This is a genomic window from Roseinatronobacter alkalisoli (genome assembly GCF_028745735.1).
Lineage (GTDB): Bacteria > Pseudomonadota > Alphaproteobacteria > Rhodobacterales > Rhodobacteraceae > Roseinatronobacter > Roseinatronobacter alkalisoli.
In genome coordinates this window covers 1-57671 of the sequence record NZ_JAQZSM010000008.1, presented here as the reverse complement: position 1 = coordinate 57671, position 57671 = coordinate 1, and the positions used below count along the sequence as shown (strand labels likewise).

The following is a 57671-nucleotide window of genomic DNA, read 5'->3' as shown; positions in this document are numbered from 1 at the left end:
TTCTTATGTTCTGGAAGTAGAAAGCCGGTTCCTGCATCCCAAATAGCGCGAAACCCGTCGCACTATCGGCGGGCCGTCCCGCGGCCTGCCGATTTGGGGGGTATCAGCGCTAACTTCTCATGTCGGCGCGTGGCAGCCGCATTAGCGGCCTGTGCAGAAATGTTCTGCGCGGTCCCCGAACGCCCGGTAACGCGCCCAGAATGCGTTGTCGCGGTCGCTTTTGGACATGCGCACATCCTGCGCCAGTTGCGGATCGCGGAAAAAGGCTGCTGCGCGGCGCTGTTCCGAACGTGTCAGCGTTTCATTCGCGACAGAACCAATGCACCGGCACAGCGCGCGTGTCGCCTGTGGCCGGTCCGATCGCAGGCAAGCGGATTCAATCGCGCTGGCGGCGGCGGTACTGGGGATTGCGGGAAGGACGACTGCCGAAAGGATGGCGGCCAACAGGGTTCTTTTCATTCTGCCCTCGATTCTTTCTGATCCTGAGATGCTGTCGCCGATTCTAACGACCGGTTGGTTAACAAAATAACAGCATACTGCCTCGGGGTGGGGTTTACCGCCGCAGTCTATCAGATTTATGCGCAATTTTGCCAATGTTTTTGCCGCATTGGGCAGGATGCCACAGACGCCTGCACCTTATGTCTTACATCTTGGGGTGGGGGGGCATGACGACCACTACCTCTAGCAAACACAGGCCACGGAATGCGCCCTTGCACGGGGTGCTACCGGATCATTTACTGCGCATTTCCACAGCACAGATGATGGAACTGGCAAGAATCAGGAACCGGCCATCGATTCGGGTGCCCTGCGCAAACCCCGGCACATCCTGACGCAGAATGGCGGTGAAACGCATTGTCGCCAGATCGGGTGTCAGGTCCAGCGCATGAAAATCAATCAGGCAGCGGCTGATCTGATATTGCGCCTTGTACACCGCTTCCTTGGCGGAAAACAACAACTTGGCAAAATTCCCGCGTTGCGTGGGGCCGAGCGCCGCCAGCCAGAGCAGGTCGTTCTGTGTGCAGATTACAGGCCACAGGTTCGGTTCCAGTGGCGTGGCAAGTTCCATGTCAATGCCCAGCGCCCGGATGGCAGGGTCGTCGGTGACAACCGCAAGCGCATCATGGCCAGTATGGGTAATGGACCCGACAAGACCCGCAGGCCAGATTGGCGCGCGGTCATCGCCTTGCAGCACTGGGCGCGGCATATGGCCAAGCTGTTCCATGGCGTTACGCGCGGCAGCGCGACCGGACGCGAATTCGCGCGCGCGCGGGGCGGAGACCTGCTCGATCGCCAACACCTCATCCCCCAGCAGGCGCGGCATGGGGGCTTTGGGGTCTGCCCAGCCCATGGCCACTGTGTCGCTGAAAAGGGAGCGCGCATAATCCGCGCTGGAAAACTGCTGCAGAATCATTTCCCCCCGGACCTTTCTGCGCGCATCGCGCGGCGGCGGGCCATAGCCTGCATTCGGTCCGATGACGGCGCAGCGGCGTCCGTTTTCGTTGCCACAGGTCTTGCCACGGGCGTATGCAGTTGTGTGACAGGCGCAGGCGTAAGCGGGCGTTGCTTGCTGTCCAGATGCCGCGCCAACTCGCCCAGCACCGGAAAGCGGAACAGATCCGTTATCGACAATCCGGGTATATTCAACCGCGCGCGCATTTCGCGATGCGCCTGCACCGCCAGCAATGAATGCCCCCCCAGATGGAAGAAGTTATCCCCCTGTCCGACCTGCGCAACACCAAGGACATCACACCAGATGGCGGCAATCCGGTTTACCGTGTCGCCGCCCCCTTCCGGGACACCAGTGTCCGCCATTGACGCCGGTTGTTGGCGGATGCTGGGGGCAGGCAGGGCCTTGCGGTCAATCTTCTTGTTCGGTGTCAGGGGCATTTCGGCCAGCGGCATGAAATGCGCGGGCACCATATGTGCGGGAAGCTGTGCTGCCAGTGCGGCGCGCAAATCCCCTGACGGACTGCCAGTGTAATAGGCCACCAGCCGCATATCCCCGTCCCGGTCTTCGCGGGCGATAACAACAACGGCAGTTATGCCCGGTTGCGCTTCAAGCGCGGCTTCCACCTCCCCCAGTTCGATGCGATATCCCCTGATTTTCACCTGATGGTCCACACGACCAATGAAATCAATGCCATGCGGACCCTGACGCACCAGATCACCCGTGCGGTACAGCCGCCCTGCCCCGAACGGGTTGGGGATAAAGCGTTCGCTGGTCAGTGCGGGCCGGTTCCAGTACCCGCGCGTGACACCATCGCCGCCGATAAACAATTCACCTTCCTGTCCCGGCGCAACTGGCTGCAAACTGTCATCAAGGATATGAATCTGCGTGTTGGCAATGGGCGTTCCGATGCCCACGGTGCCCACCCCCCCGGTGCTGGGCAGGGTCGTTGACCAGATGGTGGTTTCAGTGGGGCCATACATATTCTGGACCGGTTGGCCGGTCAGGCTGGAAATGTCGCGCGCCAGGGGGCCTGGCAGGGCTTCACCGCCGATCATGACATTGCTGACCTGCGCAATTGCCGCACGGCTGCTGTCATCCGCGACCAGCATGCGCGCCATCGACGGTGTGCATTGCAGATGCGTCACCTTGTGGCGGTGAACCTGCGCCGCGATCGAGAAATCATCATCGGGCAGGTCCAGCCCGGCATTGGCGCGTTTAACCACTTCCGCCAGCGGAAACAGCCCTTCCAGAACCTGATCGGTGTTGATGCCATAGTCGATCAGGCAGGCAATTTCGGTCACGCCAATGGCTTTCAGCTGCTCGACACGCTCCAGACAATCCTCGACTGTGCCGAACAGGCCGGAATCCTCAAAGTAGCGATGGAAGGCGAAATCAAGGATACCGTCAACTTCATCCTGCGACAGGGTGGACAGGTCAATATCCATGGGGTTTTTCGCGCCTTGCGGGCGCTTGAACGCCGGAAACGCCCAAGCATATTGCTTCACCAGCGCGGCCGCCGCCAGCAAGTAGGATTTCATCGGTCCGCGGGCCACTTCGCGCGCATGGTCGCGGTCGCGCGCAACAAAACTGTGCAGCATCAGCGTGATGGTGAAATCAGCGGGGTCATGGCCCGCATCGCGCAGCGCAGTGTGATAGATGGCGATCTTCTCAGCCACCTCGGCAATGGACTGGCCCAGAAGATGGGTCAGCACATTCGCGCCAAGACGCCCCGCATCGCGCCATGTTTCCGGGTTGCCGGCGGTGGTCAGCCAGATGGGCAATTCCCGCGATACCGGTCGTGGCAGGGTCTGGATCGGGACCGGACCATCGCCCTTGTCGAATTCGACCGCTTCGCCGCGCCACAATTTGCGCAGCGTGTCGATCATCTCGAACATGGCTTGTTTGTTGTTTGGCGGGCGGTTTTCGGGGCGGATGACAAAATCAACCGGGTGCCAGCCCGACGCAATGCCCAGACCAGTGCGCCCGTTGGTCAGGTTGTCGATCATCGCCCATTCTTCGGCAATACGCACCGGATGGTGCAGCGGTGCCACGCATGACCCTGCCCGCACCGCCAGATTCTGGGTGACCGCCGCCACCGCAGCGCCCGAAACCGACGGGTTGGGAAACGGGCCGCCAAAGGCATGGAAATGGCGTTCCGGTGTCCAGACCGCACAGAACCCGTGCGTGTCGGCGAATTTCGCGCCTTCCAGCAACAGGCGGTATTTTTGTGGCCCCTGCCCGTCATCATTGCCCCAATACATAAGGCTGAAATCCATGGGCTTGTCAGACACGCGCACTGGCGCATGCGACACCGCGATGCGGTCCTCATCGCCCATCAGGACAACTTTGAAGCCGCGCGCCAGCGTCCAGAAAAGTTCCAGCACCGAAATATCAAAACTCAGCGATGTGACTGCCAGCCAGACACCGGGCGGGTCGTGGCGGATGCGTCCGTCCATGCCCGCGAAGAAATTGGCGACATTGCCATGTTCGACCATCACCCCCTTGGGCGCACCGGTAGAACCGGATGTATAGATCAGATAAGCCAGATTGTCGGGCGTGGCGTTCCCTTGCGGGTTCATATCGGGTGCCGCGCCAAGACGGGTATCCGTGTCCAGTTGCAACAGCGCCGCGCCATGATCAGGCAGAATGTCCAGCATGTCATGTTCGGTCACCAGAACCGGCGCGGATGAATCATTCAGGTAATGCGCCAGCCGGTCAGCGGGATAGGCGGGGTCCAGTGGCACATAGGCCCCGCCCGCCTTCAGAATGCCAAGCGCGCCGATCAGCAGGTTCGGCCCGCGCGCCGTGCACAGCGCCACAGGCGTATCAGGGGTAACGCCCATATCCGCCAGCACATGCGCCACACGGTTTGCGCGCGCGTTCAGTTCAGAATAGGTCAGCGACTGGTTTTCGAAACTCAGCGCAATGGCATCGGGCGTTTTCGCGACCTGCGTTTCAAACGCATGGTGAATGCAGATGCGGTCATAAGGCTGCGCAGTGTCGTTCAGCTGCCCGATATCGCCAGCGGCGGGCAGGGGCGCGGTCATATAGGCCCGTATCTGCGCCATGGCAGCGCTGTTCAGTGTTTCGGGGTCATAGCGCAGCATGCCCGCGTCAAGGTCCAGCACCAGCACGGCGCCCGGCATGTCTGCCCCTTGGGTCACGCCAACATGCGGCGCGGAAATGACGCCAAGGACCGGATCACGCGCGCTGATGTCGCGGGCGAAACCGGGGGCGGTTTGGGCCAGTTTCAGGCGTGCACCCACAACGGCAGCGACGTCGCGCGCGCGCGCATCCACCTGAACAGGCACCCAGCCGGAAATATGGTCCGGCGCGGCCAACTCAGCGGCAGCAATCACCGCGTTGCGCCATGCCAGATCAATGCGTGACACGCCAAAATGGCGTGCGACAGCCGCGCCAAATGTCGTGATAAGCTGCGCATCGGGCAGCTTTGGCAAATCAAGTGGCAATGTCATGCGCGTGTCAGAACGCAGTGCAAGCGGTGCAGCCGGGGCCAATGCCCGCAATGCATCGCGCCAGTGCTGATCACCGGCGGCAATGCGCGCCATGGCATCTGTCACCCCGTCGGGCGGGGGGGGCAGGATATCACCTGTTGTGACAAAATCTGCAGGATCGATCGGTACGCCCTGTATGCACAACACCCCCGACAGATGCAGCGCCGCATCCGCGCAGGCCACGGTCACGCCATCAGCGTCCACAGCCACGACCTGACCGGGTTGACCATGGCCGGGCACCAGCCGCGCTGCACCGATACAGGCAAGCTGCGGGCCAAGGCGCAGCTTGGCCGCGGTCAACGGGTTCCAGTAGGGGCCATGATCAAGCGCGCGAACCTGACGTTCCAGTTCCATCGCCGGGCGGGTGAAATCCAGCAACCCGTCATGCGCGGGGCGGTCGGAACCCAGATGCACGCTGCGCTTACTTAAGTCCTGCGGCTGGCCTGCTACCTGCCCTTCTTCAAGCTGGGTCAGCACTTGCGCAAAACTTTCGACCCCGGCGGCAAAGCATTTCGCGTTCAGCGTCAGCGCGGTATCATCGGGCGCAATGTCGAACTCGGACTGAACAAGGATATTGCCCTGATCAACGGCATCCGTGATCAGGTGCCAGGTAATACCGTGGCGGGTTTCGCCCTCCATCAGGGCCCAGGCGGGTGCGTTCAGCCCCGCATGGCGCGGCAATACCCCATCGTGGAAATTCACAGCCCCGCGCGCGGCCAATGCCAGCACGTCACGCGGCAGCAGACGTAGCCCGGCAATGTTCAGCAACCAGTCGAACTGAAACCCCGCCAGCCGGTCAGCCAGACCGGCACCGGGGGCAATGACGGGCACGCCATGGCTGGCCGCCCAGTCGGCCAGTTGCGCATTGTCGGTGACCACTGCCGCAATCACATGACCGCGTTCCAGAACCTGATCACTGCATGCCGCCAACAGACTTTCATCGCCGATCACAACACTTGAAAACTGCATACATACCCCTTTCAGGGCGCGTCCTACGCCCCCGCCCGCCCCCGAGTGGCCGCCGCGCCCGGCATCAGGGTTTGAAACGTACATGCCACAAGATCACGGAGAAAATGTGGCGGAATTCTATCCTCTTTTCGTTCAACGACGCGCCGCAGCTTCCAGATTGACGCGCCCAGCATATACGACAACGTCGCCAGCACCAGATACCCGGCCCCGCCTGTCTTGCGGAAATAATGCGCGCGCGAGTCAAACCAGTAGCGCGGCACGCGGGTCCATTGCTGCATACCGGTTGACGCCGACCCGATATGCATGACTTTCGCCTGCGGCAGATATGCGCCACCCCAGCCAGCCGCCCATGCCCTGTGACACAGTTCCGTTTCTTCAAAATACAGGAAGAAGGTTTCGTCAAACAGCCCGATCTGGTCCAGCGTGGCGCGGCGAAACATCACACTGGCCCCCGTGCACCAATCCACGCGGCAGGTGCTTTGCGGAAACCCGACAGGAACGCGGTATTTGTACAGCATTCTGGTAATGATGCCGGTATTCGCAGCGGCCTCAAACTCTGACCAGACGGAGGGAAAGCGGAATGCCACTTCATGCGGGGTGCCATCTTCGCCTTCGACAGCGCTGCCCACAAAACCTGTCTGCGGGTTTTGCAGCAAATGTTCACGCAGCAGCGTTATGGCATCTGCATCGGGAAAGGCATCAGGGTTCAGAAGATAAATGAAATCAGGCTGCCGCCCGTCGGGCAGGCCCCCACGGATGGCAATGTTATTGCCCGAACCGAACCCCCCGTTATGGCCCGATTGCAGCACCTGAACCCGCGGCATGCCGCCTGTATGGTCGCGCAGATAGTCATATGACCCGTCCTGACTGTCATTATCGACAATGGTGATCGCGCCATCAATGCCAGCCATGGCGCGCTCTGCGGCCTGTGCCGATTTCAGCGCCATTTCGGCGCTTTTGTAATTGACGATAACGGTCAGGACAGTGGCACTCATACATTTCACTCGGCTGCTTGTTTCATGTGGGTTTCGGGCATCAGCGCCCGCAATCTTGACGCCAGAACGCGGACATTGGGTTCAAGAACCATGCTGTCATGGTCGCCCGGCACCTCTATCACGCGCAGATTGGGGGCGTAGCGGGTCCAGTCATTATCGGCAAAGACATATTCACGCTGGCTGCTGACCCAGTTGCCGCCCGACACTTTCCAGTGACGGTCCAGCGGCGGGCGGAACAACACCAGATTGCCATCCCATGGTTGCACCTGATAAGCGCCGACCGCGTGGCGAAAGGCGGCCTCGATCGCGGTGTTGTGGAACGCATCATCGCTGTCAGCGGCAGGGCCAGCGGCCAGATGGCGTTTCCAGTCCTGTCGCCCGCGCCACCATTCGACAACATAGCCCGGCCCCTTGCGGCGCAATTCGGCCAGTTTCATCAGGGCCTTGTCGGTGCGGGACAAACCGGGGCGCAGCGGCAGCGGCGTGTCCAGCAACACGACCATATCCACCTTTTCACCTGCGGATTCCAGTTGGCGGGCAATTTCATAGGCGACAATCCCGCCCCCCGAAAATCCGCCCAGCATATAGGGGCCATGCGGCTGCACCTGCCGCATTTCGGCAATATAATCGCGGGCTGCATCTTCAATCCGGTCATGCGGGGCATCCCCGCCCAGAAGCCCGCGCGCCTGCAGCCCGTAAAACGGCCGGTCACGCCCCATCAACAACGCAAGATGGCGCAGGTTCAGCACATTCCCGAACATCCCCGCCACAAGGAAAAACGGCGTTTGCGTGCCGGAATCGCGGTCATGCATGGGCACCAGATGGGTAAACCTTGGGCGTGCGGGCTGGTCCGTGTCCGCCTGGGCGGTGTCCGCGTCAGGGTCCAGCCCGGTCTGTTCGGCAATCATTGCCGCGCAGGACGCGATGGTGGGGGCCTGAAACAGCACGGAAATCGGGAAATCCACATGATAGGCTTTCTTCACCTGTGCAAACAGGCGCACCGCAATCAGTGAATGCCCGCCAAGGTCGAAGAAGTTATCCTCCACCCCGACCTGATCAACACCCAGCAAATCCTGCCAGAAGCCGGTCAGCGTGCGTTCAATGTCGTTGCGCGGTGCAATCAGTTCAGTGCCAAGGTCGGGGCGGTCGAATTTGGTCTGCGGCCGGACCATTGCATCACTTTCGGCCTGCGCGACCAGCACGCGCGGATCGATGGATGACACCACGATTGCGGCGCGGTCCGACATCAGGGCACGCAGGAAAGCGCGCGCGCCTTCCGCAGGTGTAATGCCAAGGCCCAGCATATCGCGCAGGCGTTCTTCTGCCGGTGACAGGGCGGTGTTGGCGGTACTGTCGCGCATAATCTCGGACGCGCGCGGTGGGGGCGCATCGCTGAAATTCGTACCTGTCACCTCTTTGATGGTGAAGCGGCGGATCTCGGCAATCACCTGCCCGTCCGGGGTGGCAAGCGTCAGGTCAAAACAGGCAAAACCCGCATCATTGTCATCGCGCAAGCGCGCATGGCTGACAATCTGCGCGGGCAGGTCGGCAAACACCGACACACTGTCATACGACACCGGCACCCATAGCGCGTGCGCGTCATACCCCGGTATCAACTGCATGGCCCAGCCAGTGGCCAGATCCATCAGCGCGGGGTGCAGCACATGGCCCGCGCGCAGATCATCCAGAAATTCCGGCGGCAAAGCCAGATGCGCCAGCCCTTCGCCCGTACCATAGGCTGTGCGGGTAATGACACGCCAGCGCGGGCCGAATTTCAGATGCGCCTCTTGCGGGGATGGCAGGCCGTTCCCTTCGGTCACATCGGGGCAGCGTGCGGAAATGGCGGTGGGGTCAATCGCGGCAGGCGCGGTCAGATTGCCTAGCACCACACGCGCCTGCGCGTTCAGCACATAGCCGGTGGTTCCGCCCTGCATGACATCGCTGCGCAGGGTGAAATCATACCCTTCGCGACTGCGCGTCAGGGTGGCGCGCAATTTGCGCGGGCCGCCATCCGCCACACTCACGGCGCGCAGAAACCACATGTCGCGCAATTCAAACGCGCCGGTTTCACCATGCGCGCGCAATGCCTGCGCGGCAAGGTCCAGATAGGCAGTGCCGGGCAGGATGGCGGTGCCGTCGCCGGTGCGGTGCTGGTCCACAACCCAATGGCCTGTGTCCAGTTGCAGGGTCAGACGGCGGTTGCCTGCGGCGTCAAAATCCATCTCATCATAAAGTGGCTGTGCGCAGGGCATCGCAGGCACTGCGGGGGACTGGCCCAGACGTTCCGCCATGGCGTCCGCAGCCATGCCGGTTTCCGCCCAAACACCCCAGTTCAGCGACAGAACACGGGTTTTCCCCGCTGTGCGCGCACGGGCAAAAGCGTTCAGGTATTCATTTGCGGCCACATAATCCACCTGGCCCACAGGCGTAGTCAGGGTGGATGTTGACGAAAACAGCACCATCACATCCAGCGTGCCATCGGGCAGCAATTCATCCAGAACCTGCAATCCGTGCAGTTTGGGGGCAAGCACGTCTTCCACATCAGCGGCGGATTTGCCCAGAAGGGGCGCATCGGCGATATGCCCTGCAGCATGGATCAGCCCGTAAGCTGCGCCAAAGGTGGCCTTCGCCTCGTCCAGCGCGCGGCGCATTTCGTCTATGTTACAGACATCGGCACAGGTGACATGCACGCGCCCACCCAGGGTTTCCAGCCGCCGGATGGCCAGAATGCGGCGGCTGGTCCGGTCGGCGGGTGAATGCGTGGCCAGCCAATTGTCCCAATCCGCACGGTCCGGCAAGGGGGTGCGGCTGATCAGGGTAATATCCGCCGCGCTTTGCGTGATCAGCGTTTCTGCCAGTGTCAGGCCGATACCCCCAAAACCCCCTGTAATGATCCAATGCGCACCTTCGGGCAGGTCCGGCAATTCATCGGCCAGTGGCGCCGGGCGGATGACCTGCACACAGCGGCGCTGCCCGCGCAGCAGTGCGGTGCTGTTGGCGGGCGTGGCGCAAAGCTCTTCCAGCAGGGCCAGCGTCAGGGCAGGGTCAGCGGGGCGGCTGGTGTCAATATCCAGTGTGGCGCAGGTCAGGCCCGGCATTTCGCGCGGCGCCACGCGGGCGGGGCCTGCAATCATGGCCTTTTCGGGATAGGCCAGCCGTTCGCCGTCCAGCGCCTGTGCGCCGGTGGTGACAACGGTCAGATGCACCGGCAGGGTCAGGTTTTCGGACTGGACGGCCTGCGCCAGATATAGCAATGCATAGAACCCCTGTTCCAGATTGCGGTGTACGAAACTGGACCCCGGACGATATGTTTCCTGCGGGTCCGCAAGCCAGAAATGCGCAATACGGCTGGGGGTAACGCCATCCGCAATCAGGTCTTGCAGAAGCTGCACATACCCGTCTGCGCCCTGTTCCGGGGCCAGCGTGAAACTGTCGGCAGATTTGCGCGCGAATGTGTCGCCCGCATGTACATCGATCACGCGCTGGCCGCTGTCGCGCAGTTGCGCAATAACCGGCGCGGCAATGCCTGCATCATCTGCGAAAACCAACCATGTATCGGACATGCCGGACAAATCGCGGGTGACATCAATATCACAATCGGCATAGGCCGGTTTCCAGCCGGTCGCAAAACCCCATTGCGTGACATCATCAATGCGTTCCAGGGCAGGCGTTTCAGGGGCGCTGTTGCTGCCCGGTTCTATGAAATAATGCGCGCGCTGGAACGGATAGGCGGGCAGGCGGACGCGCTGGCGCCGCGCATCACCCCAGATCTGCGCCCAGTCGAACTGCCCGCCCAGCGCCCAGATGCGGCCCAATGTGCCGATATGGTACAGATCATCAGCGATGTCTTCGTCAGGGTGGCGCAGCACGGACAGCACCTGTTGCCCCGGCACGGCCCCGTTCATGCGGGTCAGCGATGATAGCGCCTTGCCCGGCCCCATTTCCAGATAGATGCGGTTGGGCTTTGCGGCCAATGTGGTGATGCAATCGCCGAACAGGACCGTATTGCGCAGGTGTTGCACCCAGTATTCGGGGTCGCAGGCCTGCTGAGGCGTCAGGGGCTGGCCGGTGCGGTTTGAAATGATGGGCAGTTGCGGTGCATTCAGCGGCACCGCCTGCAAGAAGGTGCGGAACTGGTCCAGAATGGGGTCCAGCATGCGGCTATGGGCGGCAATGTCGATGGCAATGCGCTGGGCCGTTATATCATCCGCACGCAGAGCGGCAGTCAGATGGTCAAGTGCTGCCTGCGGACCGGAAACCACAGTCAATTCGGGCGCGTTCAGCGATGCAATGTCATGGTCCGGCCCCAGATAGGGGCGCAGCGCGTCCAGCGACAGCGGCACGGACAGCATGCCGCCTGAAGGCACCGTATCGAATAGCTGCCCGCGCAGATGCACCAGATCAATGCAATCCTCAAACCGCAGGACACCTGCCAGCGCGGCGGCGGTGTTTTCACCCATGGAATGCCCGACCAGCACCGAAGGGGTCACGCCCCAGTCGATGAACAACTGCGCCAGCGCATATTCCGTGATCATGATCAGCGGTAATTGCACCGAAGGGCGCATCAGGGCCTCATTCGCCTGTGCCAAGTCCTGCGGCGCAGGCAGCCACAGGGCGCGCAGGTCATAGCCCAGCTTCGGTTGCAGATGGGCCAGCCCGCGATCCATCCATTCGGCAAAAACGGGTTCGGTTTCATAAAGATCGCGCGCCATACCGGCATATTGCGCGCCTCCGCCGGGGAACATGAACACCATGTCGGGGTTGTCCAGCGCAGTATGGGTGAACACGCGGCCGGGGTTTTCCGCATCCAGCAGGGTGGCGGCGTCTTCATGGGTTTCGGCCACAACAATGCGACGCTGGGCAAATGCAGTGCGCCCTTCGCGCAAGGTAAAGGCCACATCAGCCAGCGGTTGGCCGGGATGTGCGCGCAGATGGGTGGCAAGGTTACGCGCGGCGTCATCCAGCGCGGGTTTGCTACGCGCCGACAGGGTCAGAAGCTGGAAGGGCCAGTCGCTTGCACCCGATGGCGGGCGGGGCGGCGCTTCCTGCAGGATGACATGAGCATTGGTACCACCCACACCCAGCGAATTGACCCCTGCGCGCAGCGGGCCATCGCCCTGCCACGGTGTCAGGCGATCATTCACCACGAACGGGGTCGCATCAAAATCAATCGCGGGATTGGGCGCTTCATACCCAAGGCTGGGGGGCAGTTCGCGATGCTGCAGGGCGGATGCCACCTTGATCAGGCTGGCCACACCTGCGGCAGTATCCAGATGGCCGATATTGGTCTTGACCGACCCGATCCGGCAAAAGCCGGTCTTGTCGGTTGTCGCCGCAAATGCCTGTGTCAGGGCGGCAATTTCGATCGGATCACCCAGATAGGTGCCCGTACCATGGCATTCGATATAGGACACGCTGTCTGCGGACACGCCTGCAACGTGATGAGCCTCTGCCACGGCGGCGGCCTGTCCTTCGACAGATGGGGCCAGATAGCCCGCCTTGGCCGCGCCATCGTTATTGACGGCGCTGCCCTTGATGACTGCAATGATGCGGTCGCCATCCGCCAGCGCATCGGACAGGCGGCGCAGCACCACAGCCCCCGCACCGGACCCGAAAACCGTACCTTGCGCGCGGTGGTCAAAGGCGTGGCATTCCCCGTCAGGCGACAGGATTTCGTTTTCCTTGAACAGATACCCCCGCCCATGGGGCAATTCGATTGTTACCCCCCCGGCAAGCGCCATGTCGCATTCCCCTGTCAGCAGGGATTGCACCGCATAATGCACCGCCACAAGCGATGTGGAACAGGCCGTCTGCACATTGACCGACGGGCCGCGCAGGTCGAAAATATGACTGACGCGGGTGGCCAGGAAATCCTTGTCATTGCCGGTATGGCGCAACAGGAACATGCCCACATCATCCACCAGATGCGGATTGGAACACAGGTTGAAAAAGAAATAGCTGCCCATGCCGCAGCCCGAAAACACCCCGACAGGACCGCCGAATGCGGCGGGCGGGTGGCCCGCATCCTCGAACGCTTCCCAGGCGACTTCCAGGAACTGCCGGTGCTGCGGGTCCAGAATCGCGGCTTCCTTGGGCGAGAAGCCGAAGAAATCGGGGTCGAATTCCGCGAAATTATCAAGGGTTGCGGCATGGGGCACATAATTGGGTTTGCGCAGCATTGCGCCATGTTCCCCGGCGGCCAGAAGCTCGGCTTCGCTCAGGCGGCGAATGGCGCTGCGACCTGCGCGCAGGTTATCCCAGAATTCGACCACGGATCGGGCGCCCGGCAAATGCGCGGCCATGCCGATAATGGCAATGTCGTTTTCACTGAACTGGTCGGGTAGGTCACTCATGATATATACGCTTTTCAATTACGGTCGTGTTTTCAGCCCTTACAGGAAGCTGCGCTTCAGGGCGGGTTCGGATGTGCGCGCCGTGGACATAAGCCCGGCGCGGCCGGGCAGGTTGCGCCAGTGTTCCAGCTGGGCAGTACGGCTGCGCCTGTTCTGCAGTTCGGCATGCCCCAGAAGTGCGCCAGCGATCAGCCATGTCAGGGACACCAGCGTTGCATTGGGCAGCAGATCCACCAGACTGGCCCCAAGTATCAGCGCCAGAACACCCGCCTGCGGGGGAAGCGCACTGTCAGGCACCTGTCGGTACCGCCACAACAGTGCCAGCAATGGCAGGCACAGCAACCCGAACAGTGCCAAGTAACCCACCCAGCCCCATTGCCCGATGGTTATGACCCATTGTCCGTCGCTGATCGATATCATCTCGCCGGTCTGGGGGTCAAAAATCTGGTTCCGCCCGTAGCCGCCCCAGCCAAAAAGCGGTTTCTGGGCTGCGCGGTCCAGCAGCAGGTCTTCATTGTCGAAACGGAATTGCAATGACTGCGCCCGTTCCTGACTGCGCTGGCTTGCAAGTTCGACCAGTTTGTCCGTTGGTACAAGGCCAGCACCGCGCAACAATGGATAGCTTAATGTCAGCAGGGCCATCAGACCTGCAACGCGAAGCTGCATACGCGGTTTCAGAAGCACCACGAGCGTCGAAATCGTCAGCAGGATCAGCAATGGCCCAAGGCTTTTGGTCAGATTCACCATGACGAACAGATATACCGCGATGATGCTGGCACGCACCCGGTCTGACGGGGTGGCCTGTTTGGCAAAATACAGCGCGGACACCGCAGTCATGACCATGAACAGCGACAGCCACAACCCATGCGGCATGAAAACAATGGGGCGATAGCCGCCTTCGCGCATCATCTGCTGGAAATCATGCTGAAAGAAACCATAGATATCGGTGTGCAGTTGCGGGCTGAAGCGCACCTCCCACATGATTGGTACGGAGTAGATCAGCCCGGCAATCATCAGCGCGCGCAGCAATTCGGTCAATGCCTGTTCGCTTGCCAGCAGGTGCCGCGCCATGAAGAAGGGCAGGATCATGATAAGCTGTCGCACCAGCATCGACACGGAATCGTATATGCGCATGCCCGGAACTGAATAGGCGTGATCACTTGTCAGCGTCAGTCGTCCGCTTTGCGCCATGCCAAAAACCAGCGGGTCAGTGTTGAAGAATACCGCAATCACCGGCGCCGCGCACAGCACCACCACCAATGCCTTGCCCAACAGGCCATCGGGCAACAAACCGGGACGCATTTTCAGCATCACCAGGCACAGCGCGAATGCCGTCAGATTGGGAATCGATGTCTTGTCAAATGCGGGGATAACCGGAAGGTTGAACTCGGTCAGTTCAGGCAGGGCCATATACCCGCCCAGAATTGCCCAGATAAAGGCCCGCTCCGGGGCCATCTTGCGGAACATGGCCACAATCACGAATGGCCAGATCAGAAGTGCGGCATAAGCAATGATACTGGGCATGATCCGTCCATCCCCGCGCTAGGTCTGGATCAGGGGGCTTAGGACTGCCGCAAGCGTCAGCATGAACAACGCCAGACCCGCGAAACGCGCTGTCAGCAGGCGCCTGCGCTGCGCGGGCAGAACCAGTTCCGGCAGAACCAGCACCGGGCGCATACCGGTTTCACGTTCCACCTGTCCTGCACTGCGCAGTGCCGGGCGCAGCAGTTCATAGCCAAAAGCCGCTACAACCGCCAGCACAGCCGCCCCGAACACGCCCATCAGCATTGTCATCTTGCGGCTGCGCGAAATCGGGTATTCCGCTGCGGTTGCGGGTTCCAGAATTTCGAACGCAGCAATCTGCTGGCCCGTTTCCAGCCGCAGATTGGTTTCGGCATCGACGATCTGGTCCGCAATCTCGCGCAAGCTGTCCTGCAGCCGTTCCTCTCGCTGCTCAATCATGGCCATGTCGCGTTCGATCTGCGCCACACGGGTAAAGAAGGGTTCCAGTTCATCCCGGCGCGACTGAAGGCGGGCAAGCTCGGCCTGCCGTGTGACCAGCTGGTCGCGCAGCAACGCGAGCCGACGCTGGGTGCTGCCCTGACTGTTCTGCGCGGCCAGTTCGGATTCCAGCACGACAATGTCACTTTCGGTGGATTGTATCGCCGTGGTCAGTTGCAGCAGTTCCGCCCGGCGCAGTTCCACACTGAACGGCATTGCATCCGGGTGCAGGGCAGAAAATGCGCGCATCTCTGCTGCGACCTCGCGCAGGTTTTCTTCGGTCTGATTGTGTCTTTCATGCAGAAAGGACAGGGTTTCACGCGCGCGAGCTTCACGCCCGGCACCGGTTTCCGCGATGATCATGCTGGCAAGTTCATTTGCGATATTCGCGGCCTTGGGCCCTTCATCCGCGCGGGCCTGCACGATGATCGAGGACAAGACACCGTCGCGCGCAAAGCCGATTGTCACCGCCTCGTGGCTTAGAAAGGTGACGGATTCGCGCATTGCGTCAACACGCTCATGCACAGGCAGCCCGGCGAAAAGGTCATATTTATCGGCCAGCGCCAGCATGTTCTCGCGCGTGGTCAGGCGCTGCTCCACCAGTTGCAGCAGCCGTGCAGGCGCATTCTGCACACCCGCTGTGGTGGCAAATTCCCCCGAGACCGTATTCAGGCGCGCAGAAAGCACCGTATGCGACTGAAAGACCGGCGCAGTCTGCAACGCAATAAACGCCGCAAGGATTGCGCCAATTCCTGTCGCAACAAGCAGCAGGTCAAACCGACGACGCAGAAAGCCCATAAGTTCCGGAAGGGATTGAATTGGCCCCATGATCAGCGCCCCCGCTGCGGGGTTGCATCACGGTTCATGACCACACCCAGAAATTCCGCCTGATCCTGCAATACCCGCTCGCACGCCGCGATGTCGCTGGCGCTTGTCCGGCGGCTGTCGGAGACGATCAGCACCGCGTCAATGCCGGGTAGCAGGTTCAGCGCAACATCCCCTTCCAGCAGCGGCGGCATGTCACAGACAACAAAATCCGGCCCCATGAAGCCCAGAATGTCCTGCATCATATCGGTGAAATCCTCTGCGGGGAATGCTGCACCAGTCTGAATGGACTCCGGGTCGGGCCGGTTCAGGCCCAGCGCAAGCGTCGGGTATGCGCGTTGCAGGTGCGTTTCCACAGGAATATCGCCCCGTATGGCGGGCAGGATGGGACCATTTGGCACCGCTTCGAAATATCGGTGCAGACCGGGATCGGCGAAATGCAGGTCCAGCCCCACAACATGCAGATCCGCACGGCGCGCGAAACTGGCAAGCAGCCCGGCTGTGGTAAAACTGGTCCCCGCACCCGCATGTGGCGACGTAATCCCCAGACTGCGCAGCCCGCGTTTACGAAAAGTCTGTATAAGCTGGGTGCGCAACACATCAAACAGCTTCGCAAGCGCGGGATCGCGCGCTTGCTGGTTGAACAGGCGCGCCGCCTTGTCGGTATCCTTGTCCCGGGCAAGAGGTGCAAGGTTTTCCCAGGCCGCATCATTCAGCGTATCGGTGGCAGCTGTATCAACGCGTGGCGCAACGTCATAGCGCTGCGCCGGACCGCCCGACAACGCAAGCCCGCGACGCAGCGGGGCCGTAACCGGCTGTCCGGTACCGGTGACCGCGCTGCGGCCTGAACGCTTCAAAAGCTGTTCCAGCTTTCGCGTGTTTACCATAATCATACCTGTCACCGGACTCAAAGCGTGCGGAACTTAATTGCTTCCTTACCAACATATGTATCAGTCTATGGCGCTGCTTGGCGACAGAAATAAGGCAATTTGAAGGCTATGTCCTGTCACATTCGCCCGATCACGGTATTGCGCCCCGACGCCCGGAAGAATGGCATTAAAAAACGCCCGCCTAGTTCAAGGCGGGCGCAGGACTGTCCATGAACCTTCGGTTCTGTTAGCGGCGGATACCCAGTTTCGCGATCAGAACGCGGTAACGGGCTTCATCCTTGGCGCGCAGATAGTCCAGCAGCTTGCGGCGCGTGGCCACCAGTGTCAGCAACCCACGACGGGAATGGTTGTCTTTCTTGTGGGTCTTGAAATGCTCGGTCAGGTTCGTGATACGCTTGGTCAGCACAGCAACCTGAACTTCAGGTGAACCGGTATCGCCTTCGGTGCGGGCAAATTCCTGAATCAGGCGGGTTTTGTCTTCAACGGTAATCGACATCGGTATCTCCTGTAGGTTAGTAGGTTTCAGCGCAGGCCGGGATGTCGTCCAGCAAGGCCAGTAAGCCGTGCCAATGGCACAGGCGCGCCGAATAGACCATTTGCAGCGCCAAGGAAAGCCCGTTTTAAAGGGGCTGCGTTAACCAGTTCTACAGATTCCCGTGTGCTTTCGCCGGATGTCACTGTGAGAATCCTGAATAATGTGAAATAATTACGGTGTTGGGTGAAATGAATATTGGGTCTTCGTTGCCATGTGGGGTGGTACAGTATGTTGATGTTTATGGGGTTGTTCGGTGCCTTGCTTGCCGGTGTTGCGGCGGACAGCATGCTTGCATCAGCCAGGGATTCCGAAAGTCACGACAATGATTCCCCGGATGATGCGTATAACACGGCGCCGGACTCTGACGATGCGCAGGCAAGTCTCAGTGCCGGGAATGTGTTGGGCGGGACCGGCGACAGCCTGGATGACATGTTCGGGGCTACGCCGGATTCGGACATGCCCGAAACGGAAGCCGTGCCGTCGTTCTTTCCCGCGCCGGATGTCGCTGGTTTGTTCGATGATCTGGATGAACGCATTCACAGTTCGGATGCGTTCATCCAGCCGGAACCCGGACAACCGGTTCACCTGACAGGCGGGGACAGCCCCGCATTGCTGCAAGGTGGTGCGCTTGATGACACGCTGACCGGCGGGGCGGGAAATGACACGCTTCTTGGTCACGGTGGCGATGACTGGCTGCAGGCTGGTCAGGGGGCCACGCATATGAACGGCGGGACCGGAAACGACACGCTGATCGGCGGGGCGGGAAATGATACGCTGATCGGCGGTGACGGCGATGATCTGCTGATTGCCGGCGCCGGAAACAACACGCTGAATGCCGGGGTTGGGAATGACACGCTGATCGGCGTTGCGCTGGATCATAATGGCAATGATATCAGCGGGCGGAATTTTCTGAACGGGGGTGACGGGGACGACATTCTGATCGCCGGTCAGGGCGATTATCTGAACGGCGGGGACGGTGCCGATACCTTTGCGCTGGGCGATTGGCTACAGGGTAACGCACCTGTCACCATTGTCGATTACAACCCGCAGGATGACCAGATTGTCCTGCATTACGACCCTGCACGTCTTGCCATGCCGGAACTTCAGGTGCAATTCAGCGCCACAGACCCTGACACAGCCCAGATCTGGCTACAGGGTCACCTTATCGCCAATGTCGCCAATGGCGCGGGACTGACCGCGCAGGACATTGCGCTGGTGGCGAAATACCCTGACATGACGCATATCGCCGCCGCATGACATGGGCGCGCCTGTGAAAGGCGCGACCAGCTTGCGCGGCGCAGTGCCATGACAGGGCTGTCAGCTTGCGCCGGGGTGCGTCAACCGACCGAAACCACCTCTACGGCGAAGGTCAGGTCTTTGCCAGCCAGCGGATGGTTTGCGTCCAGCGTCACGGCCTGATCGGTCACTTCAGCCACTGTCACGGGCATTGCACGCCCGTCGGGCGTCTGCATTTGCAGCATGGTGCCGGGGTCTAGCGGAATATGGTCGGGTATCTGGTCGCGCGGCACTTCCTGCCGGGCTTCGGGTTGATATTCGCCATATGCTTCAGCGCTGGGAATAGTAACCGTTTTCTGGTCACCCACAGTCATGCCGTCAATCGCACGGTCAAGGCCGGGGATAATTGCACCGGTGCCAAGCTGGAATTCCAGCGGATCGCGGCCTTCGGAACTGTCGAAAACCGACCCGTCTGACAGGGTGCCGGTGTAATGAATACGTACAGTATCGCCCGCTTTGGCTTGCGTCATGGGAATTCCTTCCGTGATGATGATGGTGGGGGGATGAGCTTTTCAGAGGCGCGCAATCTCGCACGGTTGCTCTGGGGGTACTGCGCCAAATATGAGGGTTTGGCCCTTGTTTGTAAACCCATCGGCCCCAAGTCGCTTGACCCGGGCGGCCCGCCCCGGCATACCCGCCGCGCAAAAGCCACGGAATAAAGCATATGTCAGCGCCCACGCCACCTGAGAAACGCAATTTCTATGGCCGGATCAAAGGCAAGACCCTGAAGCCCGCGCAACAGCGCTATCTGGACGAGGATCTGGCGCAACTTTGCCCCGGCGGGGTGAGCAGGCAGGACAACCCGGACCGGCATCCCGTTGACCCGCAAAGTTTTTTCGGCGATGCGCGGCCGATCTGGCTGGAAGTGGGGTTTGGCGGCGGGGAACATCTGGTTCACCAATGCGCGCGCAATCCGGGCGTGGGGATTATCGGCTGTGAACCCTATATCAATGGCGTAGCCATGTTGTTGGGCAAAATCCGGAACGCGGGCGTTGACAATCTGCGCGTCTATCCATGGGATGTGCGCGACCTGTTCGATGTGCTGCCGGACCAATGCCTTGAGCGCGCGTTTCTGCTATATCCGGACCCCTGGCCGAAAGCCCGTCACCACCGCCGCCGCTTTGTCACGCCGGGCTATCTGAACCCGTTGGCGCGGGTGCTGAAACCGGGCGCGGTGTTTCGTGTCGCGACTGATATTCCCGATTATGTGCGCCAGACCATGGAAGAAGTGCCGCCCGCCGGTTTCGACTGCCTGACCCCTGCACCTGCGGACTGGGCGCAGCCCTGGGATGACTGGTTATCCACGCGCTATGAACAAAAAGCCCTGCGCGAAGGGCGCAACCCGCATTACCTGACATTCCGGCGCAATGATCAGCCCACGCGCGGGATCGCGTAAAACCGGGGTCGGGGGCATTAATTTAGCCGCGCCAGCGGTGGGCCGGGGTCTGCCGGTCCCACGTCGTAGAAATTCACTTTATGCTGGCGGCATAACTCCGGCATCCAAGGATGGAATCAGCATCAGCGAAACCGGCAGGCCGCGGGACGGCCCACCGGTGGCGCGGCGGGCTGCGCCCTTTGCTCCGCGCCATGGGGACGCCAACAAACAGAATGCTTCGACCCTATCTGACCAGCCTTTACCCGAAAACCGCGCCAGTAACGGACCCCGCCCCGCGCAGCAATTCCACCGCAGACATGGCGCGTTTGCCTTCGCGCTGCACCTGTGTCACTTGAACGGCCCCCTTTCCGCAGGCGATTGTCAGCCCTGTCAGCACCTGTCCCGGTGTGCCGGTCCCGTCCACGGCCTGCGCGTGCAGCAGTTTCAACCGCCCGAACGGCGTTTCACACCACGCCCCCGGAAAAGGGGACAAGCCACGGATTTGCCGCGCGACATGGTCCGCAGGCTGCGTCCAGTCAACGCGCGCTTCGGCCTTGTCAATCTTGGCGGCATAGGTGACGCCTGTCTCTGGCTGCGGTACGGGCGTCAGGTCGGGCAATTGCGCAAGCGCGCGGCCAATCAACCCAGCGCCCCTCTGTGACAGGCGGTCATGCAGGGTCTGGGCGGTGTCGTCATCGCCGATCGTGGTGGTCTGGCGCAACAGAACCGGCCCGGTGTCCAGTCCCGCATCCATCTGCATGATGCATATGCCGGTCTCATAATCGCCTGCCATGATGGCGCGCTGAATGGGCGCAGCCCCGCGCCAACGTGGCAGAAGCGAGGCGTGAATATTCAGGCACCCCAAGCGCGGCGCGTCCAGCACCGGCTGCGGCAGGATCAACCCATAGGCCACCACCACTGCCACATCCGCCCCAAGGGCTGCGAATTCCGCCTGTTCATGGGCACCCTTCAGGCTGGTGGGGTGGCGCACGGGCAGGCCAAGTGCATCGGCGCGCGCATGCACCGCCGTTGGGCGCGGTTGCTTGCCACGGCCAGCAGGGCGCGGCGGCTGGGTGTAGACGCATATGACTTCATGTTCGGCATGAATGGCATCCAGTGCAGGAACCGAAAAATCCGGCGTGCCCATGAAGATAACGCGCATCAGCCCGCCTTTCTGGCGCGACGTAACAGCATGTCGCGCTTCAGCTTGCTGAGATGGTCAAAATACATCCTGCCGTTCAGGTGGTCGATCTGGTGTTGAACAGACGTCGCCCAAAGCCCCACGAAATCGCGATCCTCCAGCGTGCCGGTTTCATTCATGAACCGCACTGTCACCGCGCGGGGCCGTTCGATTTGCGCCCAGACACCGGGCAGGTTGGGGCTGCCTTCGTCATGGCGGCGCATCTGGGCACTGGCATGCAGGATTTCGGGGTTCGCCATACGCACCGCCTGCCCGCGCGCATCGGACGCATCCACCACCGCCAGCCGCAGCATGACGCCGATCTGGGGCGCGGCGAGGCCCACACCGGGCATGGCTTCCATCGTGTCAATCATATCGGCCCAGATGGCGCGGATTTCTTCGGTTATCGTGTCAACCGGTGCCGCGACACTGCGCAAGCGCTTGTCAGGCCAGGGTATGCAGGGGCGCACGCTCACCCGCGCGCCTGTTCACGCTTGAATTTGACCATCTTGCGGGTGATCATCTGGCGTTTGATGGCACCCAGATGGTCGATGAACAGCTTACCGTTCAGATGGTCCAGTTCATGCTGCGCACATGTGGCCCAAAGCCCGTCGAATTCGTCTTCATGTAGCTTGCCGTCAAGACCCGTCCAGCGCATGGTCACCAGCTTCGGGCGGGTGACTTCGGCATAGTGTTCCGGGATGGACAGACACCCTTCTTCATAGGTGTTCATTTCATCGGAAGTCGCAACAATTTCGGGGTTGATCAACACCATGGGCCGTGGGCTTTCGCCTTCTTCCTTGACGCAATCCATGACGAACATGCGTTGCAACACGCCAACTTGCGGCGCGGCCAGCCCGACACCGGGGGCGTCATACATGGTTTGCAGCATGTCTTCGGCCAGTTTGCCGATATCAGGGGTTATCCCGTCAATCGGGGTGCATGGCTTCTTCAGCCGCGGGTCGGGGTGTATCAGGATCGGGCGCAGGGTCATGATTTGCGATTTAAGCCAAGCCAGACCCCTGTTCAATGGGGCATTTTCCGCTTGCAGCCCGGCCTTGCACAGGCCAGCTTGTCCAAAACTAGGGGTTTGCTATGAATTTTGACCAGATCATCGACCGGCGCGGCACACATTCCATGAAATGGGACATGATGCAGGACCGCTATGGCGTATCCCCCGATACCGGAATCTCCATGTGGGTGGCCGATATGGATTTCCGCCCGCCCACCTGCGTGCAGGATGCGCTGCAAAAGGCGCTGGATCACGGTGTTTACGGCTATTTCGGCGATGACGACGCTTACCGCGCCGCGATCTGCTGGTGGATGGCCAACCGCCATGGCTGGCAGGTGGACCCCGCGCATATTTTCACCACGCATGGGCTGGTGAACGCGGTTGGCCTGTGCCTGCATACATGGACGCAACCCGGCGATGGGGTTATTCTGTTTACCCCCGTTTACCACGCTTTTGCGCGCACCATTCATGCCGCCGGGCGCAAGGTGGTCGAATGCCCGCTGGCGCTGAATGATGGCATCTATGAGATGGACCTTGACGCCGCCGATGCACAGATGACCGGGCAGGAACGCATGGTCATCCTGTGTTCGCCGCATAATCCCGGTGGCCGGGTCTGGACGGCGCAGGAATTACGCGACATTGCCGCATTCTGCACCCGCCATGACCTGCTGCTGGTCTCGGATGAAATTCACCACGATCTGGTCATGCCCGGTCACAGACATATTCCGATGCCGGTGGCCGCCCCTGACTGCATCGACCGCCTGGTGATGCTGACCGCCGCGTCCAAGACATTCAACCTTGCGGGCACGCATTGCGGCAATGTCATCATTGCCGATGACCGGTTGCGCGGGCAGTTTGCCGATACGCTGGCCGCGATGGGCATTTCGCCCAATTCATTCGGTCTGCATGCCGTAACCGCGGCCTATTCGCCCGCAGGCGCGGAATGGGTCGATGCGCTATGCGCCTATCTGGACAGCAACCGACAGGTGTTTGATGCAGGCGTGAATGCCATACCCGGCGTGCGGTCGATGACGCTGCAATCCACCTATCTGGCCTGGGTGGATTTTTCGGGCACCGGCATGGAGCCTGATGAATTCAGCGCGCGGGTGGAACAACAGGCTCAGATCGCCGCCAATCACGGACCGACATTCGGCACCGGTGGAACGCCCTATCTGCGCTTTAATATCGGCGCTCCGAGATCCGTGATTGAACAGGCTGTAGCGCGCTTGCAGGCTGCGTTCCGGGATCTGCAATAGCGGCCATGCACAGGGCGCGTGCGGGAATGCAGATTGCCCCGCCCCCGCCCCGGCCCATATGACCGTTAAAGCAAACGGAGGTTTCCACGATGGGTCGATTGATTGACGGCGAATGGTCAAGCGAATGGTATGATACCAGCAAAACCGGCGGCGCGTTCAAGCGCGACACATCACGGTTTCGCAACTGGGTCACGGCGGATGGCGGTGCAGGCCCGTCCGGCGAAGGCGGGTTCAAGGCCGAAGCCGGGCGCTATCATCTGTATGTGTCCTATGCCTGTCCTTGGGCGCATCGCACACTGATTTTCCGCAAGCTGAAGGCGCTGGACGGGTTGATCGATGTGTCTGCTGTCCATCCCGACATGCTGAATGACGGCTGGACCTTCGCGACTGATTTCGACGGCGCAACCGGTGACCGGTTGTTCGGGCATAAATTCATGCGCGACATCTACATTCAGGCCGACCCGAAAATTTCGGGCCGCGTGACAGTGCCTGTGCTGTGGGACAAGGAACGCGGAACCATTGTATCGAATGAATCCGCAGAAATTATCCGCATGTTCAATTCCGCCTTTGACGGGCTGACCGGCAATACCGACGATTATTACCCAGAAGCCTTACGCGCCGATATCGATGCCGTGAATGACCGCATTTATGATACGGTGAATAACGGTGTCTACAAAGCCGGTTTTGCGACAACGCAAGAAGCTTATGATGACGCTGTGGTTCCGCTGTTTGAGTCCCTTGACTGGCTGGAAGACCGCCTGAAGGGACAGCGCTACCTGATGGGTCGCACGCTGACCGAAGCCGACTGGCGGTTGTTCACAACGCTGGTGCGGTTCGACAAGGTTTACCACACGCATTTCAAATGCAACCGGCGCCGGATTGTCGATTATCCGGCACTATGGGCCTATACGCGCGATCTGTTCCAGCATGCAGGTGTGGCCGAAACCGTGCATTTCGACCATATTGTGCGCCACTATCACTACAGCCATGACACGATAAACCCGAACCGGATTATCCCCATCAACCCGGAACCCGATTTTGACGCATCGCATGGTCGTGCCGGGCTTTGACCCGGCAGCACAACCCTGATCACGGAAAATCGATTCCCTTGGAATCTGTCCTGCGCTAACGTGGGCAAAATTTCTTCAGGGGGTGTTATGCGTATTCTTCCGGTTCTGGTGGCGGTTCTGTCTTTTGGCCTTGCGACAACTGCGCAAGGCCAAAGCTGCGGTGGAAATTTCGGGGCTTTTGTCGAGGGCCTGAAATCCGAAGCCGCTTCGCGCGGGCATGATCGAACGTTGATCGAAAATTTCTTTGCCAATGTCCGGCAGGAACAATCTGTTCTGAATGCCGACCGGCGACAGGGCATTTTCCAGCGCCCGTTTCTGGACTTCTCTCGTGCGCTGATTTCGCAGAACCGCATGAATGCCGGGCGCAACAATGCGAACCGCTATTCCAGTATCTTTGCCACCGCGCAGCAGACCTATGGTGTTCAGCCCGGCATATTGCTGGCCTTCTGGGCTTTTGAAACCGATTTCGGCGCGGTCCAGGGGGATTTCAACACAGTCAATGCGCTGGTTACGCTGGCACATGACTGCCGCCGCCCCGAACTGTTCCGCCCGCAGATATTTTCCGCGATTGAAATGTATCGCCGGGGCATGCTGGACCCTGCGCGCACCCGTGGGGCATGGGCAGGTGAAATCGGCATGGTGCAGAAACTGCCGTCAGATATCATCAGCCATGCGGTGGATGGTGATGGCGACGGGCGCATCGATCTGCAGAATTCCGTGCCCGATTCCATCCTGTCGGCGGCATCGATGCTGCGCGCCAAGGGCTGGCGGGCGAATGAGCCCTGGATGCATGAAGTTGCCCTGCCCGGCGGCCTTGACCTGACACAAACGGGGCTGCGCACCGAACTGACCGTCAGCCAATGGCAACAACTGGGCGTGCGGCCCACCCATGGCAGCCTGCCTTCAGGAAATATGCGCGCCTCAGTTATTCTGCCGCAAGGCCATCGTGGGCCTGCCTTCATGGTTTTCCCGAATTTCAGCACGTTGTTCGAATGGAACCAAAGCTTCATCTACATCACCACGGCGGCCTATTTCGCCACACGGCTGATGGGGGCGCCGGTATATCAGGCTGGCAACCCCGAACAGGGTCTTAATCAGGACCAGATGCGCCAGTTGCAACAGAAACTGGCGCAGCGCGGGTTTGACGTGGGTGGGATTGACGGCATTCTGGGGTCCAATACGCGCGCTGCTGTGCAGGACATACAGGCACAGCTTGGCCTGCCCGCAGATGGTTGGCCGACCCCGCAATTGTTGCGGATGCTGTAATCGGTCCGGGCGTTCCCGCCCCTTGTGCAGATTCTTGTTGGTTTTGCGCGGTTTTTCTTCCAATCTTCACACCTGCGTGAAGATAGCGCAGGAAACAATGCAATTATGTACGGAAATGGGATGACGCCATGGGACGCCGGGACGAATTGATTGAACGCTATGCTTCTGATTTGCGTGAAAAATGCGGAGTGAACCCCGATATGGACCTTTTGCGCAAGGTGACGATAGGCTGCGGCCCGTCCATTTATGACGCGGATGCCTGCACGGTTGCCGCCACGCAGCAGCATGAACTTGATACCGTGCGCACAGGCTTTCTGATCAAGAAACTGGGGCTGCCAGACGGGCCTGAACTGAACACTGCGATTGATGCAGTCATCGAGCAATATGGCCGCTCAGAGCGGAACAAGTACCGTGCGGTGGTCTATTATCTGTTGACCAGGCATTTCGGCAAGGAAGGCGTCTACAACTAGTCCGGAACCATTTAATCCGGAACCATTCAAATTGTCGGTTTTGTTCCCTTGAAATCGGCTGTCAGGACTGGTTTTGTGAAGTAGCGGGTCAGGATGGCCGGCCTTATTTCTTCCGGTGCTGTGAAGGGCATATGGGTGAGTGGGGCCGCGGGCTATGCGCGGCCCCGATTCAATAACATCCTGCTCATTTCACCGTCTGACACTGTATTGTCAGGTACAGGTCCAGATTTGACCGTTTTCCTGCAGTATTCCGATTGTGATGTAAATTTGCAGGCATTAGGTTGAAACACACCCGCGCAGACCCTTATTTGTGTGTGGAAGGTGCCCGGTGCGCCGCCTGAACAAAGGACTTGGTCATGAGTGAATTCAGCAGTTTCCCGGTTTTACCGCTGCGTGACATGGTGGTTTTCCCGCATATGATTGTTCCCCTGTTCGTTGGACGGGAAAAATCCGTTCGCGCACTGGAAGCGGTGATGGCGGATGACAAGCAGATCCTGCTTGTCTCGCAGAAGGATCACACGCAGGAAGACCCCGGTGCCGATGACATTTACCGTACCGGTGTGCTGTCCAACGTGCTGCAATTGCTGAAATTGCCTGACGGCACCGTCAAGGTATTGGTTGAAGGGCGCGCACGTGTTGAGATCAGCGCGTTTCTGGAGAATGACGCCTATTTTGAAGCGCAGGCCCGGCCAGTGCCGGACAAGCCCGGCGATGCAGCCACCACAACAGCGCTGATGCGGTCCGTTCAGGGCGAATTTGAACGCTATGCCAAGGTGCGCAAGAATATCCCCGATGAAGCGCAGGCCGCCATTGCGGAAACCACCGACCCTGCAACGCTGGCAGATCTGGCGGCCGGTCATCTGGGGGCAAGTGTCGAACAGCGGCAGGCATTGCTTGAAAAGCAGGATGTCGCTGCGCGGCTGGAAGAAATCTATGGCCTGATGCAGGGGGAATTGTCGGTCCTTCAGGTGGAACGCAAGATCAAGACCCGCGTGAAAAGCCAGATGGAACGCACCCAGCGCGAATATTACCTGAATGAACAGATGAAGGCCATTCAGAAGGAACTGGGCGAAGGCGAAGACGGCCAGAACGAAGTGGCCGAACTGGAACAACGCATCGCGGATACCAAGCTGTCCAAGGAAGCCCGCACCAAGGCCGAAGCCGAAGTCAAGAAACTGAAGAACATGTCACCCATGTCCGCAGAAGCGACAGTGGTGCGCAACTATCTGGACTGGATGCTGGCCATTCCATGGGGCGTGAAAAGCCGTGTCAAGAAAGATCTTGGCCGCGCCCAGGAGGTGCTGGATCAGGACCATTACAGTCTGGACAAGGTCAAGGAACGTATTGTCGAATATCTGGCCGTGCAGGCGCGGTCTGCCAAGCTGAAAGGCCCGATCATGTGCCTTGTCGGCCCGCCGGGCGTGGGGAAAACCAGCCTTGGCCGGTCGGTGGCCAAAGCCACGGGGCGCGAATTCATTCGCATCTCGCTGGGTGGGGTGCGCGACGAATCCGAAATTCGCGGGCATAGGCGCACCTATATCGGGTCGATGCCCGGCAAGATCATTCAAGCCCTGAAAAAGGCCAAAACCACGAACCCGCTTATCCTGCTGGATGAGATCGACAAGATGGGACAGGATTTCCGCGGTGACCCCGCCAGCGCCATGCTGGAGGTGCTGGATCCGGAACAGAATTCCACCTTCGTCGACCATTATCTGGAAGTGGAATATGACCTGTCGAATGTCATGTTCCTGACCACGGCCAACAGCTACAACATGCCAGGGCCGCTTCTGGACCGGATGGAGGTTATTCCGCTATCGGGTTACACTGAAGATGAGAAACTGGAAATTGCACGGCGTCACCTGCTACCCAAGTCAATCAAGAACCATGGCTTGCGCCGCGGTGAAATGACGATTTCCGACAGCGCGATTACTGAAATCATCCGCCGCTACACCCGCGAAGCCGGTGTGCGGAACCTTGAACGCGAATTGAACAAGATCGCGCGCAAGGCGGTGACGAAGATCATCAAGAAGGAAACCGACAAGGTAATTGTTGCGCGCGATAATCTTGCGGAGTTTCTGGGCGTGTCACGGTTCCGCTTCGGCCTGGCAGAGAAGGAAGACCAGATCGGCGTTGTCACCGGCCTTGCATGGACGCAGGTAGGCGGCGATCTGCTGCAGATCGAAGCGCTACGCCTGCCGGGCAAGGGCCGCATGAAAACCACCGGCAAGCTGGGCGATGTGATGAAGGAATCCATCGACGCGGCAAATTCCTTTGTGCGCTCCATCGCGCCGGATATCGGGGTAAAGCCGCCGCGTTTCGATGCGCTGGATATCCACGTTCACGTTCCCGAAGGGGCCACGCCCAAGGACGGGCCAAGTGCTGGCGTTGCGATGGTGACATCCATTGTGTCGGTGCTGACACAAATTCCGGTGCGCCGCGATATCGCCATGACCGGCGAGGTGACCTTGCGCGGAAATGTACTGGCCATCGGCGGGCTGAAGGAAAAACTGCTGGCGGCATTGCGCGGGGGCATAACAACGGTGCTCATCCCGCAGGAAAACGTCAAGGATCTGAGTGAGATCCCCGAAAATGTGAAAGACGGGCTGACAATTATTCCGGTCGAGAATGTGCGCGATGTCTTGCGCCATGCGCTTGTATCGCAACCAAGTGCTGTGGAATGGGATGAAGAAGCCGACGAAGCCGCGCGTCTGGCCAGACTTGCAGCCCCGTCTTCGGATGAAAAGCCGCGCGCAGCACATTGACAGCGCTGCATGCGATAAGGAAGCCGCCCCTAAGGGGGCGGTTTTTTCTATGGGGTTTCGTGTTCTGCCCCTCTTGCGCAACTGACGTCCAGCGGGTAATGAACCGCGCAAGGGGGCGATTAGCTCAGCGGTAGAGCGCTTCGTTCACATCGAAGATGTCAGCGGTTCAAATCCGTTATCGCCCACCATTCCCCTTTCTCCATCCCGTATCGTTGTCCACGTGCAGGCATGTGCGCGGCCCCCGCGCCGCGTACTGAAAAGGCCCGATCGCGGGATCGGGCCTTTCGGTGTTTCTGAGTGTTTCAGCTTAGCCTTTGCTGAATTCCGGATAGGCTTCCATGCCCAGCTCGGTTGTATCCAGTCCGGAGACCTGATCTTCGTCACTGACGCGGATGCCCATCACCGCTTTCAGGATCAGCCACACCACCAGCGATGCGATGAACATGAACGCGCCGATTGCAACGATCCCGATGATCTGTGCTGAAAGGGTCGCATCAGGGTTGGTCAGAACAACAGCCAGCGTGCCCCAGATACCAGCGAACAGGTGAACAGGAATTGCGCCGACAACGTCATCCAGTTTCAGCTTGTCCAGCAGCGGAACAGTCAGAACAACGATCACACCACCAACAGCGCCGATCAGCGTTGCCATGCCCAGACCCGGCATCAGGGGTTCTGCCGTGATCGACACCAGACCCGCCAGCGCGCCATTCAGAACCATGGTCAGGTCAGGCTTGGTATACAGGATCTTGGTCAGGATCAGCGCAGCGATGGCACCACCGGCAGCCGCCGTGTTGGTGTTCGCAAAGATGCGGCTGACATCTGCAACATCGCTGACAGTGCCCATGGCCAGTTGCGAACCGCCATTGAACCCGAACCAGCCCAGCCACAGGATGAACATACCAAGTGTTGCCAGCGGCAGGTTTGAACCGGCCATGACTGTGACGCGGCCATCCTTGCCGTATTTGCCTGTGCGGGCGCCCAGAACGATAACCCCTGCCAATGCAGCCCAGCCACCAGCGCCGTGAACAATGGAAGACCCGGCGAAGTCAAGAAAGCCCAGTTCGTCCAGGAAGCCTTCGCCCCAGCTCCAGCTGGCTTGAATCGGATAGATCAGGCCGGTCAGGATGACGACGAACACAAGGAAGGGCCACAGCTTAATGCGTTCAGCCACAGCACCCGAAACGATGGACGCGGTTGCAGCACAGAACATCAGCTGGAAAATGAAGTCAGACCCGATGGAGGCATATTCAACATCATCCAGATCCTCGAAGGCAACGCCTGCAGGTTCCAGAACAGTTGGCGCAATGCCACCCAACCAACCTTCAACGACCCAATCGCCAAGCGGATACATCAGGTTAAACCCGACGACGAAATAGGCGATTGTCGCCAAGGAAAACAGCGCGACGTTCTTGATCAGCTGCATCGTGGCGTTCTTGGACCGCACAAGGCCGGTTTCCAGCATACAAAAGCCGGCCGCCATGAAGAACACAAGGAAACCGCCGACCAGAAACAGCAAGGAGTTCATGATGAACACCATTTCCATGTTCAGGCGCTCAACGGCATCCATGCCGGTTTCTGCGGCTTCCACAGCTTCCTGCGCGAAGCCCAGACTGGGCAGCAGTGCGGCAGCGGCCACCACGGGTATGAGTTTTTTGAGTTGCATCTGCATTTGTCCTTTTGGTCTTTTCCCAGAGTTTTCGCGGATCACAGCGCGTCGTCGCCGGTTTCACCGGTGCGCACGCGCGTTGCTGCCGCCAGATCAAGCACGAAAATCTTGCCGTCGCCGATTTTGTCGGTACGCGCGGTTTTTTGCAGCGTATCAACCACCTGATCCGCCATCGCGTCGGAAACTGCGATTTCCAGCTTCAGCTTGGGTACAAAATTGACTGCATATTCAGCGCCACGATAGATTTCTGTATGACCGGACTGTGCGCCAAAGCCCTTGATTTCAGTCACCATCATTCCGCGCACGCCGATCGAGGTCAGCGCTTCGCGTACCTCTTCCAGCTTGAACGGTTTTATTGCCGCTATGATGTATTTCACGGTGTTTTCCCCTTTCACTACCTCAGGGACCCCCTCGGGCCTCAGCAGCAGTCAGCGCGGAAAGGGGAGGTTCCTCAATCTTTTGCGATGGCTCAGATGGCGCGTTCCGCGAAAATCCGAAAAAAAATGCACAAAATAGCATCGATGATTAAATTATGTGCAAAACTGAATCGTGACTTCTCTGATACCCACGCAACACTTTCTCGCGAAGATGCTGGTCAGATGCTGCATGCGGTGGCAAAAGGGCGCAGGAATCGGCACGGTGCGGATATGATTGTGACAGGCGTTTCGGGTAAACAGGTCAGATAAATGGGTAGTTCAGGAAACAAGCGCGGCAAGCTGGTTGCTGACAAGCGTGGCGCAAAACCAGCGGCGCAGCCCAAAGCACGAACATCACGCAGCCCGAAGCCGCGCAAGGCCAGGGCATCAGGAAATATTGTCACGCGTTTTTTCAGCGGCCTGTTCCGCGCGGTCTGGCGTGTTATCTGGGGTATCTTCTGGCGTACCACTGCAGTTATCGCGCTGATACTGGCCGGTGCGACATTCTATTTTTATGCAAATCTTCCACCACTGGCGGACTTGCTGGATGCGCGCGCACGCGGTTCCGTCACCATGATTGACCGCGACGGAACCGTGTTTGCATGGCGCGGCGACTCCTTTGGTGGGGCGATCACGGCTGACACAGTGTCGCCCTATCTGAAAAACGCGATTGTCGCGACGGAGGACAGGCGCTTCTATCGGCATCTGGGCGTGTCACCGCGCGGTATAGCTGGCGCGATCCGGTCCAATCTGGGTGCGGGGCGCAGTGCGTTTTCCGGTGCCGGCGGGTCCACGATCACCCAGCAGGTGGCCAAACTTCTGTGTCTGGGTGTGCCATTCGACCCCGATGAATGGGAGTCAGAGGCGGCCTATGAAGCAGATTGCCGCCGGGGCACGGTCTGGCGCAAAATCAAAGAATTGCCCTATACTTTCGCACTGGAAGCAAAGCTGTCAAAAGATGACATTCTGACCATCTACATGAACCGTGCCTTTCTGGGCGCGGGCGCACGCGGTTTCGAAGCAGCGGCGCAGCGTTATTTCGGTCGGTCCGCAAATGAGGTTGGCCCGTCAGAAGCCGCAATGCTGGCCGGGCTTCTGGTCGCGCCGTCCTATTATGCGCCGACCCGCAGCCTGGAACGGGCGCAGGCGCGGGCCAATGTCGTTATCGGGTTGATGCATGAGCAGGGTCTTCTGACCGATTACGAACTGGCAGAGGCCCGCGCCTACCCCGCTACGCTGTCGGATTCCGCCGAATCCCGGCGCGGCATTCATTTTGCCGACTGGCTTATGCAAAGCGGCCCCGCCTATCTTACGCGCGACACAACAGAAGATGTGCTGATGCGCACCACATTCGACGCACGCCTGCAGGCCGCTGCGGAAGATGCAGTCACTCATATCTTTGAAAACCGCGTCCGCGAAGGGTCCGAAGCGGAAGTCGCCGTTGTCGTCATGTCGGCAGACGGGGCCGTGCGCGCCATGGTGGGTGGGCGCAACCCGTCCGTTGGAGGGTTCAACCGCGCCACACAGGCAATGCGGCAGACCGGGTCGGCGTTCAAGCCGTTTCTGTTCGCAGCTGCGCTGGAAAACGGGTTTGAACCCTTTGATATTGTCGAAGACGCGCCGCTGACCATCAATATTCCCGGTTCCGGTGCCTGGTCGCCGCGCAATTATGACGGTCGGTTTCATGGTTTCGTAACTTTGGCCGAAGCGTTGGCCAAATCACTGAACACCCCTGCGGTGCGCATTTCCGAAGCGATGGGGCGTGATCAGGTGCGCGCTGTTGCAAACCAGTTCGGTTTGCGCAGTGAACTGGCCGAAGGTCCGGCGCTGGCGCTTGGCGCATCGGAATCAACATTGCTGGAAATGACTGCGGCCTATGCAGGCATTCTGAACGGGGGAAGTGCGGTGCGCCCCTATGGCATTCAGGATCTGACCCTTATGGGCGAATCGACGCCGCTGTTTGGCGCCAATACCGGCGTCGGAGATCGCGTCATATCGGAGCATTCCGCGCGAATGCTGACATGGATGATGACCCGCGTTCTGCAAGACGGCACCGGCGCGCGCGCGCGCCTGCCCGACCGGCAGGCAGCAGGCAAGACAGGCACCACCCAGGCGGCGCGCGATGCATGGTTCATCGGGTTCACAGCCGATTATGTCACGGGTGTCTGGATGGGCTATGACGACAACTCCCCCTTGACCGGGGTAACAGGCGGGGGTCTGCCAGCGGAGATATGGCACGAAGTGATGACGCGCGTGCATGTGGGCCTGCCAGTCCGTGAATTGCCCATGCTTGAACCGCAACGCCCCGTCATGGAGGAATTCACTGCGCCAGCCGCGCCCGCACCACAGCGTGGCCCCGTATCATCGCTGGATGATACGATTCGCGGCATATTGGGGTCCATTTTCGGCGGAAACTGACAAGACGCCCCGTCAGCGACCCAAAAGCATGGCCTGCACCCCGGCGCGGGCGGAATCTATCAGGCCGACATAACCGGACATGGCCGGGGCGGTAACGGGAACCGCTGTGCCCAGCGTCGGCGCGGCAAGATACAGCCCGACCATCAGCAGTGCCAGAACCGGTGGCACCACGAAGCCGCGCAAAAAGCTGCGCTGTCGTTCCCGCGATGTCTGAGGCAGCTGGAAATCCCCGTTGCTGCGCCTTTCGCTAACGGGTTCCAGGGTGGCGCTGATATCCTCAATATCGGGAAATGCGGCACCGGTCCCCCCCGCCTGCGATGGTCGCGGGGGTTGATCATCGTCAGCATCCGCCCCGGCCACAGGCCATGGTGCGCCGCTCAGTAGTCCCAGTTCGGGCTGTGACTGCAACCCTTCGGCTTCACGCTTGCGTTGGCTCGCCTCAAACTCTGCCTCTTCGCGCAACACATCCATCACTGCAGGGTCCAGCGCCCGCGATCTGGGCTTCAGCGCTGTTTCGGCGGGCAGACCGGTGTCCGTTTCGGGTTCCGGGGCATCGGGTTCCGGTATTGCAGGGGGCGCGTCCGAAGCCTGGCTTCCAGCACTGTCACGCGATTCCGGGGGTTCGGCATCCGGCGCTGGCGCAGCCATTTTTTCAGCTGATGCATGCTGAAACCAGATATGGCTGCAGGACGAGCATTGCACCTCCCGCCCGTCGGCAGTCAGCAACGCGGCCTCGATTTCGTATTGCGCAAGACAACTGGGACAGGTGATACGCATGCTTGGACCTTATACTACGCCAAATGCAGCATTGGCGCTGCTCTTGAACTGTTGTAGCAAGCGATCAGGCGTGTTCCAAGTTTATTGATACACCGACCGGCCAAGAGACATGACCCTGAAGGCGCATGATCAGGTTTGCAGGTCGTGGCGGCAAGTCGGAAAGTGACTGAGAAGGTGGGTGCACCATGATCGCGTTTCAGAATGTTGCCCATGATTATGGCGGCGGCCCGTTATTCCGGGACGCGACCCTGAAACTGGAAACCGGCAGCTTCCATTTTCTGACCGGGCCATCGGGGGCGGGAAAAAGTACGTTCCTGAAGCTGTGCTATGGTGAATTGATTCCAAGCGAAGGCACTGTCAGCCTGCTGGGGCAGGATATGAACGCAATGTCGCGCGATGAACTGGCCCGCACCCGCCAAAAGATCGGAATCGTGCATCAGGATTGCCAGTTTCTGGACCATCTGACGGTCGAACAGAATGTCGCCCTGCCGTTAAGTGTAACCGGGCGCCCGGTATCCGGTGACAACCTTGCGGATCTTCTGGCATGGGTCGGCCTGTCCGGGCAGGCGCGGTCACTTCCGCCAACATTGTCGGGGGGCGAACGGCAGCGCACAGCGCTTGCCCGCGCCATCATCGCCTCGCCAGAGGTGCTGCTGGCGGATGAACCGACCGGCAATCTGGATTGGGACATGTCGCAGCGCCTGATGTCGCTGATGATTGAACTGAACCGCATGGGCACGGCTGTGCTGATTGCCACGCATGATCTGAACCTGATCCGGTTTGTAAAAACACAAGTGCCCACACGGGTATTGCGGATCGCGCGCGGCGAAGTTCAGACAGCAGGTGCAGAACTATGAGTCCGCATCAGGTATCCCGGCTGGTGGTGCCACGCAGCGGGCGCGGGGTCTGGCTAGTCAGCCTGAGTGCGGCGGCAATGGCCTTTCTGGCGGTCTTTGCGCTGGCTCTGTCGGTTTCGGCAGCGCGGCTGGCACAGAACTGGGCGGCGGCGCTTGCGCAGACCGCAACAGTGCGGGTGTCGGCCCCACCAGAGGAAATGTCCGAACAGACCGCAATTGTTCTGGAAGTGTTGCGCACCACCCCCGGGATTGCCAGCGCGCGCGAAATGACCGACGACGAACAGGCGGACCTGCTGGAAGCCTGGCTTGGACCAGACCTGCCGCTGGACGCACTGCCCTTGCCGCGCCTGATTGACGTAACCGAAACGCCGGAAGGGCCGGACCGGCAGGGGTTGCGGCTGCGTCTGTCCGCCGAAGCGCCAGGCGCAGTTTATGACGATCATACGCGCTGGCGCAGGCCGCTGGCCGAAGGGGCCGCACGGATGCGCCAACTGGCAAACCTGTCGCTGGTGTTGATCGGCGCGGTTATGGCGGCAATCATCATGCTGGCGGCCAGCGCATCGCTCGCGTCCAATGCACAGGTGATCAGTGTCTTGCGGCTGGTCGGTGCGCAGGACCGTTTCATCGCCCGTGCCTTTGTCTGGCGGATGACGCTGCGCGCCACGCTGGGTGCCGCTGCCGGAACGGCCCTGGGGGCAGTGGCAATATTCGCCTTGCCAGACCCTGCGGATGCAAGCAGTGTTCTGTCGGGTCTGGGGTTTCAGGGAAGCGGCTGGTTGCTGCCGCTGGCCCTGCCTGTTGTGGCCGCCGTGCTGGCCTGGGTTTCCGCCAAGGCAACTGCCTTCGGCGTTCTGAGAGGGGTTACCTGATGCGCTATGCCGTGCAATGGGTTCGATCGGTATTTTTCATTGGACAGATGTATGTTGCGATGCTGGTGCTTGCTGTCGCCTTCGCGCCGCTCGCACTGCTGCGCCGCGACATGGCGCTGCGCGCCTGTCACAGTTTTTGCCGCTATGTGCGCTGGTCAGCCGCATGGATTGCGGGCCTGCATTCGGAAATACGCGGGCCGGTGCCCGATGGCGCAGTGCTGATTGCAGCCAAGCATCAGTCCTTCTTTGATATCATCCTGATATTCGGCGCACTGCCCCGGCCACGATTTGTGATGAAAAAGCAGCTGAAATGGGCACCTTTGCTGGGCTGGTATGCCATGCGCATCGGTTGCGTGCCCGTGGATCGCGGCAAACGCGGGTCTGCGATCAAGGACATGATGAAGCGCGTCGCCCAAGGGCAGGAAGAAGCCGGGCAGTTGATCATCTATCCGCAGGGAACCCGCGTCGCCCCGGGCGCAAAAAAGCCCTATAAGGTTGGCACGGCAGTTCTGTATGACCAGATGGGCGGGGCATGCGTGCCCGTTGCAACCAATGTCGGCATGTTCTGGCCAAAGCACAGCCTGTTCCGCAAACCCGGACTGGCCGTGGTGGAGTTTCTGCCGCCGATCCCCGCCGGACTGCCGCCTCGCGAATTTCTGGGCCGGATGGAATCGGTGATAGAATTGCATTCCGACCGGTTGATGACCGAAGCGCAAAGCAAGGGGTGAAGCATGGAATACATTCAGTCTGTCGCGGAGCTGGAAAGCCACTACGGGCAACCGGCCCCTGCAAGCCTGCTGAAGGTGACCGACAAGATAACGCCAGCCTATCGCGCATGGATCGCGCGCGCCCGTTTTTGTGTCCTGTCCACCGTGGGGCCGGATGGCGTGGATGCAAGCCCGCGCGGCGATGATGCTGCGGTGGTGCACATTCAGGATGAACGAACCCTTCTGCTGCCGGACTGGCACGGTAATAATCGGATCGACAGTTTGCGCAATATCGTCGCTGATGGCCGCGCATCCCTCATGTTTGTGGTGGCCGGTGCGCAGAATGTCATCCGCGCAAACGGTCATGCGCGCCTGACAACGGATGCACCATTGCGCGCCAGTTTTGAACGACAGGGCAAGCACCCGCGTTCAGTGATCGAATTCCGTCTGTCTGCGATCTACTTTCAATGTGCGCGTGCGCTGATGCGCGCACGGCTATGGTCTGACGGGGATCAGTCACATGGTCTGCCCAGCATGGGCGACATTCTGTCAGAACTCGGGCGCGATGAATTTGACGGCACCAGCTACGACCGCATGTGGCCGGAACGCGCGCGCCAGACCATGTGGTAGCCACCCGGACCCCGCGAAAACCGGCATTCCAGGCATGTGACGCAAGGTTTTTTATGGAATGCCCCTGCGTCGACTGAACGTCAGGGCTTGTTTGACGCACTATAGTGGGGAATGCTGATCTTAGCGCCCGCACTCAAACGCGGGCGAGGGAGGATACCTTGAACAAGACCGCATCTGACCGTCCATGGCTGGCGGCGTATGGCAGCGATATATCGCCCGTGCTTGCCCCGTCGCCCTATGCAAGCCTGGCTGAACTTGTGCAGGATGCCTGCGCCAGATTCGCCGAAAAGAAAGCTTTCACCTGCGTCGTGCCGAACGGCATGAGCGGCAGCCACACATTTGCGCAGGTCGGCACGCTGTCGGATGATTTCGCCAGCTTTCTGCGCCATGATTGCGGGTTGAAGCCGGGCGCGCGGGTTGCACTGCAGTTGCCCAACGGGCTGGCCTATCCGGTGGCGGCCTTTGGCGCGTTCAAGGCAGGTTGCGTTCTGGTCAATACCAACCCGCTTTATACAGCGTCCGAGATGATTCATCAGTTCAACGATGCCGGTGTCGAGGTACTTGTCATCAGCGACATGTTCGCCGACAAGCTGGCCGAAGTGGTGCCGCAGACCAGCATTCGCCATGTCGTGCTGGCGGGTGTGCCCGAGTTTTTCCCGCGCATTCCGGAACTGGTTATTCGCGGCGTGCAGAAATACTGGACACGCAGCCTGCCACCCATTCCGAAACTGGCCGTGCCGGTTCTGCGCATACGCGATGCGCTGCGACTGGGGCGCAAACAGCCGGAAGTGACGGATTGGGACAAGCTGAAGCAGAATGATCTGGCCATGCTGCAATATACGGGCGGCACAACCGGGGTGCCGAAGGGCGCGATGCTAAGTCACGGCAATATTCTGGCCAATCTGGAACAGGTTCGCGCCATGGGGTCGCATCATATCGCGGGCAAGGATTGCGTGCTGACTGCGCTGCCCGTCTATCATATCTTCGCTTTTACCGCCAATCTGATGACCTTCTTTGCCGTTGGCGCGCGCAATATTCTGGTGCCTTCGCCACGGCCTGTGCAGAATATCCAGCGGGCGCTGGAAAATTATCCGGTCACATGCATTACCGGCGTCAACACATTGTTCAACGGCCTGATGAATGAAGAATGGTTTGCGGCCTATCCGCCGAAAAGCCTGACCGCAGCCATCGCGGGCGGCACGGCGCTGCATGGCGCAGTGGCCGAACGCTGGGAGAAGATCACCGGCACCCGCATTGCCGAAGGATACGGGCTGACGGAATCATCGCCTTTGGTGACATTCAACCCGCTGGAACAGCCCATGCGCACAGGGTCCATCGGGGTGCCGGTGCCGGGAACGGATATCGCGCTGGTCGATGACAATGCCGACCCGGTGGCCGACGGGCAGCCCGGTGAATTGCTGGTCAGGGGGCCACAGGTCATGCTGGGCTACTGGAACCGCCCCGAAGATACGGCCCAGACCGTGCAGAATGGCTGGCTGTTCACCGGTGATGTGGCCACAATGGATGAAGACGGCTATTTGCGCATCGTGGACCGCAAGAAAGACATGGTTCTTGTATCCGGTTTCAATGTCTACCCCAATGAGGTGGAGGATTGTCTGGCCAAACTGCCCGCAGTGCTGGAAGCCGCCGTTGTCGGCGTGCCGGACGCGAAATCGGGTGAAGCGGTACGCGCCTATGTTGTGCGCAACCCCGATCAGCCGGATGAACTGACCAAACAGGATGTGATCGCGCATTGCCGCAAATACCTTGCGGCCTACAAGGTGCCTAAAAGCGTTATCATCCGCGATGAACTGCCGAAATCCCCTATCGGGAAAATACTGCGCAAGGACCTGAAAGCCGAAGTGCGCGACGAATTCGCAGGAAAGGTCTGAGGGCATGCTGACAGAACTGGAAACCACCTTACTGGGGATCATGATGATGGTGATCATGCTGGGCATGGGGGCCAGCATGACACCGCGTGATTTTCTGATCGCATTTCGCAAACCCAAGGGCATTCTGGTCGGGCTGCTCAGTCAGTTTGCCGTCATGCCGTTTCTGGGCTTTTTGCTGGCGGTGCTGCTGGGCCTGCCGCCTGCGCTGGTCGTGGGACTGTTGCTGATTGCCTGCATGCCTGGTGGCACGACATCGAACATATTCGCCTATTTCAGCAAAGGCGTGCTGGCGCTGTCGATCATGATGACCACGGTTTCCACACTGGCCGCTGTGGTCATGGTGCCGATACTGCTATCATTCTACGGGGGTATGGCGGGGGTCGGGGCGGATTACGTCATCCCGCCTGAAAATGTGGCGCAAATACTGGCGGTGTTGCTGGTGCCCACGGCGCTGGGAATGATCCTGCGCAAGCTGAACGCCAATGTGGGCGCGACGGTCGAATTGATCGGGTCGTTCATGGGGGTTGTGGTGATCCTGTTCCTGATCATCAGTTGGGTGCCGCGCAATTACCAGTTGCTGCTGGACACACCCGCCCCGATTTATGCAGCAACCATCGGCATTGGTCTGGTCGGCATGTTGTTCGGCTATTGGGTGGCGCGCGGGCTGGGACAAGACACCAACCGCGCCCGCACCATCAGCCTGGAAACGGGCATCCAGAACGGCCCACTGGCGGTGCTGGTCATCACGCTTAGCTTCACGGCCGCGCAGCAACAGGCTGTGTTGCTTATTCCCGTTCTGTATTCACTGTTCATCGTGATCAGTTCAACCATGATCACGCTATGGTACCGGCGCAATGCCACGCGCGAAGCGCTGGCACGCGATGCTGCAAAAATACAGCAGGAAGCCTGAGCGCGTTACAGACGGCAGCGCCTTCTATCCGTGCATTGCGCCCCCCTTTACCGACAGTCAGAACGCAGACAGCCCCGCGCAAGCGGGGCTGTTCATGCATGGTGGGGTGGCGCGCAGCCCTATTGGCGCATCAGGCAAGCCGCCCGTGGCAATGCTTGAACTTCTTGCCGGACCCACAGGGGCACAGATCATTGCGGCCGGGATTGCCCCATGTCTCGGGGTCCGCCTCGTCAAACCCTTCGAGCAACGGTGCAGGGGCATCGCCCGCATTTTCCGCCGCAATCTGGGCGTTGTGCTGTTGCAAGGCCATCTGCTGCAACATGGATTTCTGTTCTTCTTCCGATAGCGGGCGGATGCGCGACAGATAGGCCGATACATCTTCGCGCAGCGAATTCAGCATCGCTTCAAACAACAGGAAACCTTCGGCCTTGTATTCGTTCAGCGGATCTTTCTGGGCATAACCGCGAAAGCGCACCGCAGACCGCAGGTGATCCAGCGTCAGCAGATGTTCACGCCATTTGCGGTCAATGGTTTCCAGTAGGATCTGCTTTTCCAGATTGCGCAGCGTATCGGACCCGAACTGTTCCTGCTTCTGCGCCATCAGCGCATCGGACTGTTCGCACAGCCGTTCGCGCACCACATCCTGATCAACGCCATCTTCCTCGCCCCAGTCCTGAACCGGCAGGTCCAGACCCAGCTTGTCGCGTACCGCCGCTTTCAGCCCTTCCATATCCCATTGTTCGGCATAGGAATTCGGCGGCATATGCGTGTCAATCAGATCATCGACCACCTGATGGCGCATGTCTTCAATGATTTCGGACAGGTCATCCGCTTCCATGATGTCGCGGCGCTGTTCAAACACAACGCGACGCTGTTCATTCATGACGTTGTCGTATTTCAGCAATTCCTTGCGGATGTCGAAATTGCGGGCTTCGACCTTGGCCTGTGCCTTTTCCAGCGATTTGTTGACCCATGGGTGAACAATCGCCTCGCCTTCTTTCATGCCAAGGGTAGACAGGACTTTCTCCAGCCGTTCAGACCCGAAAATCCGCATAAGGTCATCTTCAAGCGACAGGAAAAAGACAGACCGCCCCGGATCCCCCTGCCGCCCCGAACGACCGCGCAGCTGGTTGTCGATCCGTCGGCTTTCATGGCGTTCCGTGGCCAGCACGAACAGCCCGCCTACGGCGATCACCTTTTTCTTTTCTTCCGCGACATCCGCCTCGATCCGGGCGCGCAAATCGGCAGGGTCGGCGGCAGGGTCAGCATCCAGCGCCTGCATGACCTGCATTTCCACATTGCCGCCCAACTGAATGTCCGTGCCGCGACCAGCCATGTTGGTGGCAATTGTCACCGCGCCAAAGCGCCCCGCATCGGCCACGATCTGCGCTTCCTGTTCGTGCTGGCGCGCGTTCAGGACATTATGCGTGATTTCCGCCTGTTTCAGCAGGGCTGACAGTTCCTCGGATTTTTCAATAGATGTGGTGCCCACAAGAATGGGCTGGCCCTTTTCATGCGCATCGCGGATCTCCGTCAGCACGCCGTCAAGTTTTTCCCTGGACGTGCGATAGACCTGATCATGTTCATCCAGACGCGCAATTGGCAGGTTGGTCGGTATTTCGACCACACCAAGATTGTAAATCTCGCGGAATTCCGCCGCTTCGGTGGACGCCGTGCCGGTCATGCCCGCCAGTTTCTTATACATGCGGAAGTAGTTCTGGAACGTGACCGATGCATAAGTCACATTCTCCGGCTGGATGGCCGCGCCTTCCTTGGCCTCGATCGCCTGATGCAACCCTTCGGACAGGCGGCGACCCGCCATCATGCGCCCGGTAAATTCGTCGATCAGAACAACCTGCCCGTCGCGCACAATGTAATTCTGGTCCTTGTGGAACAGCTTATGCGCGCGCAGGCCCTGATTGACGTGATGCACCAGCGAAGTGGATTCGGGATCATAAAGGGATTGGTCATCGCTCAGCAAATCCGCTTCACGCAGCTTTTCTTCGATGAATTCATTGCCATCCTCGGTCAGGGTGGCATTGCGGATTTTTTCGTCAATGGTGAAATGCTCTTCGGTCAGAAGCGGGATCAGCTTGTCAACCTTGACATACAGATCGCTTTTATCTTCGGCCGGGCCGGAAATGATAAGCGGCGTGCGCGCTTCATCAATCAGGATGCTGTCCACCTCGTCAACGATGGCGAAGAAATGGCCGCGCTGGTTCATGTCGTCCAGACGCATGCGCATGTTGTCGCGCAAATAATCAAACCCCAGTTCGTTATTCGTCGCATAGGTCACATCGGCGGCGTAGGCTTCCTTCTTCTCAAAATCGGGCTGCTGCGAATACACCACCCCACAGCGCATACCCAGTTTGGCAAAGACCTTGCCCATCCATTCGGAATCGCGCCGGGCCAGATAGTCGTTGACCGTCACGACATGCACGCCCTTGCCTGTCAGCGCGTTCAGATAGGCGGGAAAAGTGGCCACAAGGGTCTTGCCCTCGCCGGTTTTCATTTCGGCAATATTGCCCTGATGCAGGAACATCCCGCCGATCAGCTGCACATCAAAGGCCCGCAGACCCAGCGCGCGGCGCGCACCTTCGCGGCAATTGGCAAATGCTTCGGGCAAGATGGCGTCCAAGGTTTCACCCCCCGCGACGCGAACCTTCAGTTCTTCCGTCTTGGCGATAAGCCCGTCATCGGACAGGGCCTGAAACTCCGGCTCCAATGCGTTGATCTTTGCAACAATCGGGCGGGCTGCCTTGACCATGCGGTCATTTGCCGTGCCGAATACCTTCTTCGAAATCGCGCCCAAACCCAGCATTCTGTCTCCGCCTCGTTCCATCTGATGCGGCCTGTTCTGATGGCCGCTAAAGAAATCGTCATGTCGCACTAATGCCGCCGGGGTTGTCGGCACGCGCAGGCTTCCATAGAAGGGCAGGTGAACCGCACGGCCCCAAGCATTGCAGAACCAGTCTGCGATGTAATGGTCGACCCCAAAAGTGTCAACGATGTGCGCCGGTCGCACAGAGAAAGGAACAGGAATATGGGCAGATTTTCACGATTGAGCGTCGTTCTGGCGGCGGGGCTGGCGTTTTCCGCCCCCGCCATCGCACAAGATGACGTGACGCGCGACACGGTTCTGGCAACTGTGAACGGTGCCGACATCACGCTGGGTCACCTTCTGGCCGCGCGCGAAGTGCTGCCGGAACAGTTCCGCGGCCTGCCCGCCGAAGCACTGTTTGAACCGCTGGTCGAGCAACTGATCGAACAAACCGCCATCATGCAGCATGCCGAAGGCACCCTGACCGCGCGCGAACAGGTTACGCTGGAAAACGAACAGCGCGCATTCGTCGCCAATGCGGCCCTGTCGCGGGTTGCTGACGCCGCCGTCAATGATGAAGTGATCGACGAAGCCTATGCGGCATTTGTCACCGAATTTGACGGCCAGGAACCGACACCCGAATATAACGCATCGCATATCATCGTCGAGACAGAGGAAGAAGCCGCAGCCCTGCGCACGCAGCTTGATGAGGGTGCGGATTTTGCCGAACTGGCGCGCGAGCATTCCTTTGACGGGGCCGCCGCGAATGGCGGGTCGCTTGGCTGGTTCGGACCGGGTGCCATGATCCCGGAATTTGAAGCCGCTGTCGAAGCGCTGGAAGTCGGCGAATATATGGGGCCACTGGAAACCCAGTTCGGCTGGCATCTGGTGTTGCTCAATGACATGCGCATGTCACAGGCCCCGGAACTGGACGAAGTGCGCGACGCATTGGTGCAGAATATCCAGCGCGAAGCCGCGCAGGCAGAGTTGAACCGCGCCACCGAAGCGGCAACGATTGAACGCACCTATGAAGGGCTGGGCCCCGATATCATGGACCGCTCAGAGCTTCTGGACGACTGATTGCGCCGGGTGTAACCTGCCAGTGCAACGCCGACCCGGTTGCGGGTCGGCTTTTCTTTGGGGAATGACGATGGGCGCGAAAAAGACGCTGAAGAAGAAAATCAAATCGCTGAAGGCACAGGTCAAACAGGCCGCGCAAAGCGCCCCTGCCAAGGCATCTCTGGTGTCGCCGCTGGCGCCCGCGCAATTCCCTGATCTGCCGGCCATCCGCGGGTTGCGCCTGTCCACCGCAGCGGCGGGTGTGCGCTACAAGGGGCGCACAGATGTCATGCTGGCGGTGCTGGACCCCGGTTCGGTTGTCGCCGGAACCTTCACCCGTTCGGCCACGCGCGCGGCATCCGTGCTGGATGCGCAGTCCAAGATCACCAGGGACAGCGCCGAAGGGGCAGCGTTTCTGGTCAATTCCGGCAATGCCAATGCGTTTACCGGCGCAGCTGGGGTTGCGTCTGTCACGGCACTTTGCGCGGCATTGTCGCAGAAACTAGGCCTGCCTGCGGCGCGGATTTTCACATCATCAACCGGTGTTATCGGCGAAGCGCTGCCACATGACCGGATTGTCGCGGTGCTGGACGAACTCGGTTCCGGGTTGTCCGCGGCGGCCCTGCCGGATGCGGCCCGCGCCATCATGACAACCGACACATTCCCCAAAGGCGCCAGCGCCAAAGTGGACATTGACGGCCAGCCCGTCACCATCGCGGGCGTTGCCAAAGGGTCAGGCATGATTGCGCCCGATATGGCCACCATGCTGGTCTATATCTTCACCGACGCAAAGATCACGCGCTCTGCGCTGCAATCCATGGTGTCGCGCCAGACGGACCGCAGCTTCAACTGCATTACCGTGGACAGCGACACATCCACATCGGATATGGTGCTGGTCGCGGCCACAGCGCAGGCAGACATGCCCGTGATTGAAGATACCACAAGCGACGCGGCGCAAATCTTTAACGATGCATTGGGCGCGGTCATGCTGGATCTGGCGCATCAGGTCGTGCGTGATGGCGAAGGGGCCACGAAATTCGTGGAAGTCGCCGTATCAGGCGCACGTTCCGACGCAGATGCGCGCAAGGTTGCGATGGCGATTGCCAATTCGCCCCTGGTCAAGACCGCAATCGCGGGCGAAGACCCGAATTGGGGGCGTATTGTCATGGCCGTCGGGAAATCCGGTGCCGAAGCCGACCGAGACCGCCTGTCCATCCGGTTCGGGCCGCATCTGGTCGCCTCTCAGGGGCAGGTTGCGCCCAGCTATGCCGAACAGGTCGGCGCGGAATACATGCGCCAGCAGGAACTGGTCATCGGCGTTGACCTGCGCCTTGGTGTGGGGGCTGCGACGGTCTGGACCTGTGATCTGACGCATCGCTATATTGACATCAACACGGATTACCGTTCGTGAAACTGGTTCTGGTGTCTGCGGTCGCCTTGATTGATGCTGACGGGCGCGTATTGCTGGCGCAGCGGCCCGAAGGCAAATCCATGGCGGGCCTGTGGGAATTTCCGGGCGGCAAAGTGGAAGCGGGCGAAACGCCCGAAGCCGCGCTGATACGGGAACTGCACGAAGAACTGGGCATCGACACATGGTCCAGCTGCCTTGCACCGCTGACATTTGCCAGCCATGCCTATGATGATTTTCATCTGCTGATGCCGCTGTTTGCCTGCCGCAAATGGGATGGACAGGTGCAGTCGCGCGAAGGGCAGGCGCTGAAATGGGTGCGCCCTGCGCAATTGCGGGATTTCCCGATGCCGCCCGCAGACCTGCCGCTGATACCGATTCTGCGCGATTGGCTGTAGGCACGGCGCGGTGCGTTTCCAGTTCCGGGGTTAACCTTGATTTATTCCGCGACCATTACAGCTTCGGAAACAGTCGTCCGCTGGTCAACGGGAAAACTTGTCAGAATTAAGGAAATGCCATGCAGCAGGCGTTGTTCTGGCACCGGAATATGGCACAATCAGGTTAACGCCCGTCCAGTGTGGCAAACACGCTGAACAGGGCCTTCGCAAAAAGGGACCATGCCATGATACGCACCATCAGGATCGGAAGGCACATTTCTGCTCAGGGTGTTTTTGTGCGTCAATTGAGCAATGGTCACATCATCATTCGGGCAGGGACGCAAATGCTGACCGGCCGCCCGATCTCCGCGCCTGTCGCCTGACCAGCGACATGTTTTCTACGCTGATCGCCCTGACCGCAAGGTCAGGGCGCATCTGTTTTCAGCGCCTGCCGGATATCAGTCAACTTCGCGGGCTTCATCGACCAGCATGATCGGAATACCATTGCGAATGGGAAAGGCCAGATGCGCGGCCATGGACACCAGTTCCTGACGCTGCGCGTCATAGCTTAGCCTGCCCTTGGTCAAGGGACAGACCAGCGCTTCCAGCATATGCCTGTCGAAGCCACGATTCCGGGTCATTGCAGCGCCTCATCCGTGCCGCCACGCAGGGCGAATTCCATCAATGTTACCAAGGTTTCACGCCGGTTTGTCAATGACGGTGCTTCCAGCAAGGCCTGCTTGTCATCCGGCTCCAGTGGGCACAGCATTGACAGTGAATTGATCAGCAATTCGTCATTGGCCTCTGTCAGGCTGTCCCAATCGGTCGATAGCCCATGTATGGCAAAAAACCGCTTCAGCAGCACAAAAAATTCATCGCGGTCGAAGCCGTCATCCTGTTCATCACTGCCGCGGTCCCGCTCAAACCCTTCCCAACTGACTTCGGCGCGGCGATAGGGTGTGAAACCGGTCACTTCCTGTTGCAACCGGAACCGTGACACCCCGGTCAGCGTGATCATATAGCGCCCGTCTTCGGTTTCGGAAAATGCTGTCAGCCGACCCGCGCAACCAATACTGTGCAGTGCCTTTTCACTGCCCAGCGGGGTGCTGCGTGGCTGGATCATGCCGATCAGACGATGCGGCGTTTTCATGCATTCGTCCAGCATCGCCAGATATCTGGGTTCAAAGATATGCAGCGGTAACCGGGCGCGCGGCAACAGCAGCGCACCCGGCAACGGGAATACCGCGATAAGGTCGGGAAGGTCTTTTATATGCACCATGCAAGCTAACCTAACCCGACAAACCGTTCAGGCAAATATCAATGAGCTGAGCTTGCGCCGCCCTTTGGCGGCCAGCGGGTCATTGGGCTGCAACGCATCGAAAATCGTGAACAGTTGCGCCTTGGCCGCACCATCGTTCCATTCCCGGTCGCGACGGAACAGTTCCAGCAATTCATCAATCGCGGCTTCTGCCTGATCAGTGGCATAAAGCGCCTGTGCAAGGTCAAACCGTGCCTGATGATTGGCGGGATCGGCCTGAACCTGCGCGCGTAATTCATCCACAGGGCCGGCATTTTCGGCCTGACGCGCCAGCGCCAGCTTGGCGCGCGCGGCTTCCACCTCTGGCGCGGTTGCAATGGCGGCGGGGACATTTGCAATCAGGGCTTCGGCCTGATCCAGATTACCCGCAGCGATATGGGCGCGCGCCAATCCCCCAAAAGCGCGGGCATTTTCGGGTTCTTCTGCAAGAACGGCGGCAAAAACCTGCGCGGCATCAGCGGCCGCGCCCTGTTCCAGCATGCTGTCAGCTTCGTCCAGCGCGGCATCCAGCCCGTCATCGCCCGATGAAAGCGCCGCCAGTTTGGCCACAAATTCCTTTAGCGCCGCAGGCGGTTGTGCCCCCTGGAACCCGTCAACCGGCTGGCCCTGATGGAATGCGTAAACCGTGGGAATGGACTGCACGCGCAATTGCCCGGCAATGGCCTGGTTTTCATCGACATTGATCTTGACCATGCGCACCTTGCCGCGTGCGGCGCGGACTTCGGCTTCCAGCGCAGGGCCAAGGGTTTTGCATGGGCCGCACCATGGCGCCCAGAAATCAACGATAACCGGCACTTCCTTGCTGGCTTCGATGACCTGGGTCATGAAATCACGGTCAGATCCTTCGGTGATCAGGGTTTCGTCGGCAGCGTTCGTGCCCGCGTTCAGTTCCAGCATTTTCGCCCTCTACGTTGGTCTTTTGCCTTATATGGGCAACAGATGTGTCAAGGCCAAGGGGGGTGGCCTGTTTCCGTCTGCCATATCCTGCCTGCGCTTGCGGGGCAAAGAAAAAACCGCACGCCAAGGGCATGCGGTCTGTTCATGTCAGCGCGGTGCTGGTGTTCAGGCGATTGCGGCCTTTGCCTTGGCCACAATCTGACCAAAGGCTTCTGGTTCGTGAACGGCCAGATCGGCCAGAACCTTGCGGTCCACTTCGATCCCGGCCAGACCCAGCGCGTTGATGAAACGCGAATAGGTCAGCGCAGGGTCGATTTCACGTACCGCCGCGTTGATACGCTGAATCCACAGCGCACGGAAATTCCGCTTGCGCACCTTGCGGTCGCGCGTTGCGTATTGGTTGGCCTTGTCAACCGCCTGCGTTGCAGTGCGGAAATTGCGCGACCGCGCGCCGTAATAGCCTTTGGCGGCCTTGACGACTTTGCGGTGACGGGCATGGGTAACTTTGCCGGAAGTAACTCGGGACATCTGCGCTGCTCCTTAACGATCGTAGGGCATGTATTTCTTGACGATACGCGCATCCTGATCAGACAGGATGGTGTTGCCGCGTGCGTCGCGAATGAATTTCTTGGTCCGCTTGATCATGCCGTGGCGTTTGCCGGCCTGACCTGCCTTGACCTTGCCGCTGGCCGTCATGGAGAAGCGCTTTTTGGCGCCTGATTTGGTCTTCATCTTGGGCATTTCCGACTCCTTAATTCGAAAACCGGTTGAAGATGCGACTCGGCATGCCACATGGCCGGACACATCAAACAGAGCGTGCTCGCTACACCAGAAACCCGCAGCGCGCAAGGCAGTTTACCTAGAAATATGTCATGATCCGCGCCACCAGACCAACAGTCAGTTCCGGAATGTCGCGCAGGCCATACATGCCCTGCGGGCGCATGCGCCAGACCCAGACCAGAAGCCCGCCGCTGCACGCAGACAGAAGCAGGCCAAGGACCGGCTTGCGGTTATCGGACCAAGCGCTTAGCGCACTGACCAGTGCCAGCGGCAACAGATACACCCCCAGCAGAAAAAGCACCTCGAAATCCATGGCCATCCCACGATCAGGGGAAGGTCAGGCTACTCGGGTTCTCCTTGAATAATCAAGTGTTCCGAACAGGGCGCAACGCGCAGAATATTGGTTGTGCCCGGCTGGTTGAACGGAATACCCGCTGTCACAAGGATCTGGTCCTTTTCTGTGGCGAAACCGTATTTGCGTGTAACCCGGACAGCATTGATCACGGCCTTCTTGAAGCGGTTCACTTCGGTAACCTGCTCGCAATGCACGCCCCATGTCAGCGCGTGGCGTCGTGCCACACCGACAAATGGTGTCAGCGCCAAAATCGGCACATGCGGACGTTCGCGCGCAACAAGGCTTGCCGTGGTCCCCGATTCCGTAAAGCAGCAGATCGCGGCAATATTCGTCTTCTCGGCCAGTTCGCGCGCGGCTGAAACGATACCATCCGCGATGGAATGATGATGCACATGCTTGCGCGACGCGTCGATCACATCAATATAGGTCGGGTCGCTTTCAACTTCGATCGCGACATTGTTCATGGTGGTCACAGCTTCAATCGGGAACTGGCCCGCCGCTGATTCCGCCGACAACATGACCGCATCAGCCCCTTCATAGATGGCCGTTGCAACGTCGGACACTTCGGCGCGGGTCGGCATCGGGCTTTCGATCATGGATTCCAGCATCTGGGTGGCCACGATCACCGGTTTTGCGGCGGCGCGCGCCTTGCGGACAAGCCGCTTCTGGATGGGGGGAACATTCTGCACCGGCAGCTCCACGCCAAGGTCACCCCGCGCAACCATGATACCGTCCGACACGGCAAGAATTTCGTCAAACGCCTTCACCGCCGCGGGTTTCTCAATCTTCGACAGGATTGCCGCGCGCCCCTGTGCCAGCTCACGCGCTTCCAACACGTCTGACGGGCGCTGCACGAATGACAATGCCAGCCAGTCCACACCCAGACGACAGGCGAATTCCAGATCCTTGCGGTCCTTGTCCGAAAGTGCAGCAACCGGCAACACTGCATCGGGCACATTCACACCCTTGCGGTCGGAAATAACACCACCCACAGTGACTGTGCATTCCGCAAAATCCGGCCCGCATTCATTCACCTTCAGGCGCACCTTGCCGTCATTCACCAGAAGGTCAGCGCCGGGTTCAAGCACTTCGAAAATCTCGGGGTGGGGCAGGTTGACGCGCTGCCGGTCCCCGGGTGCCTTGTCCAGATCAAGGCGAAATTCCTGCCCGACCTGCAAATCCACCGGGCCATCACTAAACGTGCCGATCCGCAGTTTTGGTCCCTGAAGGTCAGCCAGAATGCCAATGGGGCGCCCCAGATCGGCCTCTACCTGGCGGATGATGGCGTGGCGTTGTGCCATCTCGTCATGCGTGCCGTGACTCATGTTCAGGCGGAACACATCTGCCCCCGCTTCAAACAAGGCGCGGATCATGTCATAGGTCGAAGAAGACGGCCCCAGCGTGGCGACAATCTTAATCATGCGGTGGCGACGTATTACGGTCATGCAAGGTCCTTTCAGGCGGGTGTGACCCCGAGATGCGTTCGGCCAGAAATGCAGGCACCATATTGCAGCCATAAGCAACCGGCAGAAGTTGTTAGCGCAAACAACTATCATTTTACCAGAGAATATCAAGCCCCCGTGATACTGTCAGCTTGACGGCGGGCGCAGGAATGAACAGGTGTCCGGTTCCAACCGCGCCGGAGGATGCAATGGACGACAAGACACGCACAGACCTGGAAGCCGCCGCATTCCGCGCCTTGCTGGCGCATCTGGATAAGCGCAGCGATGTACAGAATATCGACATGATGAACCTTGCAGGGTTCTGCCGGAACTGCCTGTCGCGCTGGTATCAGGAAGCCGCCAATGCGCGCGGGCTGGACATGGACAAGGACACCGCGCGCGAAGCCATCTATGGCATGCCCTATTCAGAATGGCAGGCAAAATACCAGACCGAAGCCAACGCTGACAAACAGGCGGCTTTCCAGAAGTCCTTTGCCGAGAATGTCGGCCATAAACCCGACTGACCGGCACCAGCGCAACTGGCAGGGTGCGTGATTTCCACGCACCCTTGCTGCTCAGATCGCGGTCTTGCGGCTTTCCTCAATGTAGATTTCGCGCAAGCGCGTGGCCAGCGGCCCCGGCGTGCCCGCGCCCAGCTTTGCGCCGTCAATTTCCACCACCGGCATCACAAAAGTACTGGCAGAGGTCACGAATGCCTCATCCGCCTGCATCGCTTCTTCCACGGTAAAGCTGCGTTCCTCAACCGGCATCTGCGACTCGCGGGCAAATCGCAGCACCGCAGCGCGGGTAATCCCGTGCAGAATGTCATTGGACAGCGCGCGGGTAATGATGCGGCCACCCTTGATGATATAAGCGTTGTTGGATGTGCCCTCGGTCACCTCACCATCCTGCACCATCCAGGCATCATCGCAGCCCGCCTTGAGGGCCATCATCTTGCCCATGGACGGATACAGCAATTGCACCGTCTTGATATCGCGCCGCCCCCAGCGGATGTCATCAATCGTAATGACCTTGATACCCTTTTTGGCTTTCGGACTGTCAATCAACGCAGGGTTCGCCTGGCTGAACAGAACCACCGTGGGTTTGGTGGTTTCCGGGTCCGGGAAAATAAAATCCCGGTCCCCCGGCGCACCGCGGGTGACCTGCAAATAGACCATCCCGTGCCCGACGTCATTTTGCGCAACCAACTGGCGATGCACGTCCAGCCACTCATCGCGCGCCATCGGGTTTTCAATTCCCAACTCCCCAAGCGAGCGTTCCAGCCGCAGGAAATGCCCGTCAAAATCGATCAGCTTGCCATCTATGACAGTCGTCACTTCATAGACACCATCCGCCATCAGAAAGCCCCGGTCAAAGATCGAGATCTTCGCCTCGCCCTCAGGCAGGTAGTCGCCATTCACATAAACGATGCGACTCATAGCTCACAGTCCTTCAGGAAGTTTTCGCACGGCCCCCATGGCCGCCGACGTGGTCAAAGCCGCATAGGCCTTCAGCGCTGTTGTAACCTTGCGCGGGCGTGGGTTGGCGGGCTTCCAGCCCTTCTCATCCTGCGCGGCACGGCGCGCAGCAAGCGTTGCATCATCCACGGCCAGATGAATCGTGCGGTTGGGAATGTCGATTTCAATCCTGTCACCGGTTTCCACGACACCAATCAACCCGCCCTCTTCAGCTTCCGGGCTGACATGGCCAATCGACAGGCCCGACGTGCCCCCCGAAAACCGTCCGTCAGTGACCAGCGCACAGGCGGCACCCAACCCCTTGGATTTCAGATAGCTGGTCGGATACAGCATTTCCTGCATACCCGGCCCCCCGCGCGGCCCTTCATAGCGGATGATAACCACCTCGCCCGCCTGCACCTTGCCGGTCAGAATACCGCTGACAGCATCATCCTGCGATTCATATACCCGCGCCGGGCCGCTGAATTGCAGGATCGAATCATCAACACCCGCAGTTTTTACAATGCAGCCCTGCTCAGCCAGATTGCCGAACAGAACCGCCAGCCCTCCATCCTGGCTGAAGGCATGTTCCTTATCGCGGATCACCCCGTTCTGCCGGTCCATATCGACTGAATCGTAACGGCGTTCCTGCGAAAACGCAGTCTGTGTGGGCACGCCACCGGGCGCAGCGGCAAAGAACCTGTGTACCTCCGGGCTGTTGGTGCGCCGCACATCCCATGTGTTCAGCGCATCGCCCATGCTCGGGCTGTGGACCGTCGGCAGATCGCAATGCAGCAAGCCTGCGCGATCCAACTCGCCCAGGATCGACATGATCCCCCCGGCGCGATGCACATCTTCCATGTGAACATCACTTTTAGCGGGCGCGACCTTGCACAGACAGGGCACCTTGCGCGACAGGCGGTCGATATCCTGCATGGTGAAATCAATGCCCCCCTCATGGGCGGCAGCCAGCAGATGCAGCACAGTGTTGGTTGACCCGCCCATGGCGATATCCAGCGACATCGCATTCTCGAACGCCTTGAAGCTTGCAATATTGCGCGGCAGCACGCTGTCGTCATCCTGCTCGTAATAGCGCTTGGCCAGATCGACAATCACATGGCCCGCCCGCAGGAATAGCTGCTTGCGGTCGGCATGTGTCGCCAGTGTGGACCCGTTTCCGGGCAGCGACAGGCCCAGCGCCTCGGTCAGGCAGTTCATGGAATTGGCCGTGAACATTCCCGAACACGACCCGCATGTAGGACAGGCAGCTTCTTCAATCGCCAGAACCTGCGCATCGGTGTATTTGTCATCTGCAGCCGCGACCATGGCATCAACCAGATCCAGCGCCTTTTCGACACCATCAACCACGACCTTGCCCGCTTCCATCGGCCCGCCGGACACGAACACCACCGGAATATTCAGCCGCATCGCCGCCATCAGCATACCAGGGGTGATCTTGTCGCAATTGGAAATGCACACCATCGCATCGGCACAATGCGCATTCACCATATATTCGACCGAATCGGCAATGATCTCGCGCGATGGCAGCGAATACAGCATCCCGTCATGGCCCATGGCAATGCCATCATCTACAGCGATGGTGTTGAATTCCTTGGCCACACCACCAGCCTTTTCAACCTCGCGTGCGACCATCTGGCCAAGGTCTTTCAAATGCACATGGCCCGGCACAAACTGGGTGAAGCTGTTGACAATGGCAATGATCGGCTTGCCGAAATCACCCTCCTTCATCCCCGTTGCGCGCCACAGGCCCCGTGCGCCTGCCATGTTGCGTCCATGTGTTGTCGTGCGAGAGCGGTATCTTGGCATCTGGCTGTCCTCCGGTTTCGCATGATCCATAGCGCATGTGCAGGCGTTGGAAAAGGGCACTCAACCCCAAAGCGCGGGCAAGGCGGGATGCACACCTTCCGCATCATAGTGTAGCGGCGGGTCACGGTCCTCCGACAGCAGCAGCGGACCATCAAGATCGACAATATCCGCCCCCTGCGCCACCAGCACCGCCGGCGCCATCGCCAGAGAACTGCCAACCATGCATCCCACCATCACGCCAAACCCATCGGCACGCGCGGCATCGTGCAAAGCCAGCGCCTCCGTCAGGCCCCCGGTCTTGTCCAGCTTGATGTTGATCATGTCATACTTGCCCTTCAGCGACGGCAAGCTGGCACGGTCGTGACAGCTCTCATCGGCACAAACCGGCAGCGGGCGCGCAATTTCCCCCAGCATACCGTCATCCCCTGCGGGCAGGGGTTGCTCCACCATGGCCACGCCCAACCCGATCAGATGCGGCGCAAGCTCTGCATAGACCTCTGCGTTCCAGCCCTCATTGGCATCAATGATGATGCGTGTATCAGGGGCACCGCGCCGCACGGCCTCCAGCCGGGGCATATCATCAGGGGTGCCCAGCTTGATCTTCAGCAAGGGCCGCTCGGCATGACGGCGGGCGGCAGCCTCCATCCTGTCGGGTGTATCCAGCGACAGCGTGAATGCCGTCACCAGGGGCTTTGGCACCGCAAGCCCCGCCAGGTCCCATACCGGTTTTCCCAGACGCTTCGCGTCCCAGTCCCATAATGCACAATCAACGGCGTTGCGGGCCGCACCTGCGGGCAACGCTGTCTGCAACCCTGCCCGTCCGGTCCCGGCACCAAGCCCTTCAATCTGACGACAGACCGATTCAAGGCTTTCGCCATACCGGGCATAAGGCACACATTCCCCCCGCCCCGTCACCCCATCCCGGGCCAGACTGACAGTCACGACATCGGCATGGGTCCGCGACCCCCGGGCAATGGTGAAAACTTCGGCCAGCTGAAACCGGTCCTGCGTTATCGTCAGCATTCTCTGCCCTTTTCATTCTGGCACAAATATCCTGGGGTGAATGGGGCCAACGGCCCCAGAGGGGCAAAGCCCCATTATTCACCCCGCTCAGTCAGACCGCCGCAAGCGCATCAACCAGCTTGCCTGCACCGTGGCGATACGGGTCCACTGTTGGCAGACCCATGCTTGCCTCCAGCTCTGCGCAGTAATCCAGCGCTTCCTGCGCGCCCATCGCAGCGGTATTGACCGAAATCCCGATGACCTGCACCGCAGGGTTTGCGACGCGCGCAAGGTGCAGCGCCGTGTCACGCAAGTCCGACAGTGCAGGCAGCGCATAGCCCGGCAGGCCGCGCATATGGGTACGGGTCGGTTCATGCGACAGGATCAGCGCGTCGGGTTGCCCGCCATGGATAAGCGCCATCGTCACACCGGAATATGAGACATGAAACAGACTGCCCTGCCCCTCGATCAGATCCCAGTGATCGGGGTCATTATCTGGCGTCAGCCATTCGACCGCGCCTGCCATGAAATCGGCGATAACTGCATCCAGCGGCACACCGTCACCTGTAATCAGAATACCCGTCTGGCCGGTTGCACGAAATGTGGTCTTCATGCCACGCGCGATCATCTCGCGCTCCATGCAAAGGGCCGTGTACATCTTGCCGACTGAACAATCGGTGCCCACCGCCAGACAGCGCTTGCCGCTGCGTTTTTCGCCATTGGCGATGGGGTATTTCACTGACGGAACGCGCACATCATGCAATTGTCGGCCTGTCGCCTCTGCCACCGCTTTCAGGTCCGGTTCATCGCGCAACAGATTGTGCAGCCCCGATGCCAGATCGAACCCTTCTTCCAGCGCGGTGACCAGAACTTTTTTCCATGCCGCCGAAATGACGCCACCACGATTGGCCACACCGATCACCAGAGTTTTCGCCCCGGCGGCCTTCGCCGCAGCCAAAGTCATGTCGGGCAAGCCCATATCCGCCCGGCACCCGTCCATGCGGAGCTGGCCGATGGCAAATTCGGGCCGCCAGTCCTTGATGCCCTGTGCGACCTTTGCGGCCAGCGGGTCGGGCGCATCGCCCAGAAACAGAAGATATGGGGTCTGAATCACGGCATGCTCCTGCCCAGATGTTGAACGTTGGCGCAATTTTACGCGGAATCATGGCAAGTTTATCGTGAATTGCCATATGGATGGATGAATATAGGCAAGATTTTTGTATAAATTGGTAAAATCGCGCAAATTTTTTGCGTTAACGCAGCGCGATCCCGCCGGTATGTTGCAGGTGCAGAAAATCGTCTTGCGAAGGCGCGCGCAACATTATAACCCAAAGCAAGACTAATTCGAAACTTACTGACCGACGAGGTGAAGAATGAGCTTTCGTATCCAGCCTGCCCCGCCTGCGCGCCCCAATCGCTGCCAGTTATTCGGACCCGGATCGCGGGTGGCGCTGTTTGAAAAGATGGCAGCATCGGGCGCAGATGTCATCAATCTGGATCTGGAGGATTCTGTCGCCCCTTCTGACAAGGATACGGCACGCGCGAATATCATCGCGGCAACCCATGAGATTGACTGGGGAAGCAAGCTGCTGTCTGTGCGTATCAACGGGCTGGACACCCCATACTGGTACCGGGATGTGGTCGATCTGCTGGAACACTCCAGCGACAGGCTGGACCAGATCATGATTCCGAAAGTGGGGTGCGCCGCCGATGTCTATGCAGTCGATGCGTTGGTATCAGCGATTGAGGCGGCCAGGGGGCGTGCCCGGCGCATCAGTTTTGAGGTGATTATTGAATCGGCGGCGGGCATTGCGCATGTCGGGGAAATCGCAGCTTCATCCCCGCGCCTGCAGGCGATGTCGCTGGGCGCGGCCGATTTTGCGGCATCCATGGGGATGGCAACGACAGGTATCGGCGGCACGCAGGAAAATTACTACATGTTGCACGACAGCAAGCGCCATTGGTCAGACCCGTGGCACTGGGCGCAATCGGCCATTGTCGCGGCGTGCCGGACACATGGGGTATTGCCGGTTGACGGACCATTCGGGGATTTCAGCGATGATGAAGGGTATCGCGCACAGGCGCGGCGGTCTGCCACTCTTGGAATGGTCGGGAAATGGGCGATCCACCCCAAGCAGGTTGCTCTGGCCAATGAGGTGTTCACCCCATCCGAAGCCGCAGTGCTGGAAGCGCGTGAAATCCTGGCGGCGATGGATGCGGCCAAGGCCCGTGGCGAAGGCGCGACCGTCTATAAGGGGCGGCTGGTTGATATCGCATCAATCAAACAGGCCGAAGTGATTGTCCGGCAGGCCGAAATGATTGCTGACTAGTCAGGCAAAGAAAACGTTCCGATGTTAACTTGCAATTTACAGTGGTTGCTATACATTATGTGATAAAGGTTCCTCCCCGATGATAAAAACCCAAGGGGTTTTCCTAGCTTAGGGTCAGGACTCATAGCCAATAGATGACTGTAGCGGCGAGCGCGATGGCTGAGAGGAAGACTTTTGGGCAGCGATCATAGCGGGTTGCGACACGCCGCCAGTCCTTGAGCCTGCCAAACATGATT

General features: G+C 59.7%; 47 protein-coding genes, 1 tRNA gene and 1 pseudogene. 20 read left to right on the top strand and 29 right to left on the bottom strand.

Features of this window, described 5'->3' with window-relative positions; all coding sequences use genetic code 11:
• Positions 1-141: 141 nt before the first annotated feature.
• From PUT78_RS10545 to rpsO, 9 genes are all read right to left on the bottom strand, one after another.
• The gene (locus PUT78_RS10545) at positions 142-459 is read right to left on the bottom strand and encodes a hypothetical protein (RefSeq protein WP_274352228.1); all 318 of its coding nucleotides are present in this window, start codon (positions 457-459) and stop codon (positions 142-144) included.
• Between the two features lie 271 nt (positions 460-730).
• Positions 731-1411 carry a 4'-phosphopantetheinyl transferase family protein gene (locus PUT78_RS10540; RefSeq protein ID WP_274352227.1) on the bottom strand — a complete coding sequence of 227 codons (681 nt, stop codon included), beginning with the start codon at positions 1409-1411 and terminating at the stop codon, positions 731-733.
• Complete coding sequence (locus PUT78_RS10535; protein WP_274352226.1) at positions 1408-5934, bottom strand: MupA/Atu3671 family FMN-dependent luciferase-like monooxygenase; 4527 nt, start codon at positions 5932-5934, stop codon at positions 1408-1410. The genes PUT78_RS10540 and PUT78_RS10535 overlap by 4 nt, the downstream gene beginning before the upstream one ends.
• Before the next feature lie 23 nt (positions 5935-5957).
• Complete coding sequence (locus tag PUT78_RS10530; protein WP_274352225.1) at positions 5958-6929, bottom strand: glycosyltransferase family 2 protein; 972 nt, start codon at positions 6927-6929, stop codon at positions 5958-5960.
• Between the two features lie 5 nt (positions 6930-6934).
• Positions 6935-13282: a type I polyketide synthase gene (locus PUT78_RS10525; protein ID WP_274352224.1), complete on the bottom strand. Its 6348-nt coding sequence runs from the start codon at positions 13280-13282 to the stop codon at positions 6935-6937.
• A 39-nt stretch (positions 13283-13321) separates the two neighbouring features.
• Positions 13322-14806: a hypothetical protein gene (locus PUT78_RS10520; protein WP_274352223.1), complete on the bottom strand. Its 1485-nt coding sequence runs from the start codon at positions 14804-14806 to the stop codon at positions 13322-13324.
• An 18-nt stretch (positions 14807-14824) separates the two neighbouring features.
• On the bottom strand, positions 14825-16111 hold the full coding sequence (locus PUT78_RS10515; RefSeq protein WP_274352222.1) for a GumC domain-containing protein: 1287 nt from the start codon (positions 16109-16111) through the stop codon (positions 14825-14827).
• Between the two features lie 2 nt (positions 16112-16113).
• Complete coding sequence (locus PUT78_RS10510; protein ID WP_274352221.1) at positions 16114-17001, bottom strand: P-loop NTPase family protein; 888 nt, start codon at positions 16999-17001, stop codon at positions 16114-16116.
• Positions 17002-17224: 223 nt separating this feature from the next.
• A complete protein-coding gene (rpsO, locus tag PUT78_RS10505) occupies positions 17225-17494 on the bottom strand; it encodes a 30S ribosomal protein S15 (protein WP_274352220.1) in 270 nt (89 codons plus the stop codon).
• A 267-nt stretch (positions 17495-17761) separates the two neighbouring features.
• On the opposite strand from rpsO, the gene PUT78_RS10500 reads away from it, so the two are divergent.
• Positions 17762-18790 (top strand): calcium-binding protein, encoded by a 1029-nt coding sequence (locus PUT78_RS10500; protein ID WP_274352219.1) that lies wholly within the window; start codon positions 17762-17764, stop codon positions 18788-18790.
• A gap of 80 nt (positions 18791-18870) precedes the next feature.
• On the opposite strand, the gene PUT78_RS10495 is transcribed toward PUT78_RS10500, so the two are convergent.
• Positions 18871-19299, bottom strand: a complete 429-nt coding sequence (locus PUT78_RS10495; protein ID WP_274352218.1) for an FKBP-type peptidyl-prolyl cis-trans isomerase — start codon at positions 19297-19299, stop codon at positions 18871-18873.
• A 194-nt stretch (positions 19300-19493) separates the two neighbouring features.
• On the opposite strand from PUT78_RS10495, the gene trmB reads away from it, so the two are divergent.
• Entirely contained in the window at positions 19494-20225 is a 732-nt protein-coding gene (gene trmB / locus PUT78_RS10490; RefSeq protein WP_274352217.1) for a tRNA (guanine(46)-N(7))-methyltransferase TrmB, read from the top strand.
• 238 nt (positions 20226-20463) lie between these two features.
• Here the strand turns inward: trmB and fmt are convergent, their stop codons facing one another.
• Genes fmt through def (PUT78_RS10475) form a run of 3 tightly spaced genes read right to left on the bottom strand, consistent with a single transcriptional unit; the run spans position 20464 to position 22378 of the window.
• The gene (gene fmt, locus PUT78_RS10485; RefSeq protein ID WP_274352216.1) at positions 20464-21366 is read right to left on the bottom strand and encodes a methionyl-tRNA formyltransferase; all 903 of its coding nucleotides are present in this window, start codon (positions 21364-21366) and stop codon (positions 20464-20466) included.
• Complete coding sequence (def, locus tag PUT78_RS10480) at positions 21366-21860, bottom strand: peptide deformylase (protein ID WP_274352215.1); 495 nt, start codon at positions 21858-21860, stop codon at positions 21366-21368. Before def (PUT78_RS10480) ends, fmt begins: the two co-directional genes overlap by 1 nt.
• A complete protein-coding gene (def, locus tag PUT78_RS10475; RefSeq protein ID WP_274352214.1) occupies positions 21857-22378 on the bottom strand; it encodes a peptide deformylase in 522 nt (173 codons plus the stop codon). Before def (PUT78_RS10475) ends, def (PUT78_RS10480) begins: the two co-directional genes overlap by 4 nt.
• A 101-nt stretch (positions 22379-22479) precedes the next feature.
• Between def (PUT78_RS10475) and PUT78_RS10470 the strand changes: the two genes are divergently transcribed.
• The 6 genes from PUT78_RS10470 to PUT78_RS10445 all read left to right on the top strand — a co-directional run bounded on the left by PUT78_RS10470 (position 22480) and on the right by PUT78_RS10445 (position 29408).
• Complete coding sequence (locus tag PUT78_RS10470) at positions 22480-23652, top strand: MalY/PatB family protein (RefSeq protein ID WP_274352213.1); 1173 nt, start codon at positions 22480-22482, stop codon at positions 23650-23652.
• Between the two features lie 89 nt (positions 23653-23741).
• The gene (locus PUT78_RS10465; protein WP_274352212.1) at positions 23742-24722 is read left to right on the top strand and encodes a glutathione S-transferase family protein; all 981 of its coding nucleotides are present in this window, start codon (positions 23742-23744) and stop codon (positions 24720-24722) included.
• An 87-nt stretch (positions 24723-24809) separates the two neighbouring features.
• Complete coding sequence (locus PUT78_RS10460) at positions 24810-25988, top strand: lytic murein transglycosylase (protein WP_274352211.1); 1179 nt, start codon at positions 24810-24812, stop codon at positions 25986-25988.
• A gap of 128 nt (positions 25989-26116) precedes the next feature.
• Positions 26117-26458: a DUF2853 family protein gene (locus PUT78_RS10455; RefSeq protein WP_274352210.1), complete on the top strand. Its 342-nt coding sequence runs from the start codon at positions 26117-26119 to the stop codon at positions 26456-26458.
• Between the two features lie 356 nt (positions 26459-26814).
• Complete coding sequence (gene lon, locus PUT78_RS10450) at positions 26815-29220, top strand: endopeptidase La (protein ID WP_274352209.1); 2406 nt, start codon at positions 26815-26817, stop codon at positions 29218-29220.
• A 113-nt stretch (positions 29221-29333) separates the two neighbouring features.
• A tRNA-Val gene (locus PUT78_RS10445) sits at positions 29334-29408 on the top strand.
• Positions 29409-29527: 119 nt separating this feature from the next.
• Here the strand turns inward: PUT78_RS10445 and PUT78_RS10440 are convergent.
• Together PUT78_RS10440 and PUT78_RS10435 are read right to left on the bottom strand one after the other, a co-directional pair.
• On the bottom strand, positions 29528-30883 hold the full coding sequence (locus PUT78_RS10440) for an ammonium transporter (protein WP_274352208.1): 1356 nt from the start codon (positions 30881-30883) through the stop codon (positions 29528-29530).
• Positions 30884-30924: 41 nt separating this feature from the next.
• Complete coding sequence (locus PUT78_RS10435; RefSeq protein WP_274352207.1) at positions 30925-31263, bottom strand: P-II family nitrogen regulator; 339 nt, start codon at positions 31261-31263, stop codon at positions 30925-30927.
• Positions 31264-31572: 309 nt separating this feature from the next.
• Here PUT78_RS10435 and PUT78_RS10430 point away from each other — a divergent pair, with 309 nt between their 5' ends.
• The gene (locus PUT78_RS10430) at positions 31573-33720 is read left to right on the top strand and encodes a transglycosylase domain-containing protein (RefSeq protein ID WP_274352206.1); all 2148 of its coding nucleotides are present in this window, start codon (positions 31573-31575) and stop codon (positions 33718-33720) included.
• A gap of 12 nt (positions 33721-33732) precedes the next feature.
• Here PUT78_RS10430 and PUT78_RS10425 read toward each other — a convergent pair whose 3' ends face one another.
• Positions 33733-34497: a zinc-ribbon domain-containing protein gene (locus PUT78_RS10425; protein ID WP_274352205.1), complete on the bottom strand. Its 765-nt coding sequence runs from the start codon at positions 34495-34497 to the stop codon at positions 33733-33735.
• Positions 34498-34682: 185 nt separating this feature from the next.
• Here PUT78_RS10425 and PUT78_RS10420 point away from each other — a divergent pair, with 185 nt between their 5' ends.
• The 6 genes from PUT78_RS10420 (at position 34683) to PUT78_RS10395 (ending at position 40362) form a co-directional block, all read left to right on the top strand.
• Positions 34683-35354 carry a cell division ATP-binding protein FtsE gene (locus PUT78_RS10420; protein WP_274352204.1) on the top strand — a complete coding sequence of 224 codons (672 nt, stop codon included), beginning with the start codon at positions 34683-34685 and terminating at the stop codon, positions 35352-35354.
• Positions 35351-36223: a cell division protein FtsX gene (locus PUT78_RS10415; RefSeq protein WP_274352203.1), complete on the top strand. Its 873-nt coding sequence runs from the start codon at positions 35351-35353 to the stop codon at positions 36221-36223. The genes PUT78_RS10420 and PUT78_RS10415 overlap by 4 nt, the downstream gene beginning before the upstream one ends.
• Positions 36223-36951, top strand: coding sequence for a lysophospholipid acyltransferase family protein (locus tag PUT78_RS10410; RefSeq protein WP_274352202.1), 729 nt, complete (start codon positions 36223-36225; stop codon positions 36949-36951). Before PUT78_RS10415 ends, PUT78_RS10410 begins: the two co-directional genes overlap by 1 nt.
• A 3-nt stretch (positions 36952-36954) precedes the next feature.
• Positions 36955-37560, top strand: coding sequence for a pyridoxamine 5'-phosphate oxidase family protein (locus PUT78_RS10405; RefSeq protein WP_274352201.1), 606 nt, complete (start codon positions 36955-36957; stop codon positions 37558-37560).
• 158 nt (positions 37561-37718) lie between these two features.
• Positions 37719-39452, top strand: coding sequence for an AMP-binding protein (locus PUT78_RS10400; RefSeq protein WP_274352200.1), 1734 nt, complete (start codon positions 37719-37721; stop codon positions 39450-39452).
• 4 nt (positions 39453-39456) lie between these two features.
• A complete protein-coding gene (locus tag PUT78_RS10395; protein WP_274352199.1) occupies positions 39457-40362 on the top strand; it encodes a bile acid:sodium symporter family protein in 906 nt (301 codons plus the stop codon).
• 130 nt (positions 40363-40492) lie between these two features.
• Here PUT78_RS10395 and secA read toward each other — a convergent pair whose 3' ends face one another.
• Positions 40493-43183, bottom strand: a complete 2691-nt coding sequence (gene secA, locus PUT78_RS10390) for a preprotein translocase subunit SecA (protein ID WP_274352198.1) — start codon at positions 43181-43183, stop codon at positions 40493-40495.
• Between the two features lie 222 nt (positions 43184-43405).
• Here secA and PUT78_RS10385 point away from each other — a divergent pair, with 222 nt between their 5' ends.
• From PUT78_RS10385 to PUT78_RS10375, 3 genes are all read left to right on the top strand, one after another.
• Positions 43406-44263 (top strand): peptidylprolyl isomerase, encoded by an 858-nt coding sequence (locus PUT78_RS10385; RefSeq protein ID WP_274352197.1) that lies wholly within the window; start codon positions 43406-43408, stop codon positions 44261-44263.
• Between the two features lie 70 nt (positions 44264-44333).
• Positions 44334-45653 (top strand): bifunctional glutamate N-acetyltransferase/amino-acid acetyltransferase ArgJ, encoded by a 1320-nt coding sequence (gene argJ / locus PUT78_RS10380; RefSeq protein WP_274352196.1) that lies wholly within the window; start codon positions 44334-44336, stop codon positions 45651-45653.
• The gene (locus PUT78_RS10375; protein WP_274352195.1) at positions 45650-46048 is read left to right on the top strand and encodes a (deoxy)nucleoside triphosphate pyrophosphohydrolase; all 399 of its coding nucleotides are present in this window, start codon (positions 45650-45652) and stop codon (positions 46046-46048) included. The genes argJ and PUT78_RS10375 overlap by 4 nt, the downstream gene beginning before the upstream one ends.
• A gap of 437 nt (positions 46049-46485) precedes the next feature.
• Here PUT78_RS10375 and PUT78_RS10370 read toward each other — a convergent pair whose 3' ends face one another.
• From PUT78_RS10370 to pyk, 7 genes are all read right to left on the bottom strand, one after another.
• Positions 46486-46668 (bottom strand): Trm112 family protein, encoded by a 183-nt coding sequence (locus tag PUT78_RS10370; RefSeq protein ID WP_274352194.1) that lies wholly within the window; start codon positions 46666-46668, stop codon positions 46486-46488.
• A complete protein-coding gene (locus PUT78_RS10365; RefSeq protein ID WP_274352193.1) occupies positions 46665-47306 on the bottom strand; it encodes an LON peptidase substrate-binding domain-containing protein in 642 nt (213 codons plus the stop codon). Before PUT78_RS10365 ends, PUT78_RS10370 begins: the two co-directional genes overlap by 4 nt.
• A gap of 27 nt (positions 47307-47333) precedes the next feature.
• Entirely contained in the window at positions 47334-48242 is a 909-nt protein-coding gene (gene trxA, locus PUT78_RS10360; RefSeq protein WP_274352192.1) for a thioredoxin, read from the bottom strand.
• 165 nt (positions 48243-48407) lie between these two features.
• Positions 48408-48770 carry a 50S ribosomal protein L20 gene (rplT, locus tag PUT78_RS10355; RefSeq protein ID WP_274352191.1) on the bottom strand — a complete coding sequence of 121 codons (363 nt, stop codon included), beginning with the start codon at positions 48768-48770 and terminating at the stop codon, positions 48408-48410.
• 12 nt (positions 48771-48782) lie between these two features.
• Positions 48783-48983, bottom strand: coding sequence for a 50S ribosomal protein L35 (rpmI, locus tag PUT78_RS10350; protein ID WP_274352190.1), 201 nt, complete (start codon positions 48981-48983; stop codon positions 48783-48785).
• Between the two features lie 118 nt (positions 48984-49101).
• Positions 49102-49341 carry a hypothetical protein gene (locus tag PUT78_RS10345; RefSeq protein ID WP_274352189.1) on the bottom strand — a complete coding sequence of 80 codons (240 nt, stop codon included), beginning with the start codon at positions 49339-49341 and terminating at the stop codon, positions 49102-49104.
• Between the two features lie 23 nt (positions 49342-49364).
• Positions 49365-50813, bottom strand: coding sequence for a pyruvate kinase (gene pyk / locus PUT78_RS10340; protein WP_274352323.1), 1449 nt, complete (start codon positions 50811-50813; stop codon positions 49365-49367).
• Positions 50814-51028: 215 nt separating this feature from the next.
• Between pyk and PUT78_RS10335 the strand changes: the two genes are divergently transcribed.
• Positions 51029-51343 carry a DUF1244 domain-containing protein gene (locus PUT78_RS10335; protein WP_274352188.1) on the top strand — a complete coding sequence of 105 codons (315 nt, stop codon included), beginning with the start codon at positions 51029-51031 and terminating at the stop codon, positions 51341-51343.
• A 51-nt stretch (positions 51344-51394) separates the two neighbouring features.
• On the opposite strand, the gene PUT78_RS10330 is transcribed toward PUT78_RS10335, so the two are convergent.
• The 4 genes from PUT78_RS10330 to dgcN form a co-directional block, all read right to left on the bottom strand.
• Positions 51395-52258, bottom strand: a complete 864-nt coding sequence (locus tag PUT78_RS10330) for a D-amino-acid transaminase (RefSeq protein ID WP_274352187.1) — start codon at positions 52256-52258, stop codon at positions 51395-51397.
• Positions 52259-52261: 3 nt separating this feature from the next.
• Positions 52262-54103: a dihydroxy-acid dehydratase gene (ilvD, locus tag PUT78_RS10325; protein WP_274352186.1), complete on the bottom strand. Its 1842-nt coding sequence runs from the start codon at positions 54101-54103 to the stop codon at positions 52262-52264.
• Positions 54104-54163: 60 nt separating this feature from the next.
• Entirely contained in the window at positions 54164-55126 is a 963-nt protein-coding gene (dgcA, locus tag PUT78_RS10320; protein ID WP_274352185.1) for an N-acetyl-D-Glu racemase DgcA, read from the bottom strand.
• Positions 55127-55217: 91 nt separating this feature from the next.
• A complete protein-coding gene (dgcN, locus tag PUT78_RS10315) occupies positions 55218-56219 on the bottom strand; it encodes an N-acetyltransferase DgcN (protein ID WP_274352184.1) in 1002 nt (333 codons plus the stop codon).
• Between the two features lie 259 nt (positions 56220-56478).
• On the opposite strand from dgcN, the gene PUT78_RS10310 reads away from it, so the two are divergent.
• The gene (locus PUT78_RS10310; protein ID WP_274352183.1) at positions 56479-57435 is read left to right on the top strand and encodes an L-malyl-CoA/beta-methylmalyl-CoA lyase; all 957 of its coding nucleotides are present in this window, start codon (positions 56479-56481) and stop codon (positions 57433-57435) included.
• A gap of 121 nt (positions 57436-57556) precedes the next feature.
• Here the strand turns inward: PUT78_RS10310 and PUT78_RS10305 are convergent.
• Positions 57557-57671: pseudogene (locus PUT78_RS10305) on the bottom strand (IS5/IS1182 family transposase); the annotation flags it as partial.

What these genes read in the sequence shown, in the direction of transcription:
- PUT78_RS10525 (WP_274352224.1), bottom strand. Translation starts at nt 13,282, where the DNA reads ATGAGTGACCTACCCGACCAGTTCAGTGAAAACGACATTGCCATTATC.
- secA (WP_274352198.1), bottom strand. Translation starts at nt 43,183, where the DNA reads ATGCTGGGTTTGGGCGCGATTTCGAAGAAGGTATTCGGCACGGCAAAT.
- PUT78_RS10535 (WP_274352226.1), bottom strand. Translation starts at nt 5,934, where the DNA reads ATGCAGTTTTCAAGTGTTGTGATCGGCGATGAAAGTCTGTTGGCGGCA.
- PUT78_RS10470 (WP_274352213.1), top strand. Translation starts at nt 22,480, where the DNA reads ATGAATTTTGACCAGATCATCGACCGGCGCGGCACACATTCCATGAAA.
- PUT78_RS10545 (WP_274352228.1), bottom strand. Translation starts at nt 459, where the DNA reads ATGAAAAGAACCCTGTTGGCCGCCATCCTTTCGGCAGTCGTCCTTCCC.
- PUT78_RS10415 (WP_274352203.1), top strand. Translation starts at nt 35,351, where the DNA reads ATGAGTCCGCATCAGGTATCCCGGCTGGTGGTGCCACGCAGCGGGCGC.
- rplT (WP_274352191.1), bottom strand. Translation starts at nt 48,770, where the DNA reads ATGTCCCGAGTTACTTCCGGCAAAGTTACCCATGCCCGTCACCGCAAA.
- PUT78_RS10395 (WP_274352199.1), top strand. Translation starts at nt 39,457, where the DNA reads ATGCTGACAGAACTGGAAACCACCTTACTGGGGATCATGATGATGGTG.
- trxA (WP_274352192.1), bottom strand. Translation starts at nt 48,242, where the DNA reads ATGCTGGAACTGAACGCGGGCACGAACGCTGCCGACGAAACCCTGATC.
- lon (WP_274352209.1), top strand. Translation starts at nt 26,815, where the DNA reads ATGAGTGAATTCAGCAGTTTCCCGGTTTTACCGCTGCGTGACATGGTG.
- dgcA (WP_274352185.1), bottom strand. Translation starts at nt 55,126, where the DNA reads ATGCTGACGATAACGCAGGACCGGTTTCAGCTGGCCGAAGTTTTCACC.
- PUT78_RS10430 (WP_274352206.1), top strand. Translation starts at nt 31,573, where the DNA reads ATGGGTAGTTCAGGAAACAAGCGCGGCAAGCTGGTTGCTGACAAGCGT.
- PUT78_RS10455 (WP_274352210.1), top strand. Translation starts at nt 26,117, where the DNA reads ATGGGACGCCGGGACGAATTGATTGAACGCTATGCTTCTGATTTGCGT.
- fmt (WP_274352216.1), bottom strand. Translation starts at nt 21,366, where the DNA reads ATGCGCGTTATCTTCATGGGCACGCCGGATTTTTCGGTTCCTGCACTG.
- trmB (WP_274352217.1), top strand. Translation starts at nt 19,494, where the DNA reads ATGTCAGCGCCCACGCCACCTGAGAAACGCAATTTCTATGGCCGGATC.
- def (WP_274352214.1), bottom strand. Translation starts at nt 22,378, where the DNA reads ATGACCCTGCGCCCGATCCTGATACACCCCGACCCGCGGCTGAAGAAG.
- rpsO (WP_274352220.1), bottom strand. Translation starts at nt 17,494, where the DNA reads ATGTCGATTACCGTTGAAGACAAAACCCGCCTGATTCAGGAATTTGCC.
- PUT78_RS10515 (WP_274352222.1), bottom strand. Translation starts at nt 16,111, where the DNA reads ATGGGGCCAATTCAATCCCTTCCGGAACTTATGGGCTTTCTGCGTCGT.
- PUT78_RS10335 (WP_274352188.1), top strand. Translation starts at nt 51,029, where the DNA reads ATGGACGACAAGACACGCACAGACCTGGAAGCCGCCGCATTCCGCGCC.
- PUT78_RS10425 (WP_274352205.1), bottom strand. Translation starts at nt 34,497, where the DNA reads ATGCGTATCACCTGTCCCAGTTGTCTTGCGCAATACGAAATCGAGGCC.
- PUT78_RS10495 (WP_274352218.1), bottom strand. Translation starts at nt 19,299, where the DNA reads ATGACGCAAGCCAAAGCGGGCGATACTGTACGTATTCATTACACCGGC.
- PUT78_RS10530 (WP_274352225.1), bottom strand. Translation starts at nt 6,929, where the DNA reads ATGAGTGCCACTGTCCTGACCGTTATCGTCAATTACAAAAGCGCCGAA.
- PUT78_RS10310 (WP_274352183.1), top strand. Translation starts at nt 56,479, where the DNA reads ATGAGCTTTCGTATCCAGCCTGCCCCGCCTGCGCGCCCCAATCGCTGC.
- PUT78_RS10370 (WP_274352194.1), bottom strand. Translation starts at nt 46,668, where the DNA reads ATGACCCGGAATCGTGGCTTCGACAGGCATATGCTGGAAGCGCTGGTC.
- PUT78_RS10405 (WP_274352201.1), top strand. Translation starts at nt 36,955, where the DNA reads ATGGAATACATTCAGTCTGTCGCGGAGCTGGAAAGCCACTACGGGCAA.
- PUT78_RS10420 (WP_274352204.1), top strand. Translation starts at nt 34,683, where the DNA reads ATGATCGCGTTTCAGAATGTTGCCCATGATTATGGCGGCGGCCCGTTA.
- PUT78_RS10365 (WP_274352193.1), bottom strand. Translation starts at nt 47,306, where the DNA reads ATGGTGCATATAAAAGACCTTCCCGACCTTATCGCGGTATTCCCGTTG.
- PUT78_RS10385 (WP_274352197.1), top strand. Translation starts at nt 43,406, where the DNA reads ATGGGCAGATTTTCACGATTGAGCGTCGTTCTGGCGGCGGGGCTGGCG.
- PUT78_RS10460 (WP_274352211.1), top strand. Translation starts at nt 24,810, where the DNA reads ATGCGTATTCTTCCGGTTCTGGTGGCGGTTCTGTCTTTTGGCCTTGCG.
- PUT78_RS10520 (WP_274352223.1), bottom strand. Translation starts at nt 14,806, where the DNA reads ATGCCCAGTATCATTGCTTATGCCGCACTTCTGATCTGGCCATTCGTG.
- rpmI (WP_274352190.1), bottom strand. Translation starts at nt 48,983, where the DNA reads ATGCCCAAGATGAAGACCAAATCAGGCGCCAAAAAGCGCTTCTCCATG.
- PUT78_RS10330 (WP_274352187.1), bottom strand. Translation starts at nt 52,258, where the DNA reads ATGAGTCGCATCGTTTATGTGAATGGCGACTACCTGCCTGAGGGCGAG.
- PUT78_RS10440 (WP_274352208.1), bottom strand. Translation starts at nt 30,883, where the DNA reads ATGCAACTCAAAAAACTCATACCCGTGGTGGCCGCTGCCGCACTGCTG.
- PUT78_RS10540 (WP_274352227.1), bottom strand. Translation starts at nt 1,411, where the DNA reads ATGATTCTGCAGCAGTTTTCCAGCGCGGATTATGCGCGCTCCCTTTTC.
- PUT78_RS10465 (WP_274352212.1), top strand. Translation starts at nt 23,742, where the DNA reads ATGGGTCGATTGATTGACGGCGAATGGTCAAGCGAATGGTATGATACC.
- argJ (WP_274352196.1), top strand. Translation starts at nt 44,334, where the DNA reads ATGGGCGCGAAAAAGACGCTGAAGAAGAAAATCAAATCGCTGAAGGCA.
- PUT78_RS10500 (WP_274352219.1), top strand. Translation starts at nt 17,762, where the DNA reads ATGTTGATGTTTATGGGGTTGTTCGGTGCCTTGCTTGCCGGTGTTGCG.
- ilvD (WP_274352186.1), bottom strand. Translation starts at nt 54,103, where the DNA reads ATGCCAAGATACCGCTCTCGCACGACAACACATGGACGCAACATGGCA.
- PUT78_RS10345 (WP_274352189.1), bottom strand. Translation starts at nt 49,341, where the DNA reads ATGGCCATGGATTTCGAGGTGCTTTTTCTGCTGGGGGTGTATCTGTTG.
- PUT78_RS10410 (WP_274352202.1), top strand. Translation starts at nt 36,223, where the DNA reads ATGCGCTATGCCGTGCAATGGGTTCGATCGGTATTTTTCATTGGACAG.
- PUT78_RS10510 (WP_274352221.1), bottom strand. Translation starts at nt 17,001, where the DNA reads ATGATTATGGTAAACACGCGAAAGCTGGAACAGCTTTTGAAGCGTTCA.